The following is a 42334-nucleotide window of genomic DNA, read 5'->3' on the forward strand; positions in this document are numbered from 1 at the left end:
TACCGGTACGGCGGCCGCCCCGTACACATGTGGCGTGGGTCACGGGAACCCGTCGGTCCGGCCGGAGAGGTAGAGGTGTGAGATGTGATGAACAGGGAGATCGGGAGCGCATGCGCGCACTCATCAGGGCCGGGGACCGCGAGGCGTTCGCCGCGCTCTACGAGGAGTACGCGCGGGCGGTCTACAACCACGCCTACCGGCTGACGGGCGACTGGTCGACGGCAGAGGAGGTCCTGTCCGAGACCTTCATGGCCGCTTGGCGCACCCGGCACGCCGTGGAGCCGGAGGGGGACTCGCTGCGGCCGTGGCTGCTCGGGATCGCCACGAACAAGGCGCGCAACGCCAATCGCGGTACGGGGCGCCGCCTGGCCTTCCTGGCCCGTCGCCCCGCCCCGGAGCCGGTGGCGGACATCGCGGACGCCACGGCCGGGCGCGTCGACGACACCCGGCGGCTCGCCGCGCTCCGGGAGGCACTCGGCGGACTCCGCCGCCAGGAACGCGAGGTGCTGGCCCTCTGCGTCTGGTCCGGGCTGGACTACGCCGAGGCCGCCGAAGCCCTCGGCATCCCGGTGGGCACGGTGCGGTCGCGGCTGTCCCGGGCCCGCACCCGGCTGCGACGGCTCACCGACGACCAGCTCCGCCGGAGACCGGAGGGGGCCTCGCGGGAGGCGCGCACCGGAGAGGCGGACCGATCCGGAAGGGAACCCCGCCACGGCGGCGGAGAGGTAGGGAGCAGGGCCGCGTTCGTGGCCCTGCCCATCCAGGAGGAAGCCCGATGAACGACCGCACCTTGGGCCCCGACCGGGCCGAACACGAGGAACTGGCCCGGCTGCTGCCGGCCCCGGCCGAACGGGACCTGCCCCCGGGCCGTCATCTCCACCACAAGGACACCCTGATGCGTCTGATCGACCAAGACAGCAACACCGCCCCCGCCACCGCCCGCCCCCGTACGCGCCTCCCGCGCCCCGCCGTCCTGCTCCGCCCCGCCGTCCTGCTGCCCGCCACCGGACTCGCCCTGGGCGGGGTGCTGCTGGCCACGCTCACCGTGACCGGCCAGGAGCGCACTCCGGCCCCGTCCGCTGCGGGCACGGCCACCCGGTCCACCGCCGCGCACGGCGCGGCCGTACTGCTCGACCGGGTCGCCTCGGTTGCCGCGAAGAAGGACGAACAGAAGGTCGGCGACGGGCAGTTCGTTTACGTGAAGACACTCCAGGCAGCGAACGAGGGTGCGTTCGGCGGCCCGGTGAAGCTGACCGAACCCCGCGAGCGTGAGGTGTGGATGGCGCAGGAGGCAGGGCCGGTGATCGATGTCGGCCTGATCCACGAGGACGGCTCGTACTTCCCCATCACCGTCGGGGTCCCGGACGGTGAGACCGCCGTCGGTTCCCCGGCGGGCCTCGGCCGGCCGACGTACACGTGGCTGGCCTCACTGCCCACCGACCCCGACGTCCTGCTCCGGCGGCTCACCACCGAGATCACCCGGGACCAGGACGCGCGCGAGACCCCGGCCCGGGACCGGAACCGCGACCAGGATGCCTTCGACGCCATCGGCGAGCTGCTGCGGGAGACACTGATGCCGCCGAAGACCGCGGCCGCCCTCTACAAGGCCGCCGCGAAGATCCCCGGCGTGACCGTGGACCCCGACGCGGTGGACGCGGCCGGCCGGCACGGGATCGGTGTGGCCCGCGACGACACGCGGGCCGGCTGGCGCACCGCCTGGATCTTCGACCCGGCCACCCTGGAGTACCTGGGCGAACGGAGCTACCTCATCAAGGACACCACCATGGGTAAGAAGGGCACCCTGATCAACGAGACGGCGGTCCTGGAGCGCGCGGTCGTCGACGCCCTGCGCGAGAGGCCGGCGGCCGGAAGGTCGTCGACGGCGACCTGATCCCCGGCAGTGGGCCCCGGTGCGGGCGCCCCGTACGAGGGGCGGCCGCACCGGGGCGCCAAGAAGCCTGCCCGCTATCCGAGGATCTCCCCCGAGCGGGTCGGGACGGCGTCCAGTGCGTCGAGTGCGGCCGCATCGAGACTGATGGCTCCGGTGGCCACGTTCGCCTCCAGGTGTGCGGCATCGGCCGTGCCGGGGATGAGCAGCACGTTGGGCGCGTGGTGGAGCAGCCAGGCCAGACCGATCTGGGCGGGGGTGCGGCCCAGCGACTCGGCCACCGCGAGGACGGCGGCCTCGTCGGTCACCTTCGGCATGCCGGGGAAGGCGCTGCCGAGCGGGAAGTACGGTACCCAGGCGATGCCCTCCGCCACGCAGAGCCGGAGCATCTCCTCGTCGTCGCGGGCGACCAGGCTGTACGCGTTCTGTACACAGGCAAGGCCGACCGGAAGCGCGCGGCGCAGCTCGTCCATGCCGACGTGGCTGACGCCGATCGCGTCGATCTTGCCCTCGTCGTGCAGCGCGGTCATGACGGCGAGCTGGTCGTCGAGGTCGACCACCTGGTCACCCTCGGCGATCAGACCCGGGGCGCGGGAGGCGCGCCGCAGGTTGACGAGCGGAATCCGGTCGATCCCGAGGCTCTTGAGGTTGTCCTCGACGGAGGCCCGCAACTCCTCGGGCCGCTGGGCGAGGCGCAGGGGGTGGGGGCCGCCGGAGTGGGGCGTGGCGCCGACCTTGCTGACGACGTACACGTCGTCCTCGGGCCGGACCGCCTCGCGGATCACGTCGTTGGCGAAGCCGTCCCCGTAGAACTGGGCGGTGTCGATGTGGTCGACGCCGAGCTCGATCGCCCGGCGCACGATCGCGAGGGCGGCGGCGCGGTCGTCCCGGAGGCGGGGGAGCTGCATGGCTCCGAAGCCGATGCGGGAGACGGTCCGGGCGCCGAGCCGGCCGGCTCCTCCGGCGCGGGGGGAGCCGGTGGCGGTGGTGTCTGTGCTCGTCATGAGGTCATCCCGTTCTCGTGAGAGGATGAGTAAACGGAGGAGCCTCCGTTAGGTCGACAGTAGCACTACCGGAGGGTCCTCCGTTTTGATGACACCCGAAGCACCGGACGAGCGGCCCCCAGCAGCCGGGGGTGCGCGGCCGGCCCGCGCCGACGCGCGACGCAACCGCGAGAAGCTGCTCGCCGCCGCCCTCACGGCCTTCGCGGCGGCCGACGACACCGTGCCGCTGGAGTCCGTCGCCCGTGCGGCGGGGGTGGGCATCGGCACGCTCTATCGTCACTTCCCCACCCGGGAAGCGCTCGTGGAGGCGGTCTTCGCGGCCGAACTGGACGCCGTGACCGCCAGCGCCGACGAACTGCTCGCCGCCCTCCCGCCCGAGGCCGCGCTGCGTGCGTGGATGGACCGCTACGCGGAGTTCGTCGCGGCCAAGAGCGGGATGATGGGCACCCTCCGCTCGGGCTGGGCCTCCGGAGCCATCGCCACCCCGGCCACCCGGGAACGCCTCACCGAGGCGATCGCGACGATCCTCGCCACCGGCGCGCGCACCGGCTCGCTCCGCGCGGACGTCGACCCCGACGACGCCATGTCCATGATCTTCGGGGCCTTCCACGGCGTGGCCATCGGCGACACCCCGGACCGGACCGGCCGGGTGCTCGACCTGGTCGTGGACGCGCTCCGCCCGCGCGCGGGGGACTGACCCGGTCGCTGCCCGCACCACCGGTCGGGCCGGTCGGGCCGGTCGGCCGGTCGGGCCGGTCGGGCGGTCGGGCCGGTCGGGCCGCGAGAGAAACAATTCCCATCGCCGGTGTCGCGCTCCGCGTCATACTCCACGGATGGCGACGCCGACGGCTCCTGTGATCATCTTCGACGACGAGTCCTACATGTACGTCCTGAGGGATCAGGCGTACGCGGAGACGTGGTGGGAGATGCCCGAGGAGTACACCTGCGGGTTCGACGCGACGGCGAGGCCGCTGCGCATGACCGGCCGACCCCACGACGTCCGCCTCGAACTGACCGGTGAGGAGCCGGACGAGCGGGGGCTGCGCCGCATGGTCGCCGGCCACTACCAGCGCTACCTCGGCGGGCAGCTGCCCCCTTCGGCGACCCGCCTGTCGGAGTTCGTGGCCGGGCTGCCGCGCGAAGGGGAGTGACCTGACCGGCGAGGCGGAGCCGCGCGCACGGGCCGGTACCTCCCGGCGGTGAGTGCCGAGGAGATGCCGGCCCGTGCGCGTACCTGCCCGTACGAGGCGCCTCAGTCCCGGACCGGAGCGGTCTCCGCCGCCGGGCCGCCCTGGGCGGGGAGGGGCGCGGCGGCCGAGTCGTCGTCGCCGTCCCCGTTGATGCGGGCGAGGAGCGCGTCGCGGGCCGGGGTGTCCTCCGGCTTCACGAAACCGATCACGATGTACAGGATCAGCGACACCGCGAGCGGCACGGAGACCTGGTACTGGAGCGGGACACCGCCGTCCACGGCCCAGTTGATCGGGTAGTTGACCAGCCAGAACGCGACGAGGCCCATCGCCCAGCTGACCAGCGCCGCGGTCGGGCCGGACTTCCGGAACGTACGCAGCAGCCCGAGCATGAACGGGATGGCGATCGGACCCATCAGGCCGGCGACCCACTTGATGACGACGGTGATGATGTCCTTGAACGTCGGGGAGCTGACCTGCGTCGCCACCGCCATCGACAGCGCGAGGAAGGCGATCGTGGTCCAGCGGGCCGCGATCAGGCCGATGCGCTCGTTCCAGCCGCGCGCCGTCTTGGAGAGGGTCGGTGCGATGTCACGGGTGAAGACGGCGGAGATGGCGTTGGCGTCCGAGGAGCACATGGCCATCGTGTGCGAGAAGAAGCCGACGATCACCAGGCCCAACAGGCCGTGCGGCAGCAGCTGTTCGGTCATCAGCGCATAGCTGTCCGAGGCGTCCGGCTTCTGCGCGTGGACCAGCAGCGGCGCGCACCACATCGGGAAGAAGAGCACCAGCGGCCAGACGAACCAGAGGATGGCGGAGAGCCGGGCCGAACGCGTCGCGGAACGGGCCGAGTCGGTGGCCATGTACCGCTGCGCCTGGTTCCACATACCGCCGTTGTACTCGAAGGTCTTGATGAAGAGGAACGCCAGCAGGAAGGTCACGGTGTACGGACCGGCCGTCGGGTCGGCGTGCCCGTCGGGGAGCTTGTCCCAGACCGTCCACAGGGTGGAGAAGCCGTCCAGCTTGCCCATCACGGCGATCAGCATCGCGAGGCCGGCGAACAACTGGATGATGAACTGCCCCAGCTCGGTGAGAGCGTCGGCCCACAACCCGCCGACCGTGCAGTAGACAGCGGTCACCACACCGGTGATCAGGATGCCCTGGGTGATGGTGAGCCCGGTGAAGACGGAGAGCAGGGTGGCGATGGCGGCCCATTTGGCGCCGACGTCCACGACCTTCAGCAGGAGACCGGACCAGGCGAGGGCCTGCTGGGTCTGGATGTTGTAGCGGTTCTTCAGGTACTCCAGCGGCGAGGCGACCCGCAGCCGCGAGCGCAGCCGGTTGAGCCGGGGTGCGAAGAGCTTCGCGCCGATGAAGATGCCGATGGCGATCGGGAGCGACCACGTGACGAAGGAGGTGACCCCGTACGTGTAGGCGATGCCGGCGTAGCCGGTGAACATCACCGCGCTGTACCCCGACATGTGGTGCGAGATGCCGGACAACCACCACGGCATCTTCCCGCCGGCCGTGAAGAAGTCACCGACGGTGTCCACGCGCTTGTGCGACCAGAGTCCGATCGCGACCATCACACCGAAATATCCGATGAGTACGGTCCAGTCGAGACTGTTCATGTACCCCTCCAGGGGTCCGCCTTGTGAACGGGAACGCTCTTCGTCGGTACGGCCGCTCAGCGGTACCCCGCGCGGGTAACGGGGACTTGGGGGATTGAACCCCTTCCGCGCACAGGTGGTCAAGGCATAAGCGTCCATGAGTGTGAACGCGAATCAGTAGTCCGAACGATTTTGCTCGTTCTTGACCTAGTGGGGCGTTGTGCGGGCGTGACGGGAGCCACACGATGGGCGGGCACTTCGTCAGGTCGTCAAGCAGTCCGGAACATCGAAGGCACGCGGCGCGCGCGACGCGTGCGGGCGCGGGTGGCGCGGGCGTGGCCGGCGGTACGGCGAGCGGTCCGTGCAGCCCAGTGGCGCCCGTGACGCAACGCCAGGCGCGCTGCGGGGCGCTGCTGTTCGCAGTCACGCCGCGCGGTGCGCAAACGGCAAGACCGCACGGGATGCGGGTCCCGTGCGGTCGAGGAGGGAGGAACTTGGTCGGTCGACATCCGGCGATGCCGGAGCAGAGCCGGGGCGATGGCCGGTTCTCGCCCTCGTGCGCCGACGGTCGTGCCGTGCGGCGGTGAACGTGTGCCTCTCCGTGCGGCCGGGGCGGGTGAACGCCTTCGGGTCGCCTCCGGCGCACCGGTGATGCGTGCGTGCCGCTCGGTCACCTCGTTCGATCACTCCCGCGCGGAGCGGGTGACGCCGAGCCCTCTCGGCCAGGACGGCGGGCCGGTCGAGAGGGCAGGGCGAGCGGCGCGGGAGCGGACCGGTGGGAATCACCGGGCTCAGACGTCGAGCGTGCGCTCCGCGACGTCCCGCACGAACGCGTTCCAGGCGCCGGGCACGAAGGTGATCGAGGGGCCCTCGGTCACCTTCGAGTCACGTACCGCGATGGAGAGAGCGACGGGGGACTTGACCTCGACGCAGGCGCCGTTGCCGCCGGAGTACGACGACTTGGTCCACATGTTCGTAGCACCCTGGAAGATAGCCATGTTCACTCCGGTTTAGTGAGTTGCTCGTTGGTGTCGCACCAGACTGTTTTCAGCTGGCGTGATCGACGCTACTCGCCAACTCCCACGGCTGAAGGTGCCGTTCACTCGACCGGATGGCAAATGCCGATGAACTCTTACCTCATGAGGTGGCGACGGTGTATCGTGCCGTCGCCCCTCACGTCACATCGCTGCATGTCGCCCATGACCCGCTATGGCGGGTTGGCTGGTTCGCGCCCCTCGCGATCGGCGGAGTTGACCCGGTTTCGCCTGTTCCGTGCTGGGTCCCGGCTGCTCGGCCCCGGCCGTGCGGTCCCGCCTGCTCAGTCGGTGTACTTCTTCGCGATCACGCCGATGAACTGCCGGCTCTGCTCGACGTTGAGGGCCTGGGCCCGGAGGTGCTCGTACATGACGCTGTACCGCTGGACGTCGTTCGCCTTCTCCAGGTAGAGGTCGCTCGTTACGCCCTCGATGTAGACCACGCTGGAGTCGGCCGTGTCGGGGAACTCCAGGATGGCGTACTGCCCGTTGATGCCCGGATGTGCGCCCATGTCGAACGGCAGCACCTGCACCGTCACGTGCGGCAGCTTCGAGCAGGCGACGAGGTGCTCCAACTGCTCGATCATCACCTGCTTGCCGCCGACCGTCCGGTGCAACGCCGACTCGTCTATGACGACCCACAGCCGCAACGGCCGCTCGGGGTCGTTGATCCGGTCCTGTCGGCGGGCCCGGACGTTCACCCGTTTCTCGATGTCGGCCGGCGGCGCCTCCGGGAGCGCGCCCGTGATCAGCGCCTCCGAGTAGGCCCGCGTCTGGAGCAGGCCCGGGATGACCTGGGGTTCGTATCCGCGCAGCGACTCGGCGTCGGTCTCCAGACCGATGTAGACGCTGTACGGGATGTCGCCGAACGCGTGCCACCAGCCCTGCTGGCGCGAGTCCTTCGCCATCTGCATGAGGGAGTCGACGATGCGGTGGTCCGCGACCTCGTAGACGCCGCAGAGGTCGCGGACGTCACGCTGGCTGATGGAACGGCGGCCGTTCTCCAACCGGCTGATCTTCGACTGGGAGACCAGCAGACGGTCCGCGACCTCTTCTGCGGTCATGCCCTTTTGTTCGCGCAGGCGGCGCAATTCCTGGCCCAACCGACGTCGCCTGACGGTGGGATTGACGGTGGACGGCACGGAAACGGCACCTCCGGCTGTGTTGCTGTGCGTATCTACTTCTCAGCAGATTGCCACCCTTGGCCCTCGCTTCGCTGGGAAACGGAGAACGCGAGCACGGGGAACGCAAGCACGCGGGGCAGCCGGTACTCCGGCTGCCCCGCGTGTGGTGCGGCTCCCGAACCGGGTCTTCGCGGACGTCGGCACGGCGGTATGGGATTCTCCGCGCGGTCTCCCGCACGGGTTCCGAAACGGTGCGCAGCGCGGGTGACCCGCGCGGCGCACCGCGGTTCAGCTCGCCGCGGTGTGGGCCATGCTGCCGCGTTGTGCTTGCGGCTGCAACGGCACTCCCGCTGCCTGCTGGGTGCGGCGGGGCTGTGCGCCCGCACCGCTCTGGACGTCCATCACGGCATGCGCCACGAGGCCGCCCATCGGATCGTGCCTGATCAGATCCCGGAGGCGGGAGCGTGATGAACGCCCTTCGTTCCCCGGGTACAGGTGCTTGCCGAGTCCGACCGCGTGGGCCAGCGCGGCAAGCGCCGCGGTCCGCGGGTCCGGCGGTACGCCGGTGCGGATCGCACTGTCCAGCCGGGACTTGATGTCCCTGCTGACTGCCGTGTCCGTCGCTTGGTAGCGAGTCGTCGGCAGCACTCCGCACATCTGGCCCGCCACGGCATGCACCATGCCGCACCGCTCCAGATGAGCGAGATAGACCTGACGGAGCCCCAGTCGGGGTCCGCCGATCCAGTGGACCGCCCGTACCGGGCTGCCGCGTCTGCGCAGCAGTTCCAGTGCGGAGTCCAGTGTCGGATCTCCAGTCGGCCGTGGCATCACCACGGCGATACGATCCCCGTCAGGGGCTATCCGACCTGCCAGAGCCAGCTCCACTAGCTGTGCTCCGGCGAGGCCGAGGTCGAGCGACTGCGGCTGCGCCGTGGTACCCGTGGTCGGGTCCAGAGCGAGCAGCAAAAGCTCTTCCGGAATTGTTCTGCGGCTCCTGCCCATCCATGCCTCCCCGCGTGGATGAGTGACAGGGTGACCCCTCTCACAACTGTCTGTCGAGAGCACCTGCCAGCTTTGTACGGGAACCAGTAGGTATGTCGTTCTCGTCTAGCAGCTGAAGCCGGGGTTCACACAGGACACTGGTACACGGTTCGGACAGCGGGGGCAGTCCCCGCAGCTTTAAGAGGAGGCATTGGTGGCGGGCGAGTCCCCCGGCAAGTCGGAGCAGCGGAAGTCCTCGGGGACGGCTCCGGAGGAACGCGACCCCCGGCTTTCCGTGTTCCGTGAACCCACCGGACCGAGCGACGACACAGTCGGTGACGCGGCGGACGCCGATACCGGTTCCGTCGCGGACGCGCCGGACGAGGAATCGGGTGCGGGCGCGGACGCGGAGTCGGACGAGGAATCGGGTACGGACGCGGGGTCGAGTGCGGACGCGTCGAGTGCGGACGTGGAGCCCGAGGCCGACTCGCGCACCGCGGTGTTCCGCTTCCGGGTTCCGGTCCCGTCGGCGGACGACGCCACGGACGAGACGGTGACCGAGGCCACGGCCGAGTCCACCGACGGGTCCACCGACGCCGCCGCGGAGGGCGATGTGGCTCCGGTGGCTGACGCCACTGCCGATGCGACGGCGGACGCGACTGCGGGCGCGACGGTGGGCGCGACCGCCGACGCCGAGGCCGAGGACGGGGCGCCAGAGGCCCCTGAAGGCCCCACAGGGCCCCCGGAGGCCGATTCCGCGCCCTCCGGAGCCTCCGGCGCACAGAAGGGCGCCGCGAGCGCCCCGGCGGCCGGTACGGCCGCCGCCGACGACGAGGCTTCGGACGACGCCGCCGAGGGTGAGCGCGCCGAGGGTGAGTCCGGTGAGGGTGAGTCCGCCGAGGGTGAGTCCGCCGAGGGTGACGGCGACACCCGGCTTCGCCGTGCGGTCGCCGCCTGGGTGGGCAAGGACGGCAAGGACGACAGCTCCGCCGCCGCCGCCGAAGAGCCCGCAGGGGCCGTGAAGGCCGCAGAGCCCACGGAGGACGAGAAGCCCGGGGCCGCAGAGCCCACCGGGGACGAGAAGCCCGAGGACGCAAAGGCCGCCGGGGACGAGAAGCCCGAGGACGCAAAGGCCGCCGAGGACGAGAAGCCCGAGGACGAGAAGCCCGCCGAGGACGAGAAGCCCGAGGACGCAAAGGCCGCCGGGGACGAGAAGCCCGAGGTCGAGAAGCCCGCCGGGGACGAGAAGCCCGAGGTGGCGACGGCCGGCGCCCAGGTGCCCCGTACCCGCGAGGAGGCCACGCCCACCGAACCGGCGTCGGCAGCCACCGGCGCCGGCGACACAGCGGACAGCGAGACACCCGACCGCGGCGCCGGGGGTGCCGAGGGCGAGGACGAGGGCGCCGACGACACCGGTATCGACCAGCCCACCGCCGTGTTCACGTCGGCCCGCGCCCGGATCGACCAGCCCACCACCGCGCTGAAGATCCCCCAGCGCGAGGCGTTGACGAAGCCCGACCCGGACCCGGAGCAGGCGCCGAAGCCGGAGACCGACCCGGATGCCGGGTCGAAGTCCGCGCCGAAGTCGGGGCCGGAGCCCGAGAGCCCCTCGGAGCGCACCAGCACCTTCGTACCGCTGCGCTCGGACGACGTACGGTCGGCGCCCGCGCCGCGTCGTCCCGATCCGCAGGGGCCGGTCGTCGGTCCCACGGTCACACCGGCCGTCGGTACGCCCACCCCGGCCGAGCCCGACCGGACCCGGGCGATGCCGCTGCCCCCGAAGCCGCCGCTCGACCTGCTCGCCGAGCTGACGAACACTCCGCCCCCGGAGGAGACCCCGGTCCGCACGGCGGTCCGGCGGGTCAAGATCTGGACGCCGCTCGTCCTGCTGCTGGTCGTCGTGTTTGCACTCGTACAGATGTTCAGGCCGCTGCCGGACCCGACCCTCGCCGTCACGACGACGCCCACCTACACCTTCGAGGGGGCCACCCCCGATCTGTCGTGGCCGGACCAGGGCCAGGGCTACATTGCGGCGACCGGCCTGGGCAAGGTCGGCTCGTTCGGGAAGCAGAAGCCGGTGCCGATCGCGAGTGTGGCGAAGGCCATGACCGCGTACATCGTGCTCAGGGACCACCCGATGAAGAAGGGTGCGGACGGGGAGTCGATCAAGGTCGACGCCAAGGGCGAGTCGGACGGCAAGCTCTCCTCCGAGGGTGAGTCCACGCTGGACACCGTCAAGGAGGGGGACGTGCTCACGCAGCGCGAGGCCCTCTCCGCGATCATGATTCCCTCGGCCAACAACATCGCGCGGCTGCTGGCCCGGTGGGACGCGGGCTCCGAGAAGGCGTTCGTGGCGAAGATGAACGCCACGGCGAAGGAGCTCGGGATGGTGAACACCACGTACACCGACCCCTCCGGGCTCAACGCCACCACCGTGAGCACCGCCGAGGACCTGGTGAAGCTCGGCGAGAAGCTGGTCGAGATCCCGGCGCTGATGGAGATCACCGTCCTGCCGAGCTGGACCGACCCCACCGGCAAGCCCTGGCCCAACTACAACCGCCTGGTCCCCTACGACGGCGCGCTCGGCATCAAGACCGGCTCGACCACGAAGGCGGGCGGCAACCTGCTCTTCGCGGCCCACAAGATGATCGACGGGACCGACCAGCTGATCGTCGGCGCGATCCTCGGCCAGTACGACAGCCAGTCGATCATCGACGAGGTCAACCGGGTCAGCAAGACGGTCATGGTGGCCACCGAGGACGCGCTCAAGGGCGCCACGATCGTGAAGAAGGGCCAGGTCGTCGGGGTCGTGGACGACGGGCTCGGCTCGACCACCGAGGTCGTCGCCACCAAGGACGTCAAGGCGGTCGGCTGGGGCGGCCTCACGGTGAAGCTGGAGCTCACCGACGACGGCAAGGTCGTCCCGCACGAGGCGGCGGCCGGAACCCGGGTCGGCACGCTGACGGTCGGCGAGGGCAGCAGCCAGGTGAAGGTGCCGGTCGCCCTGGCGCAGGACCTGAGCGAGCCCGGTTTCGGGGCCAAGCTGTCCCGGATCGGCTGACGTACGGGCCGACCTGCGGGAAGAGGGACGAGGTGACGGGGGGTGCCGATCCGGCGCCCCCCGTCCCCCTTCTGTCCGCTTGGTACGTGTTAGCGTCCCGGAACAGACCGAACAGACTGAACAGCCGGAAAGCCGAACAGCCGACCAGTCGATAACCGGACAGCAGAGCAGGCCGAGCGGGCCGGACGGCTGGGACGGCGGGCGGGCGCGGGGCGCGTCCCGCAGGACGCGCGGTCGCCGGGGACGCACCGGGGCCGGCGGATGACGGGGAGAGCCGTAGTGACCACCGCGGAGCCGAGACCCGGCCGCGAGGCGGACAGCGAGAGAGTCCGGAAGCCGGGACAGACCGACAGCCTCGGGACCGGCGGCCCGACGGGCCCCGCAGAACCCGCCGCATCGCCGGACCTCGTGGCGTCGCCGGACCTCCTGCCGACCCAGCGCACCCCGGACGCACCGGAACCCGAGCACATGCCGGAACCGGCGCCCGTGCCGGAACCCGGACCGGTGCCGGAACCCGCAGCGCACCCGGCCCACGCGGGCCGCGGCAGCGCCGACCGTGACCACGCGGCTCGCCACCACCCCGACCTCGGCGACCACCCCGACCACCCCGACCTCGGCGACCACGCCGACCAGGCCGACCGCGACCACGCCGACCGCGACCACGCCGACCGCGACCGTGCCGACCGTGGCCGCCCGGACGCGGCCTCCGGCTCGTTGCTCGGCCGGCTGGCGCGCCACCCCGTCACGATCGCAACGGCCGCCGCGGCCGTCACCCACGTCCTCTGGTTCTTCTTCTTCGCCAACAGCGGCGGCGACATCGCGGCGCAGGACGCCTGGGCCGAGTTCGTCGGCCAGCACCCCGGCACCGCGTACAACCTCGCCTGGTACGGGGGCATGCATCCCGTCTCGTACAGCGTGGTCTCGCCGTACCTGATGTCCCTCATCGGCGTCCGCTCGACGATGATGCTCGCCGGCACCGTCTCCGCGGGGCTCACCGCGATGATCCTGGTGCGGGTCAAGGCGGTGCGGAACCCGCTCGTCTGCTCGCTCGCCGGGGTCTTCGCGTACCTGTGCAACGCGCTGTCGGGGCGGGTGACGTTCGGGCTCGGCATGATGTTCGCGGTCGGGGCCGTCGCCGCCGTGTTCTGCTGGCCGTACCGCTGGCGGTACAGGCGCTGGGCGAAGGCGGCCGTCGCCGCGCCGCTCGCCGGGCTCGCCACCGCGTCCAGCCCGGTCGCCGGCCTCTTCCTCGGCGTGGTGGCCGCCGCGCTCTTCCTGCACAAGCGGCGCCCCGGCGCGTACGCCATCGGGCTGCCGCCGGTGGCCGTGGTCGGGCTCTCCTCGTGGCTCTTCCCGTTCTCCGGCACCCAGCCGATGTCGGTGGGCACGCTGTCGCTGCCGTTCGTCTTCGCGGTGTTCGTCTTCGTCCTGGTGCCCCGCGACTGGAAGACGGTCCGCACGGCGTCCGCCCTCTACGGTCTCGGCACGCTCGCCACCTACTTCGTGGACTCCCAGATCGGTTCCAACATCACACGCATGGCGATGCTCTTCGCCGGTGTGGTGCTGCTGGCCGCGCTGCCGTTCACCGCGCCGCGCACCCGCCGGTGGTACGCCCTGGTGATCGCCGTCGTCGGCCTGAACTTCTGGATCGGCTTCAAGAGCGTCGCCGACATCGTCCGCACCGCCCCCACCGCGTCCTGGGCGCGCGAGCTGGCACCACTCGTCAACGAGCTCCAGGAGGTCGACGCGACCAGGGGCCGGATCGAGGTCGTGCCCGCGAGCAGCCACCGCGAGGCCTCGGCCCTCGCGCCGTACGTCAACCTCGCCCGGGGCTGGAACCGCCAGGCCGACATGAAGCGCAACCCGCTCTTCTACGACGACACCCTCGACAAGACCAACTACCGCGAGTGGCTCGACCGCTGGGCCGTCCACTACGTCGTCCTGCCCAAGGGTGAACCGGACAGCGGGGCCGCCCAGGAGGCGGCCCTGGTCGGCCAGGGCCTGCCGTACCTGAAGCAGCTCTGGGCCGACGCCAACTGGAAGCTGTACCGGGTCGAGGACCCGACCCCGCTCGCCGACCCGCCCGCCACCGTCCTGAACTTCGAGGCCGACGAGATCACGCTCCGGGTCCCCGAGGCCGGCCGCTTCCTCATCCGGGTGCCCTACACGCGTTGGCTCTCCCTCGTGGACGAGGAGGGCAAAGGCATGGACCGCCCCCAGGAGACGGCGGAGTCCAAGGAGCGCACCAAGGACGACGACAACGCTCCCAAGACCTTCGACAACGTCAACGGCTGCCTCCTGGAGGTGGACGAGGAGACCCACGGCGACCAGTGGACCGAGCTGGTGGCGCCCAAGGCGGGCGTCTACCAGCTCGCCGCGCCCTACCGTTTCAGCCCCGGCACCCCGTGCCCGGAAGAGCTGCGCTGACGCCCTGATCGAGCGGCCCCCGTGCTCCGGGCCGGAGGATGGAGTACGGGCAGGAGTGCGGCCCAGCGGTGATCGCGGGTTGCTTCCGGGCACCGCCACCGCCCCGCGTTTCCGCAGGTGGCATCGGGTGGGGGCAGGTTCCGGGGTCCCGTGCGGAAAGCGGTTGCGGTGGCTCCGTCCAGCCGATTCGATCGGCTCATGCTCTCCGACGAAGATCTTGTACGGGCCCTGGTCGCCGCGCAGTTCCCCCAGTGGGCCGGGCTGCCCGTCCACCGGACCGGTTCCCACGGCACGGTGAACGCCATCTACCGGCTCGGGGGAGCGATGGCGGTACGGCTCCCGCTCGCCGAGCCGGGCGCGCGGGACGTGGAGAAGGAGCACCACTGGCTGCCCCGGCTGGCCGCGCACCTTCCCGTCCCGATCCCCGCCCCGCTCGCCCAGGGCGGACCGGGGGAGGGGTACTCCTGGCCCTGGTCGGTGTGCCGCTGGCTCGAAGGCGAGCCGTTGAACCGGTGGTTGGCCCCGGAGGGCTGCGAGCTGGGGGTGGGAGTGGTGGAAGGGCACCCGGACGGCAGCGAACTGGCCGCAGATCTGGCCCAGTTCGTCATCGCTCTGCGCCGCGTCGACCCGGCCGGCGCCCCGCCCGCGTACCGCTGTGAACCCCTTGCCGCCCGGGACGACGACACCCGCCGGACGATCGGGAGTCTCCGCGGGGTCCTGCACGCCGCTCCGGACGGCCGCCCGGGGGCCGAGGCAGCTCTCGCCGTGTGGGAGGCGGCGCTGCGGGCCCCCGCGCCGGACGGGCCGGGGGTCTGGTCCCACGGAGACCTCCAGCCCGGCAACATCCTCATCAAGGAGGGCCGACTCGGTGCGGTCATCGACTTCGGCTGCATGGGCCTCGCCGATCCGGCACTCGATCTGATGGCCGCCTGGTACCTGCTCCCCGCCACTGCCCGCTCCGGGTTCCGTACCGCGTCGGGCGCGGACGAGGCGACCTGGCGGCGGGCGCGCGGCTGGGCGCTGTCCATCGCCCTCCCCGAACTCGCCCACTACCGCTCCACGAACCAGGTGATGGCGGCCAACGCACGGCGCGTGATCGGGGAGTTGGTGGCGGAGGGGGTGTAGCGCTGTCCCGACGCTGCTCTCAGACGCGCGTCGGGGCGGCGGCGGGCAGCGCCCAGCGCGCGAAGAGGGCGCGCGTCCGTTCCCTGCGGAGCGCGAGGCGCAGAAGGGCGAACCCGATGAGCCCGCCGAGGGTGTTGGCGATGACGTCGTTGATGTCGACCGCGCGGCCGGAGCTGAAGACGATGTACTGCGCCAGCTGGGTGCCCTCGATGGCCAGGCTCGCCAGTGCGGCCATCCACGCCATCCGGCGGGCTCCCTCGCACCGGATGAAGAGCGGCAGCAGGAAGCCGAACGGTACAAACATGATGACGTTCGGGACCATCGTCACGTCGGCCATCAGCAGCGGGATCGGGGAGATCTGGTTGAACCACGGACTCAGGTTGCGGTATTCGCCGGTGTAGACCCGGATCGGGAAGAGGGTGAGGGACACGACAGCGGCGGCGTAGAGCGCGGCGGTCACCCGCGCGGCCAGGTGCCGGCCGCTCCACCCCGGCGCGTTCCGCCACCGCTGTGCCACCGCGTACACGGCGAACACCGCCAGGGCCGGCCCTTCGACGTACAGGGCGGGAATCTCGAACTGCGTACTCATGGCGTGCTCCGGGGATCGTCCGACGCGGCGGGGAGGTGAGGCGACCGCTCCTGTGAGCGATGGCCCCACCCTCGCCGGACCGTCCCGGTGCGCGGATCGGCCGAACAGCAGATCTTCCGGCCGCGCCTACGACTTTCGGCAGAGGTCGCGGGCGCCCGACGTGCGTAGGCTTCCGCACATGCTCCCCGCTCCGTCCGGCTCCTCCGGGCCGCCTGGACTCCCCCGCGCGTCCCGCCTGCCCCGCCTGTCTCGCCCGGGCCGCCGGTTCTCGCCGGTGGGCCTCCGTACGGGCCTGCGCGTCCTCGCCGTGACGGCCGTACTCCTGGGGCTCGGGGCCGCCCTGTACCTGGACTATCTGGGTGGCCTCGACGACAGTGCGGCAGCCCCGTACCTCGCCGTCTCCGGGGCGGCGTCCGCGCTGCTGCTCCTCGTACGGGTGCCGGGCGGGCGGTGGCTGCCGCCCGGGGTGTTCGCCGCGCTCGCGGTGGCCCTCGCGGTCCTCTCCCTCGGCGTCACCGCGGCGCTCCGTGTCCTCGCCGCGCGGGCCGGGGAGCCCGTCGAGCGTACGGACGCGTACAGCTTCTTCGAGATCAGCGTGCTCGTCCTCGTGCTGGCCCTGACCCTGCGCCGGGGGGCGCCCAGGACGTCGGCCGTCGCCACCCCGCTCCTGCTCGCGGCCGTCGTGCTGCGGCCGGTCGCGGTGGACATCGACGAGGGCAGCCTCACCCTCACCCTGTTCGTCGGACTGGTCGCGGGCGCGGTCGCCACCGTGGCCCTCGGCCTGCGCCTGGTGGAGGCCGACCGGCAGCACCGCGACGAACGCCTCCGGCTCGAACAGCGCCTCACCTTCGCCCGCGATCTGCACGATTACGTCGCCCACCACGTCATGGGCATCGTCGTCCACGCCCAGGGAGCCCAGGCCGTCGCCACCGCCCGGCCCGAGATGATCACGCCCGCCCTGGCCCAGATCGAGCAGGCCGGAACCGACGCGCTGGGCGCCCTGCGCCGTATGGTCAGCGGCCTCCGGGCCCCCGACACCGTCGCGGAGCACACCCCGCACGCCGATCTCACCCGGATACGCCGGCTCGTCGCCGACTTCACCCTCCCCGGTGCCCACGCCCGGCTCGTGGAGGAGGGCCCGCTCGACCAACTCCCCACCGACACCGTGGTAGTGCTCCACCACATCGTCATGGAATCCCTCACGAACATCCGGAAACACGCCCCGGACACCAGCCGGATCACCGTCCACCTCTGCACCACGGGCGACCACATCACCGCCACCGTCACCAACGACGGCACAGCGCGATCCGCGCACAGCCGGGGCTACGGCCTCACCGGCCTCGGCGAACGTGTCACCTCGACCGGGGGCACCTTCACCGCGGGCGCCGACGGCCAGGGGCGGTGGCGCGTCAGCGCACAACTCCCCTGCCCGCGAGGGGCGATGTCCGCGTGACCGCGGCGATCCGCGTCCTCCTCGCCGACGACCAGGCCATCGTCCGCACCGGCATGGCGATGATCCTCTCCGCCGAGGACGACATCGAAGTGGTCGCCCACGCCCACGACGGCCTGCACGCCGTCGAACAGGCCGCTGCGCACCGCCCCGACGTGATCCTCATGGACATCCGCATGCCCCGCCTCGATGGACTGGACGCGCTGCGCCTCCTCAACCGGCCTGGCACGGTGAACCCGCCGAAGGTCGTCATCGTCACCACCTTCGACGACGACGCCTACCTCAACCAGGCCATCGAGGCCGGTGCCTGCGGCTTCATCCTCAAGGATTCGGGCCCGCGCCTGCTCACCGAGGCGATACGCGCCGCCGCCTCCGGCGACGCCCTCGTCAGCCCCTCCCTCACCCTCCGCCTCCTGCGCGCCCACGCCACCGGCCGTCGTACCGGCCGTCGTAACGGCCACGCCACCGGCCGTCGCACCGCTGCCACCCCGGCCGACCCGCTCACCCCGCCCTCCACCCCGCCGCTCACCCCGCCGCTCACCCCGCGTGAGCTGGAGGTCGTCGTCCTCCTCGCGGACGGCCTCACCAACGCCGAGATCGCCTCCGCCCTCTCCATCAGCACCGGCACCGTCAAGACCCACCTGAGCAACGTCCAGGCCAAGCTGGGCGCCCGCAACCGTGTGGAGATCGCGGCCTGGGCCTGGCGCAACGGCATTGCGGGGGCAGCGGGGTGAGGACCCGGGGGGCGTCGGCCCGACGGATACCGACGTCGATGCGGGGGACCGTCGTGGCATGCTGGGCGCCCCCGTCTGGCCACCTGGCCGGGCGGGGGCGTTTCGTCATGCCCCGGGTCAGGCGACTGGTACCGCGTCGTGGGCTGAGGCGATCTGGTCGATGCGCGCGGCGAGGTCGAAGTCGGCGGCGGTCAGTTTATGGCCGGCGTCGTGGGTCGTGATCCCGAAGCGCACGTGGTCCCACCGGAGGTCGATGTCCGCGTGGTGGCCGATGAGCCGCTCCACGTCCGCGACGTGCACGATCATCGCGACGCCCCCGTGGTAGCGCACACCGAAGCTGCGGGTGATCTCGTCACCGTCGCGCAACCATCCTGGACGTGCAGCCAGGTGCTCCGCGATCTGCTCCTCCGTCAACGGGTCCTTCACCGTCAGCTCCCCTCGTTCACCGGTGCCAGGATCTCCGCGAGGTCCCGGCCGACTGGGGCATCGTGCCACGGGCGCATCGCCCGCTCCAGGGTGTCCAGCTCCCGGCTCATTCTGGCCGAGCGAGTCTCCACCGCGATGGTCGCCACCGTGCGCGCGATCTCCACCGCCTGGTCTGGCTCGCGTGCAACAGCGGCTGCGGTCGCCTGGCGGGCCATGTACACCCCGCGGTCCCGACGGGCTGTCTCCGGCACCATCGTGAGCACCTGCGACCACAGATCCCCCGCTTCGATGCCGAGGCCGAGACGCCCGTAACAGGTGGCCCGCTGCACTTCCAAGTACCCGGGCGTCCGCCGGCACGCGTTGCCCCACGGCAGGTCGTCGTCGACCCGGGGCAGCAAACGGCCAGCCTCGTCCAGCAGTTGGTCCACTGTCCGGCGTTCCCCGGTGAGGCTGGCGCCGTGCGCCTGCTGCTGCATCGCCATGATCCGCACCTTCGGGACCAGGCGGTCGGCATCGTCCAGCGCGGCCTCGCACAGGTCGATGACCGCATGCCCGTCGCCCAGGTCGGTGCGCACCTGCGCCTGATTCACCAGCGAGTACCCGATGAGGTGCGGGTCGCGGGACCGCATCGCGATCTCCTGCGTCACCCCGCGCCAGAAGGACGCCCCGTCCATGTCGCCCGCGTCCTGGTACAGCCAGCCGACCAGCGCCGCGTAGGCCGCGCCGACGCGCAGGAGTCCTCGCCGCGTCTCGCCCTTCGCCGAACGCACCAGCTTGTCGATCAGCTGGTACTGGGCGGCCACAGTGCCAATCAGATCGTGGGGGCCGAGGAACATGTCTGCCCGGTAGTGGCCCTCCAGCTGCGTCTGGAAGTACCCGATCAGGGCCGGGTCGACGTGCTGCGGTGCCACGGGTCCGGCGACGAGCGCTGCCGCGGTGACGCTCGCGAAGGCGCGTCGTCTCACATCTGCCTCTTCGTGGTGCTCGGGCCGCAGCCAGCCCGGCGGAGTGGTGAAGCCCAGGTCCTCGGGCCACCGGCCGAGTGCGTCGTGGAGAACGATCGCTGTCTCTTCTGCCGGCCACCCGGGGCGGTCGCCCTCCCAGCGCCGCCAGGTGCGTGCGGACACGGTGAACTGCCGGTCGTCCAAGAGCTGCTGACCGTGTTCGGTGAGAGCGTGAGCAGCAGCCTCGACGGTCCGCCATCCTGCGCGTAAGCGTCCCGCGCGGAGAGCATCGTTGCGGCCTGCCTGCCCAGTGTGAGGTGTCATCGTGTGCGCTCCCGGCCGTGGCCGCTACGTGGCCACCGATGGCCACCCGGTGGCCTATTCGCTACCTGACGTGCACACACATCATCGGGGTGTGACAGCGGGCCGTGCAGCGAAATGGCTGAGAGCCCCTCGAATCAGATCTCCCGCCAGGGGTGAGCGATGAAGCAGAGCAGAGAGTGCACGTACTGCCCGAAGCCCGGGGCCGACGTGTGCGTCCGTGTGCATGGCACGGCTGGCGTGGCAGGCACCTCCGTGTACGCGCACGCCGCGTGCGCCGAGCAGCGCGGTGTACAGGTGCTGTACCGCGTACTGCCCGAGACGTCGGGGGTGACCAGGTGAGGACGACCACACCGTCGCCGCTCACCGCCGGGGACCGGGCGTACCGCACGTGGATATTCCACACCGAGCAGTGCGCGACCTGTCGGGCCAACGTCGCCTGCCCCACCGCCGTGGCGCTCGGCCGGAAGTGGAGGGCGGCCCGATGACCTTCCCCCGGTACTGCGTCGACTGCGACCGCACGATCACCGGTGCCGCAGTCGTCGTCTCCGAGGGGCACTCGGCATCCGGTGCCCGAGAGGACGCGTACGCCCACCCGGCGGGCGACCCGGCGTGCGTCACCCGACGGGCATCGCCGAGCATGCTCCACGCACAGCTCGACGCGATGCCGGCACCACGGGCTAGACGGAACTGACGCAGGTTACTCGCGGACCAGGTCGGCGAGCGGCACGCCGATCGCGTCGGCGATCCGGATCAAGCTGTCGAGCCGCGGGGACGCGTGGCCCTTCTCGATGCGGTTGTACGAGTCGAGCCCGATGCCGGCGCGGAGGCTCACCGCTTCCTGGGTGAGGCCAACGTGCAGTCGAGCGGCTCGTATCCGGTCGCCGACGGCTCGACGGCGCGCGAGGACGCGGTCGTCGGGCGTCGGCTGGTGGTGCACCTGCCCACGTTCGCCGCATCAAGATCACTTGTCTTTGGGGTTGACCCTAAAACGGCTGATCATGGATGCCGCACTCACTACCGGAATGCTTCGATCCCCAAGGGCATTGCGCGGTAATTCGAACACGTGTCCCGATGGCCTCGCGGCCTCGGCTGCACCCATGACGTGCCAGGTGAGAAGGGCGGCACCCTCGGCCTGGCGCGCGGCGGCCCCTCGCTTCGGCGGGGGGCCGCTTGTCTGTGGTCAGCCCCCACCTGCGGCTTCTGCATGATCATCTGGGGAGGATTTGGGGAACGTGCTCGCGTACCGAGAGCGGGGGAGGACGGGGGAGAGCGTGAGTAGAACGGGAGCCTACGCAGAAGGACCAGGCCGGGCGTCTGCCCTGACCTGGCCCTTTGCCAGAAACTGCCTGCTTGTAGCTGTGCCCCCGGCAGGATTCGAACCTGCGACACCCACTTTAGGAGAGTGGTGCTCTATCCCCTGAGCTACGAAGGCGGGACAGTTGGGCGATCGACCGGTGAGGGTCTGCTCGCCGCGGCCAGTGTAGCGGGTACCGCAGTGGGCGTGCGGGGACGCCGTGGGGAAGGGGGCCTGTGAGGGGGCTGAGACACCCGCCCTCCCGGCGGTCTGGAGGGCGGGTGCAGTCGCGTGTCCGGGCGGGTCAGTTCGCCGGGGCGGGGGTGACGATGGGGGTGCCCAGGCCGCCTGCTGCCTTGCCGGGGTAGGCGTAGATGCCGCGGTTGTCGTTGATGGCGATGATGTCGGTCCTACCGTCCCCGTTGAAGTCGCCTCCGGAGACGAGCCGCATGCCCTGCCAACCCTGGCCCGTCTGGGATGCCCCGTTGAAGGTGCCGTCGCCCTTGCCGGTGTACAGGTACAGGGCGCCGCTGTTATGGACCGCGTACGCGTCGGCCTTGCCGTCGCCGGTGAAGTCGCCCGCGACGACGGCCCGCATGTGGGCCCAGCCGGTGCTCGCCTCCGTGGCCGCTGCGAAGGTGGAGCCCTGGCCGGCGTAGAAGTAAAGGTTGCCGTTGCCGCTCACGCCGACCATGTCCCCCTTCTTGTCGCCGTTGAAGTCGGCGGCGGCCATCATGCTGATGGTGTTCCAGCCGCTCCGGGGGATGGAAGAGCCCGTGACACCGTTGGCGCCGTTGCCGGGGTAGAGGTAGAGGTTGCCGTTGACGTGGGCGGCGAGGATGTCGGCCTTGCCGTCGCCGGTGTAGTCCGCGACCGCCAGCAGGCGCATGCCGCTCCACTTGCCGGGGGGGACCTTCACGCGTCGGCCGAACGTGCCGGTGCCGTTGCCGGGTTGGACGTAGAGGTAGTTGTCGGCCGCGTCGATTGTCAGCAGGTCGGCCTTGCCGTCCGCGTTGAAGTCGGCGGCGGCCATCAGCAGCGCCCACCACCGGGCGAGAGTCGCGGTGACCCAGTGACGAACCTTACTGCGGCGAACCAGGCGTGACGCCTCGTCAGGCATGTGAGGGGATCGCGGCCGGGGTGGATGACCGACTTGCCGGTGGTGGGCGCTCGTGCCGCGACGGGTCATGTCTCCCGGAGATCCGGCTCCGCTGTGGAGGGGATCGGCCGACCTTGATTACCTCTCTGCCGGGCTCGCGAAAATCTGTGATGGCGGGTGTAGACATTCAGCGTCGACCTGGTTATTGTTTCTCTCGTAGCCAGAGAGACCGCAAGGCCCGGCAGAGATGAACTGCCGGGAAGCAGTAAGTGCAGTACAGGTAGTTGCAGGACGGTGCGGTGGTGGAGTTCCGAAGCCGGAGCAGTTGCAGGATGGCGACGGGACTGACGACCGGACCGGGCGGCCCGCAGTGATCAGGGGCTGCCGCGAGCAGGGCTCAGCAGTGAAGTCATGAGGCAGCACCTCGGTGAAGGCGTCGGCTGCGGACGCGCGCACCGGGAAGTTCGGCAGTGGGGTTCTAAGCCAGAGCAGACGCAGGACGGGCGACGGGGCTGGCTGCCGAAGAGTGGTGGCGCTGACACAGGCCACAGAGCAGTTCGCAACACCAGCAGTAGCAGCAGTAACAGCATGACGAGTACCAGTAGTTCGCTTTACCAGCAGGACGCAACACCAGCAGTACGCATGACCAGCAGTTCGCAACACCAGCAGTAATGAGCAACAGTTCCCAGAGGGAAGAACGGAGGGGCACGCGCCATCAGGATCGCCCGGGCGGAAGTCTGAACCCGGGTACCGCAGGACATCGATAGTGAGGTGGTCTCCGGTCAAGCAATCGCGATCCCCGCACCCCCGGCAGCGTTCGGGCCGGGTCCGCGGAAACAGAGGGCCGGCGCAGTACCAGGGTCGGCTGATGGTGTAGCAGTTCCTTCGGGGCCCTGGTGTCAATAGGCACCAGGGCCCCTCCACGCGTTCCCCAGAGAGGTGAGATGACAGCGGCAGACGCCCCGCACGTCAGACTCGACGACGACGATTACCCCGCCTACACCATGGGCCGGGCCGCCGAGATGCTCGGCACCACCCCGGGCTTCCTCCGCGCCATCGGCGAAGCCCGCCTCATCACCCCGTTGCGGTCGGCCGGTGGCCACCGCCGGTACTCCCGTTACCAACTGCGCATCGCCGCCCGCGCCCGTGAGCTCGTCGACCGGGGCACTCCCATAGAGGCCGCATGCCGCATCGTCATCCTCGAGGACCAGCTCGAAGAAGCCCAACGCATCCACGCCGACCACCGCTGGACCGCGGGTTCGGCCCACTCCACCACTGCGGCTCCAAGCCGCTGATCCACCGCAGCTCGAAGCCGCAACGCAACGCGGTCTCCCTGAGCCGCAACGCAGAGCCGCAGCTCGAAGCGCAACGAGAAGCCGCAGCTCGAAGCCGCTGATCCCCGGACGCCGTGAGCGTGCGGGGAACAGCTTTCAGTCCACCGCCGCCTGGCACTCCTCGCACCGCCGGACCGCCTGCCGGTCCGTGTTTCCCTCCGTCGCGGTCGCCGGGCAGCTGGTGCCCAGGCTTTCCCAGAGCCCGGCGGGCGGGGCCGGGATCCAGCCCCAGCGTGGAGCGGTCACCCATTCCTCGCTCAGGTGGGTGCACGCACCGGGGAGGTGGGCGTACCGCCTCGGAGAGATGAGGATCGTGTCGGCGGGGAAGCTCCTCCACTCCTGACGGGGTGAGGCGACCGGGCGCGTCGTCGGCGAGGCGCCACTCTCGGGTGGGCACGTGCAGCCCAGCCCGATAACCAACTCGCAGCTTTCACAGCACTTCTGCCGCATGTTCTCTCCACTTCCCTGACGCGTGCCTGTCGGCCGGTGTCCGCATCCGCGCCCGTCGGCGAGTGGTGGGTCGGACGGCGGGTGGACCGGTGCTCGAAATGAGAACGCACGTGTGCCCGGGTGGTCACGGTCCGCCGGGGCCATCCGGACGCACCTCTCACCCGCCCCGCCGCCACACGCCCCTCACCCGCCCCGCCACCACGCACCTCTCCACCAGGTCCCGCCACCCCACTCCGGCCCGTTACGGCTCCGACGGGTAGGTTGCCGGGCATCCCCGGCAGGTGCGCGGGTGCTCCGGACCGGCGGTGCGGGGGCTCCCGAGGGCCGGCAGGGCGGGGGAGGAGCGGGGCGGGAGGAATAGTCGTAGGCCCGCGCGTCTGGTGGGCCGGTCGGAGAACCAGGCCGCGTCACCGGAGCCGCCCGCCCCGCCGCACCCGACGACCTCACCCACGCCCTCTCCGGCGCACCGGCGTTCCGCCGTTCGGCTCTTCCTGGCGGGCCCGCGCCGACCACGACCGAAGCTTCGCAGTGTGTGGGGGAGTCTCGGTCGGAGAGATCCGCCGGCGCCCCACCGGTGCGAGGGCGAGGGAGAGTCATGAGCGACGGCACACGGGCCATGGATACCGCCACGGTCACACCCCCGGACACGGCCACGGACACCGCCGGTGCGCGGGTCGCCCCAGCCGGTCCGCGCCGACCACGACCGGAGCCGCAACCGACCGGCCGTTCCGCCCGGTGGTCCCGGGGCGAGGTGGCGCTCGCGGTCGTGGCCGGCGCGTTCACACTGGCCCAACTGCTGCTCGTACGACCGGGGATGGGTCTCGGCTGGGACGAGTCGGTGTACGTCAGCCAGGTCGCCTCCCACGCGCCTGCCTCGTTCTTCAGCGCCCCGCGCGCCCGTGGGGTTCCGCTGCTGGTGGCGCCGGTCGCCGCCTGGTCGTCGTCCACCGCGTTGCTGCGGATCTACCTGGCCGTCCTGTCCGGCCTCGCCCTCTTCCTCGCCCTCCGCGCCTGGCGGGGCGTCGTTCCCGCCCGCGTGCTCGCGACCGCGGGCGGGCTGTTCGCCACCCTGTGGGTGACTCTCTTCTACGGCCCGCAGGCCATGCCCAACTACTGGGTCGCCGTCGGCGGCCTGGCCGGTACGGGCTTCTTCCTGCGCGCGCGGGAGAACCGCTCGGACCGCGCGGCTCTGTGGGGGGTCGGTCTGAGCGCGGCCCTGGTGGCGTGGATGCGCCCCACGGACGCGGTCTGGGTGACCCTGCCCCTGCTCGTCCTGCTGGTGTGCGTACGGCGGTGGCGGCGCCCCGCGCTGTTGGCTGCGCTCTGCGGCGGCCTCGTGCTCGGGGCGGCCGAGTGGGTGATCGAGGCGTACGTCTCCTACGGCGGCCTGGCGCAACGCCTTGCCGACGCGTCCCGCATCCAGGGCGGCCTCGGCTGGAACATCGCCGTCGGCGACCAACTGCGCTCGCTGGGCGGACGTACCCTGTGCAGGCCGTGCACCGGTGGCGCGCCCCCCGTCGCGGAAACCCTGTGGTGGTACGCCCTGCCCGTGCTCGCCGTCCTCGCGGTCGTGGTCGCGGTCCGCACCCGTCGGGCCGCCGTGACGCTCGTACCGCTGGCCTGCGCCGCTTCGGCGGCCTTCCCGTACCTCTTCCTGATCGGCTACGCGGCGCCCCGCTTCCTGCTGCCCGCCTACGCGCTGCTCGCCGTTCCGGTCGCCGGTCTCCTGACGCACCTGGTGGCCGCGCCCGGACGGATGCGCCGGCCGCTGACCGTGGTGGTGCTGGCCCTCACTCTGGCCGGGCATCTGACCGCACAGTCCGTGGTGCTGGTGAGCACCGTGGGGCGCACCACCGAGGCCCGGCGCGAGTGGGCCGCCGTCGCCGCCGAGCTGCGTCGGCTGGGTGTCCGTCCGCCCTGTCTGGTCACCGGGAAGGACTACGTGCCGATCGCCTACTACGCGGGCTGCGCGTCCGCGGCGACCGGCGGCCACGACGCCAACACCACGCCGTCCGGCATCCGGGGGACCGCCCGGCGGCTGCCCACCGCCCTGCTCGTCGGGCCGGGCAGCGGTGGCCCGCCCGGCTACGCCCGTTCCTGGACCGCGCATCAGGTGGGAAGCCTGCGCGGGTACGTCGCACCGGCGCCCGTACCGGCACCTGAACCCGTACCGGCACCCGAACCCGTACCCGCACCGGCGCCCGTACCCGCACCGGCACCGGACCGGCAGCGGTGAGCAGCCGGCACGCGGGTGCGGTGGGGGGCGGGCCGCCGCCCCGCCCCACGTAGTACCGCGGTACCACCCGTCCGGCGCGGTTCAGCCCCCGGGTACCACCGATTCGGGCGTTTCGGCTCCTAGCGTGGTCGGTGTGGCGTCGGAATCGACGCACCCGAGGCCCGACAGGGAGAGCGCGCATGATCGACGCACGGCAGCTGACCAAGAAGTACGGCGAGAAGACGGCCGTCGACGGGCTGGACTTCGTCGTGAGACCGGGAACGGTGACCGGTTTCCTCGGGCCCAACGGCGCGGGCAAGTCCACGACCATGCGCATGATCGTCGGTCTCGACGCCCCGACGAGCGGCTCCGTCACCGTGAACGGCCGGCAGTACGCCCGTCACCAGGCACCGCTCCAGGAGGTCGGCGCCCTCCTGGAGGCGAAGTCGATCCACCCGGGGCGCTCGGCGTACAACCACCTCAAGGCCCTGGCGCTGACCCACGGCGTCCCGGACCGCCGGGTCGACGAGGTCATGGACCTCGCCGGACTGGGCAGCGTGGCGAAGAAGCGGGCCGGCGCCTTCTCCCTCGGGATGGGCCAGCGGCTGGGCATCGCGGCGGCGCTGCTGGGCGATCCGCAGACGGTGATGCTGGACGAGCCGGTCAACGGACTGGACCCGGAGGGAGTGCTCTGGATCCGCAATCTGCTCCTGGGGCTCGCCGCCGAGGGACGGACGGTCTTCGTCTCCTCCCACCTGATGAGCGAGATGGCCCTGGTGGCGGACCACCTGATCGTCGTGGGACGCGGTCGGCTGCTGGCCGACACGACCGTGGCGGACCTGATCCGCGAAGCGGGCGGCGACACGGTGAAGGTCGTGACGCAGGACCCCGCACGGCTGCGGGACGTACTGGCCGGGCCGGGCGTCGACGTCACCGGCCGGATCGGCTCCGAGGAACTGCAGGTGATCGGGGTGACCGCCCGCGAGATCGGCCTGAAGGCCGCCGAGCACGGAATCGCCCTGTTCGAGCTGAGCGCGCGGACCGTGTCGCTGGAGGAAGCGTTCATGGACCTGACCAGGGACGCCGTGGAGTACCACGGCTCCACCACCGGGACCGACACGCTCGGGAGGCCCGCATGACCGCCCTCACCACCACCGCCGAGGAACCCCGGACCGCCCCCGATCGCCCCGTCTACCGGGTGACGGGACGCCGGGTACTCGCCTCCGAGTGGGCCAAGCTGTGGTCCCTGCGCTCGACCTGGATCACCCTGGGGCTCGGCCTGCTGTTCTTGGTCGCCTTCGGCCTGATCTCCGCCGCCCGGTACAAGTCGGGGATCAACTCCGGCCACATGGACCGGGACTTCGCCGACGCGACGGCGGTCAGCCTGTCCCTCTTCGGCGTGAACTTCGCCCAGTTGGCCCTGGGTGTCCTCGGTGTACTCGTCACCGCGGGCGAGTACTCGACCGGCATGATCCGCTCGACCCTCGCGGCGGTTCCGCGCCGGCTTCCCGTGCTGTGGTCCAAAGCGGCCGTGTTCGGGCTGGTCGCCCTGGCCGTGGGAACGCTGGGCGGGTTCGTCGCTTTCCTCATCGGGAGCGGGATCGTCTCGGGCACGCCCGCAGCCATGGACCTCTCGCACACGGGAGTCCTGCGCAGCCTGCTGGGCGCGGGCCTCTACCTCGGCCTGGTCGGGGTGATCGGCACCGCCCTGGGCGCGCTGCTGCGGTCGGTGGCCGGTGGGATCTCGGTCCTGGTGGCCGCCCTGATGCTGATCCCGGGACTGGTCACCCTGCTGCCCAGCTCCTGGCAGGACGGCATCAGCCCCTACCTGCCGTCGAACGCCGGGGAGGCCGTGTTCGCCCTGTCCCACGACTCCACGACCCTGTCACCCGGTGCCGGACTGCTGGTCTTCCTCTGCTGGACGGCGCTCGCGCTGGGCGGCGCGGCGTACCGGCTCGTGCGCACCGACGTCTGACACCCGCACCATGGACAGGTGACCGCAGTGACCACCGATGACCTGAGCGGGATGGGACCGCTGGTCGCCCGTCTGCTCCGGGGCGGCCAGCGGTTGCGCCACGCCGACCGGGCCTTCCCCTGGGTGCTGGACATCGCGGTGGTCGTCGTGGTCTTCGCGATGTTCTGCCTGCCGGACCTGGTGCACGGCGGTGTGGACGACGGCGACGGTGACGGCCCCGCCCGGTTCCGCCTCGCCTTCACCCACCTGCCCGTCGCGGGCATGCTGGCCTTTCAGGCCGGACTGGTCCTGCCCCTGCTGTGGCGGCGGCGCAGACCTCTCGCGGCGTTCGCCGCCATCGCGGCGGTGTTCGTCCTCCAGTGGGCGGTGGGCGCCGCGCTGCGTGCGGACATCGCCCTCTTCGTCGCCCTGTACAGCCTGGCTCTGCACGGGAGGCTGCGGCAGCTGCCGTGGGCCTGCGCGGTCATGGCGGGTGCCATGGCGCTGGTCGCGGTGCGCGCGTCCTCGGCGGTGTCCGTCTGGGACGCGCTGTTCTTCCTGCTGAGCACGGCGATCGCGGCCCTCGCACTCGGGCTGATGGTCCGCATCCGGCGGGCCCAGCTCGCCGGGCTGCGCGACCGGGCCGCCCGGCTGGAGATCGAGCGCGACCAGCGCAGCAGGCTGGCCACCGCCACCGAACGCACCCGCGTCGCCCGGGAGATGCACGACATCGTCGGCCACAACCTCTCCGTCATCATCACGCTCGCCGACGCCGGGTCCTACGCCACCGACATCGCACCCGAGCGCGGCAGAGAGGCACTCCGGCTCATCGGCGACACCGGCCGGCAGGCCCTCGGCGAGCTGAGGCGCGTGCTGGGCGTGCTGCGTGAGGCCGGGGACGGTCCGCCGGGTGGCCCCGAACTCAGCCCGCAGCCCGGCATCGCGGACATCGACGCGCTCTGCGCCACGGTGCGTGCCGCCGGTCTCGAAGTCGTCTACCGGACCTCCGGCGACATGGACTCCCTCGACAGCGGGGTGCAGTTGACGGTGTACCGCATCGTCCAGGAGTCGCTCACCAACACCCTGAAGCACGCCGACACCGACACCCTGGTGCGGCTGGCGATCGTCGAGAAGGACAACCGGCTGACCGTCCGGGTCGAGGACACCGGCCCGGCCACCCCCGCCGGACCGCCGAACGAAGAAGGACACGGGCTGGTGGGCATGCGGGAGAGAGCGGCTCTCTACGGCGGAGAACTCAGCGCGGGGCCGACGGGGGACGGCGGATGGCGCGTCGAAGCCGTCCTGGACCTCACACCCCAGGGCGGTGTCCGGTGACCACCGTGCTCATCGTGGACGACCAGCCGCTGCAACGCTACGGCTTCCACCTGCTCCTGGACTCCGTACCCGAGACCGACGTCGTCGGTGAGGCCGGCCACGGCGCCGAAGCCGTCCGCAAGGCGGCCGAACTACGCCCGGACGTGGTCCTGATGGACGTCCGGATGCCCGGCATGGACGGCATCGAGGCCACCCGCCGCATCGTCGCCGCCGGCGGCCGCTCGCGCGTCCTCGTGCTCACCACCTTCGACCTCGACGAGTACGTCCACGCCGCGCTCCGCGCCGGTGCCAGCGGCTTCCTCCTCAAGGACGCGCGCCCCGAGGAACTCCTCGCCGGCATCCACGCCGTCGCCGTGGGCGACGCCGTCATCGCGCCCGCCCTCACCCGCCGCCTCCTGGAGGAGTTCGCCCGGTACGTGCCCTCTCACCGCGCGGAGACCACCGAGGACCCGCGGCTCGGCTCGCTCACCGACCGCGAGCGCGAGATTCTCGTGGCGGTCGGCAAGGGCTGGACCAACGGCGAGATCGCCGCCCGGTTCGTCCTGTCCGAGTCCACCGTCAAGACGCACGTCGGCCGCGTCCTGGCCAAGATCGGCGCCCGCGACCGCATCCAGGCCGTGATCTTCGCCTACGACCACGGCCTCGTCCGGCCCAGCGTGGACTGAACCGGGCCACCGGCGACCGGCGACCGGCGACCGGCGACCGGCGACCGGGCAGTGTGCTGCTCGCCCCGGCCGGTCCGGTCGTCGCCCGTGTCGGCGCGGGGCCTACGCGTCGGGGGAGCCCGCGCCCAGTGCGGACGCCGTGTCCTCGCCGCCCCAGCCGCCGGGGGTCCACCAGAGGACGCGGACGCCGAAGACGTCGCGGACGGTGTCGGCGGACCAGTCCTCGGTGGGTGGCTCACAGAGGACCAGGTAGCGGGCCGCCGCCGGGGAGGGCAGGGTGTGGTCGATCTCCAGGAGGCGGGTCGCGCCCTCGCGGAAGTCCTCGTAAGCGGCGCGTCCCGCGCCGAGCACCTCGTAGAGGAACAGCCCGCGCTCGGTGACACAGCTGACGTCGACGATCTCGGAGTCGGTCGGCTGGATGTCGGCCAACAGCAGGGCCGACTTGAGCGCGTACCGCACCGCTTCGTGCCTCTTGCCGGTGCGGTCGGCGGCGGCCGAGTCCGCCAGCACCTGGCGGAACACCTCGTGCGGGGCGGGCGGGACCTGCACGGGGAGGGCGGGCGCGTCTTCGGCGGTGGTCACGGGGGTCACGGCGTCGCTTTCCTCGGGGGAGTGCTGCGGCTGGAGCTGGGGCTCGGGCTCGGGCTCGGGCCGGTCGGGCCGGGTCACGGGGGCGGGGGCCGGGGCGGAGGGAGGCGCGGCCCCGGATTCCGCGCCGGATGCGGGCGGCTCGGCACCGGCGTCGGCACCAGCAACCGGACCGGGCCCCGCACCGGCACCGGCCCCCGCATCGGCATCGGCATCGGCATCGGCCGCGCCCGCGCCGCGGGTACGGAGTGTTTCCAGCGCCTCGGCGAGGGCTTCGTGCCAGCCCGAGCCGGACAGTTCGGCCGACAGCCCGGCGGTGTCCAGGGTGTCGTCCTTGAGCGCGCGGTTGGTGGACGCCGCGAGGTCGCGCAGCACGCCGAGCCGGTCGCGGTCCGGGGAGCCGAGTACGCGCCGGACGTCCACCCAGTCCGCCTGGTCGCGGCGGAGGATGCGATTGGCCATGCCCTGGAGTTCGGAGAGGCGGGCTCGGGCGTCGGGTACGGACACCATGTCCCGGTCGGCCGCGAGCAGTTCGGCGAGCACGGTGACGGCTCCGACGTAACGGTCCGCCATCCTCGGCGAGATGGGGAGGCGGCCCCGTTCGTCGGCGGTGAGCACACTGTGGTTGGTCTCGTTGGCGAAGACCCAGGTGTCGAGTTCCTGGCCGGGACGGGGCGGCGCGGAGCCGTGTCGGACGGTCAGCACGAGCGCCCGGTCGACGGCCGGGGCGAGCGCCTTGACGCGGTAGCGGCCACCCGGGCCGGGGCCCAGGACCCGTACCCGGATGTCGGAGCCGATCTCGGGGGCGTCGGCCTCCGGCGCGGTGCCGTGATCCGCCGCCTCGGAGTCCGTCGTGGTACGGGCATGTGCGGCCGGGGCGGCCGGGGCGGCATCCGGCCCGGGACCGGTGGCGGTGCCGGTGCCGTCTTCGGTCCGGGGCGTGAGGGCCTCCGGGAGCGGGGAGGTGTGCAGCACGGTGAGGCTCTGGGTGCTGCGGGTCAGGGCGATGTAGAGCTGCCGCAGTCCGGCCGGGCCGGTGTCGGCGATGGTGGCCGGTTCGAGGACCAGGACGTGGTCGTACTCCATGCCCTTGGCCTGGGTGGCGGCCAGTACGGACACCGCCTCGCGGGCCGGGCCGGTGATCTCGGGGCTCCGGTCGAGCCGGCCGCTGATCTCCCCGAGCCAGCGCGAGTCGTCGGGGACGATGACGGCCACGGACCGCAGGGTGCGCCCGTCGTTGGTGCCCACCAGGCGGATCACCTGGGCCACGGTGTCGTCGAGGAGCTTCCAGGGCTCGGTCGACAGGGTCCGCACGGCGTCCGCGCCCGCCTCGCGCACGGCGCGCGGGTACGGCAGCGACGGGGCGACCACGCGGGCCAGCGGGGCGACGAACTCCATGATCTCGGCGGGCACGCGGTAGCTGGTGTTCAGCTCCGCGACCCGCCAGTCGCCGTGGTCGGAGAGGAGCGTGCCCAGCCGGTCCCAAGCGGTGTACGGAACCGGTCCGGTGGCCTGCGCGAGGTCGCCGAGCACCGTCATCGAACCGCCCCGGGCCACCCGGCGGCGCAGGGCACGGGCCTGCATCGGGGTGAGGTCCTGGGCCTCGTCCACGACGATGTGGCCGTAGCGGCGGGGGATCTCCCCGGCGATGAGGTACCGGAGTTCCTCCAGGCAGACCCGGTCGTCCAGGGTCCACGGGTCGCCGTCCGCGCGCTCCGCGCGGGGGCGGTGCAGCGCGCGCCGCTCGTCCTCGCTCAGGACGTCCTCGGCGCAGGCGCGCAGCAGTTCGGGCGAGTCGTAGAGGGTGCGCAGGGCCTCCCGGGCACCCGGCGAGGGCCAGACGCGGTCCACGAGGCGTTCGACCCGGCGGTTGCGTTCCAGGCTGCGGCGGATCGTGCCGTCCGCGCCCCGGCGCGGGGCGATGGCGGTGAGTTCACGCAGCAGCCGGTCCACGATCAGGCTGCGGAAACGGTCGCGGCGCTCGCGGTAGGCGGCTTCGCCGCCCCGTGCCTCGGCCAGCAGGGCGCGGACGTCGGAGCCCCCGATCCGCAGGGTCGCGCTGCCGGCGGTGACGGTGAACGCGGGTTCGTCGCCCTCGAAGGACGGCGGGGTGAGCTGACCGTCGATGGCCTCGGGGTGGCACTCGTGCTCGACGCGGCGCCGCAGCACCGCCGCCATGCGCTCGTCGGACTTCACGGCACGGGCCTGCGGATCGTCGGTGCCGAGCAGCTCGCCTTCCCAGAGGCGGGAGAGCTGGACGGTGTTGACGTCCCGGGTGCCGAGGGTCGGCAGGACCTGGCCGACGTACTCCAGGAAGCGCTGGTGGGGGCCGATGACGAGGATGTCCCGGGCGTTGAAGTGCTCGTTGCTGACCAGCCAGGTGACCCGGTGCAGGCCGACCGCCGACTTACCGGTACCGGGCCCGCCCTGGACGACCAGGATGTCCGAGGGCGACCCGGTGACCAGGTCCATCTGGTCGCGGCGAATGGTCTCGACGATGTCCCGCATCCGGCCGCCGCGCGAACGCTGGAGCTCGCGGAGCAGGAACTCGTCCGGCTGCGAGGGCTTGCGCCGCCGAGTCCGTGCGAGGTCGCCGGGCGTGGCGGACGGGACGCGCAACCTCCTTCGCGGGACAGGGACATGGGGGCCGGTGAGGTGACCGGGCGGGTGGCCGGCGTCCGGTACGCCGGGTGCGTCGGGTGCGTCGGGCCCAGCCGGTACGGCATCCGACGGGGCTCCGTCGTGGGCCGTCTTCCGTGGGACTTGCGTGTCCTGCGTGTCCTGCGTGTCCTGTGCGTCTTGTACTTCCTGCGGGTCGGAGGTGTCGTCTCCCTCCGGAGTGGTCGAGGCGGTCCCCCGTGGCCCCGGGACGCCCACAGCGTCTGCGGGTTCCTGCACCGGACCGGCCTCCACCACCGGTGCGATGTCGTCGTAGTAGTCCTCCACCACCTCCCGCACGCACCGCAGTTGGCGCCGGAGTTCCACGTCCCCCGGGTCCGCGGGCCGCGCCTCGGACCACTTCTTCGCCATGGGGCTGGTCCACAGCAGGACGACCGGCTCGTTCTCGGCGTCCGGTACGTACCGTCGCCCGATGTACCAGGGGCGGGGCCGACCCCCCCGGTTCCTCCGGTGCATCGACGCGGGAGAAGACGAGCGACTCGTCCCCCAGGCCGCCGTACGCCTCTGCGCGCGCCTCCGCCGCCATCCGGTTGGCGACGCCGTCCTTGCCGCTCGCCGAAGCGGTGGCGGCCGACGTGCCGGTCATGCCCGCCAGCCGTGTGGTGTAGCAGTCGTACGCGTGGTCGACGGCCTTCTGCTCCCCGGCGAGGACCTCTTCGCGTGTGGTCGTGCTCATGTGCATCCTCCCTCGCGGAGCACACGAGGCCCCGCTACGGGCCGGCGCCCGTACCCCGGGGACACAACTATCAGAGACCGTACGGTGACGAACAGTCAGGGTGGCGCTTCCCGGACAGCGGGGTCCGGTGGGGGCGCGGTCCGGTCGTGCGGGGGCCGTTCCGCTCGTTCCGGGCCGCCGCGAACCGATCGCGCGCACCGGTGGCGCGTGCTGTCGGCGCGCCCTCCTGGCGCGTTCCGATCTCGCGCGGCGGCCCGCCGGATGGACGGACGGCCGTCAGCCGGCCACCACGCGCAGCATCGGGGCGGGCGCCTCGGTGGCGGTGACGACGGCGGTGGCGGCGAAGATCTCCGCACCGTCCTGGAGACCGATGACGTGCACCGGGTACTCGCTCTCGGTGCGCGGGATCTCGGGGGCTTCCGTCGTCTCGATCCAGCAGGGGGCGTTCAGCTCCGCGTAGCGGGAGAAGCGGATCTCCAGGCCGGTCAGAACGCCCCGCCGGGGGAAGGTCCAGCCGTACGCGGCCTGGCGCACGGCCTCGATCAGCAGCATGCCGGGGGCGTGGTCGACCTGGTGGTCGAAGAGGATGGGGTGGCTGATGTCCGTGCGGAGCTGGAGGCGGTGGCTGGTGCTGGTCGGCGCGAGGACCACGTCGTGGAAGCGGTCGCGCCCGACCCGGTGGGGTGCCACCGGCGCCGGCAGCGGCGGAGTCTGGGCGGTGGCCGCGCCGAGATCCGCGTAACGGCCGCGCAGGCGCTCGTAGATGGCGGGTGGCTGGTTGGTGAAGGTCGCCTCGGCGGTGGCCAGGACCGCGCCGTCGCGCATCGCGGTGACGTGCATGGTGAGACCCGCGAGTCTCCGCCCGCGCCGGGTGACGCCGGAACAGGTGATGTGCAGCTCGATGTCGGCGGGAGCGTTGCCGACCACGAGGGCGTCGGGGTTCATCGAGTAGGTGAAGGTGTCCCAGATCTGGCGGTGGCCGAACGGGACTTCGTACGCGGCGTGGCTCAGCAGGGGGATCGCCTGGCGGACGGTCTCGGCGAGCAGCAGCGGGTCGTGACGGCCCTCGTCCGGCGTGTAGAAGCTGTGCGTACGCGGCCACTGGGCGGTGACGACGAAGTCGTCGGGGGCGACGGAACGCCACCCGGTCAGCAGGACCTCCGAGTGGGCGCTCTTGTGCACGTACTCCCTCGGGAGCGCGCTGGAGAGCGAGTCCTGGAGCGATCCGGTGAGCGATTCGGCGAAGGGAAGGGTGTGTGCAGCGGACGTGGACATGCGAGTCCTCCATGAAACGTCATACGCAACGGATGGTGTTCGACCGGCGACGGACTTAAAGTAGAGGATGTTCGTTTTTTTTGTCGAGGGAAGTTGTAGGGAACATGTCTGAACGCAAGCCAAAACGAGCCCCCCAGGAACGCGCGGTTCAGACCCGGGCGGCGATCCTGCGGGCCGCCGCCGAGGTCTTCGACGAGTTCGGGTTCAGCGGTGCCAGCATCAGCAAGATCATGAAGCGGGCCGACGTCACGCAGGGAGGGATGTACTTCCACTTCGGCTCGAAGGAGGACCTCGCCTACGCCGTGATGGTCGGTCAGGGGGACGGCCTGGAGTTCCCCGAGGGCGAGGACGGACTCCAGCGGCTGGTGGACATCACGCTCTACCTCGCCGAGCAGCTGAGGCACAATCCGGTGCTCAGGGCCGGTGTCCGACTCGCGGTCGAACAGGGGGAGTTCGGTCTCCGCGACGATGCCGCTTACCAGTCATGGGTGTTGCAGTTCCGCCAGCAACTCCGCTTCGCCCGGAACAACGGCGAACTCAGGCCGGGTGTCGACGAGTACGAGCTCGCCCAGGTGCTCGTCAGCTCCTTCACCGGAGCCCAGATATTTTCCCAAGTCTCTACCGGACGGGCGGACTTGGTGCATCGCATCGGTTCGCTCTGGAGGTATCTGCTACCGGCCGTCGCCACCGATGAAGTCGGCCGAAAAGTGCTCCTGACGCTGCCGCCCCCCTCGGCCGATCCGGTGTGGCGGGTGGAGACGGACCCCGAACGCGTGGCGGCGGCCGAGCCGGCCCACGCCGGGTCCGGTTCGTCCGGCCGGGGAGCCGGGGCGTGAGCGTGCGCCGGGTGGTCGTCACCGGGGCCACCGGTTTCGTGGGGTCGGCGGTGCTGCGCCGCCTGGCGGGTGCCGGGGAGGACGTCGAGGTGCGGGCCGTGTCGCGCGCGCCCCTCGGCGGCGGCCTGCCCGGAGTCGGCCGGGTGGAGGCGGACCTGACCGACCCCGCGTCGTTACGCGGGGTGTGCGAGGGCGCCGACGTGCTCCTCTCGCTCGCCTCCTACGTCGGACCGGACGCGGCACGTTGCGAGGCGGTCAACTCCACCGGTCCCGCAGCGCTGATGGAGGAGGCGCGACGGGCCGGGGTGGAGCGCGTCGTCCAGCTGTCCACCTGCGCCGTCTACGGGCAGGGGCCCCACCGCGGCGAGGACGTCGGGGAGGTGACACCCGCGCCGGTGTCCGTCGCCAGCCGCACCCGGCTGGCCGGGGAGGCGGCGGTACTCGGGGCGGGCGGGCTGGTCCTGCGGGCGGGGCTCGTCCTGGGGCGGGGCGACCGCTGGGTGGTGCCCGCCCTGGTGGACGCCTTCCGGCGGGTGCCGGCGTCCTGGGACGGGGGTGCCGGGCTCGCGTCCTTCGTCGAGGTGGACGACCTCGCACGGCTCCTCGTGGGATTCGCGCTCGGAGCCGGAGCCGGGGGCGGAGGCGGGCAGGGCGGAGCCGGAGCCGGGGGTGGTCCGGCCCGGGGAATCTTGCACGCCCACCATCCGGTGCCGGTGCGCAACCGGGACCTCATGGACACGCTGGCCGGGATCGGGGTGCTGCCGGCCCGACCGGAGGAGGACTGGTCCTGGAGCAGATGCCTCGACGCCCTGGAGGCGGCGCCGGGGTGGACGAGCGCGCGCCAGTTCGACCTGCTGGCACGGGACCATTGGTACCGCTCCGACGCCGCCTGGGAGCTGGCCGGGGTCGATCCGGGACCCGGTCCGCTCGCCCGGCTCGACGGGGCCGCGCAGTGGTACCGCGAGCGGGGCGGCGCGGCTCCGGGGTGACGGAGGTGGCTGCGCCTCCGGGGTGACGGTGGGGGCCGCGGCTCGCGCGTACCCGTCCGGGTCCCGCGCGGGGCGCGGCCCGCTCATGCCGACCTGCGGCCGTGGTCGAGCGCCGTCCGGGAGCCGTCGAGCGGCTGCCGGTCCTGCGCCCGGTCGCGCACCTGGAGGCTGCGGTAGGCGTAGGCGGCCGACATGAGGGTCATGTGGTGGTGCCAGCCGCGGAAGGAGCGGCCCTCGAAGTCGAACAGACCGAAGTCGTCCGCGAGGGTGCCGAGGGTCCGGGTGCTCCCGGCCGACTGCCGGATCAGGCGGAGCAGGTCGTCCATCCGGTGCTCGGTCATGTTGGTCAGCCAGATCTGGCCCGTCCGGCTGCCGGGCGTGGGCCGCCGGTCGGCGAAGAGTCGGTACGGGCGGCGGATACCGGGCCGCCGACCCGGCTCCGCGTCCGGCAGCCGCACGAGACCGGACTGGATGCGCAACCGCTGGGACCCTCCGTGCGAACCGGTGAGCGGAGGGGCGTACGGGTGGCTGATGTTTCCCATCCGGGCGAAGTCCCCGGCGGCACGCCTGTCGCGCCGGTTCCCGGAGGGCTCCGACCGGTCCACGGTGGTGCCGAGCGTGAGCCCCGCGGCGGCGACCGAGAGGGACGGGGGAACCGACACCAGGAAGTCGTGACCGCTCCGGTCGAGAGCGCCGACCAGCGCGGCGGCTTCGCCGAGGCGGCTGAGATCGGCGACGACGGGCGCGTGCGCCGCTCCGGTGCGCGTGGCGATCGCCTCGACGAGGGTGAGGACGAGCGACTCCGGCGTAGGGAGTACGGCCTCCGGCGAGATGCCCGCCCGGCGGCGCAGCGCCGGGTCGGCGGCCCAGGTGTCGGGGAGCAGCAGCCGCCAGTCGACCGGCACGCTCAGCCCGTCCCGGGAGAGGAAGAGCCCGTATCCCAGCTGGCAGTTGAGGGACCGTCCGACCACGGGATCGAAGCGGCGGTGCACCCCGACGGAGTGCGCGCCGCGCTTGGGGAAGATCGCCTCCGTGATCGTCCAGGAGTGGACGGTGTGGCGCTCCTCGGCCCAGCGGAGCAACTCCAGACGGGCCTGATCCCAGTCCCAGGGGCTGGAGTTGATGAACTGCTGGAGCGACTGCGAAGCGGTGGGCGAGTCGGTGACCGAGGCGGCGAGCCGGCGTACCGACTTCTTGCCCGGGGTGGTGAGCAGGCCCTGGAGGTAGACGCGGGCCCAGCGCCGCTGGTCGGCCCTCGGCAGGTGTCCGAACAGGCGCTCGGTGAAGTCTTCCAGCTCCGTGTCCACGGCGACCAGGGATCTGGTGCGTGCGTGTGCGGTCATCTCTCCCCCTCTTCGCTGCCCGGCACCGGGGTGCGCCAGGTCCACTCTCCATAGAATAGAGAACGTTCGTCTTTTTTTCAGCGTCGCGGTCGCAGCCCGTGCGCGACTTCGGCACATCGGCTCGTTCAGGCCGGTCCCGGCGGCCCCTCCGCCCCCCGGCCCGGGGGGGTCGGGCCGGGGTGAGCCGCGCACGGGCCACCCCGGAGTCGGGTACTGCCCCCGCTACCGCGCCCGTACCGCGCCCGTACCGCGCCCGTACCGCGCCGTGCTTTCCCGGCGGATCTCGTTGCATCTTCGCCAAGTCCGAGTTGTGCGCAACCCGTTGAAAGGCAATTCTGGAGGTTCGCCTCGTCGCTCCGGGAGAACGGGCGGCGGTCAGGGACGAATCGGATGGCAGTGATGGTGAAGTGGTCAAACAAGAACGTGGCGTACGTACCCGGAGTCTTCTCGTCGAGACCGCGGCCACCGAATTCGACAGAGCCGGATATGAGGGCACTTCCATGTCCCGGCTCAGCCACGCCGCGAGCGTGTCGACGGGTGCGCTAACTTTCCACTTCGCCACCAAATCCGAACTGGCCGCCGCCGTCGAGGAGTCGGGATGCTCGGCCGTCCGCGAGGCGGTCGAGGAAGCGATGGCTCCGGGCGGACCGGCGTTGGACACCCTCGCCGCGGTGGTGCTCGCACTGGCCTCCCTGGCCGAAAGGGAGCCGGCCGTACGGGCCGCCGCCCGGCTCGCCCAGGAGCGCCGAGAGGGTGGGCGCGGATGGCTCTGTCATTGGTTGCCGCAGGTGGAGGCATTGCTCCAACGGGCCGCTTCACAGCGGCAGCTGGCCCCGGACGTGGCGCCCCGCACCGTCGTGCTGCTCGTCCTCCATCTGGTGTGCGGCACCGTGGCGCGGGCGCGCGAGGCCGGTGAGGACTCCTCGGGAGAAGCGGTGCGCGAACTCGCCGAGCAGTGGCGGCTCGTCCGCCGGGGAATCGTCGCTCCGGCCGCCGCACGCCGCTGAGGCGTGGGCCGGCGACGCATTTCCCGGGTGGCGCATTCCCGGCCGGCCGTTCCCGGGCGGTGCTCCCGGGAATTCCAGCCACCCGACCTGGATGCGGCCCTCGCGGCGGTCGGTCGTGGCGACCCGTCGCGAGGGGGCCGAAATGCCCAAGTGGCTGATTCACGTGCCCAAGTAGTCCGAGGGGGAGGGGGATCGTTGATCCTGCGGTACGGCGGTCCCTAGCGTCGTATCCATGAATTCCCACGGAAACCCGATCACGAAGGCCGTCATACCCGCGGCGGGACTCGGAACGCGATTCCTGCCCCTGACGAAGGCCACCCCCAAGGAAATGCTCCCGGTGGTCGACAAGCCGGCCATCCAGTACGTGGTGGAGGAAGCCGTCGCGGCCGGTATGTCCGACATCCTCATGGTCACCGGCCGCAACAAGCGCCCGCTGGAAGACCACTTCGACCGCAACTACGAGCTGGAGGAGTCGCTCCGCATCCGGGGCGACCAGCACAAACTGGACAGCGTCTGCGCCTCCACCGAGCTCGCCGACATCCACTACGTACGCCAGCGCGACCCCAAGGGTCTCGGCCACGCGGTGCTGTGTGCCGCTCCGCACGTCGGCCGCGAGCCGTTCGCCGTTCTCCTCGCCGACGACCTCATCGACCCCCGGGACCCGCTGCTGGCCCGTATGACCGAGGTGCGGGCCGCCCGGGGCGGCAGCGTGGTCGCCCTCATGGAGGTCCACCCGGACACCATCCAGCAGTACGGCTGCGCCGCGGTGGAGGGGACGACGGGCGGTGAGGGCGTGCGGATCACCGACCTGGTGGAGAAGCCCGAACCGGGCACGGCCCCCAGCAACCTCGCGGTCATCGGCCGCTACCTCCTGGACCCGGAGATCTTCGAGGTGCTGCGCGAGACGGTCCCCGGGCGCGGCGGGGAGATCCAGCTGACCGACGCCCTGCGCACCCTCGTCCGGGCCGGCCGCCCCGTGCACGGAGTCGTCTTCTCCGGTCGCCGGTACGACACCGGAGACCGAGCCGAGTACCTGCGCGCGACCGTCCGGCTCGCCTGCGAGCGCGAGGACCTGGGGCCCGGCTTCCGGTCCTGGCTGCGCGAGTTCGTGCGTGCCGAGGAAATGGCCCAGCTCTGAAGCTCTGAGAGGGCCACGCGGTGGGCGACTGCGCAGGTTCGGCGGTCGCCCACCCACCCGGAAGTCCGGGTGGCCTCGTCCGACGGGCCCCATGGGGACCCGTCGGGTGCCAACTCCACCACCACTTGGCCAAGTTGCCGGAATCTCGCCGGGGTTCAGCGGCAGCACTGGTTACCGAACGGTACTTATGTAATTTCTTCCCCGGCCGACAGTCAGAGCCCAGCCCGACGCACCCAAGGAGAGGGAAGGAGGTGAACCCCATGGTCGAGAGGAACGCGGGAGTCGTCCTCGGCACCGTGACCGAGGTGCCCATCGGGAATGTGCACGCCGGTGACTCCCCGCGCGCCGTCCGGGTGGACGAGGACCACGCGCGCGCCCTCGCGGAGTTCTGCGAGGTACTGCCGCCACTGCTCGTGCACCGGCCCACCATGCGGGTCATCGACGGGACACATCGACTGAGGGCCGCGGAGCTGCGGGGGCAGCGCACGGTCGCCGTGACGTACTTCGACGGCACGGCCGAGGACGCGTTCGTCCTCTCGGTCGAGGCCAACATCCGTCACGGGCTCCCGCTGACCCCGGCGGAACGCACCGCCGCGGCCCAGCGCGTCCTGCGCAGCCACCCCGGCTGGTCCGACCGGAGCATCGCCGGGCGGACCGGACTGGCGGCCAGGACCGTGGGGTCGCTGCGGCGCCGCACCGGTCCACTGCCCGAACCGGAGGGCCGCGTCGGCCAGGACGGCCGGATCCGACCGATCGATCCGGTGCGTGGCCGGGAGGCGGCGGCCCGGCTGCTGGAACACCGCCCGGCGGCCTCCCTGCGGGAGATCGCCCGGGAGGCCGGTATCGCCCCGTCGACCGTACGGGACGTACGCCGGAGGCTCCGCGAAGGGGCCGATCCGGTGCCCGCCGCCCAGCGTCGCAACCGCGGTGTCGCGGCGGTGGCGCCGGAGGGGAAGCCGGGCGGCCAGGGACCGGGACTGCCTTATCTGGTCGGCAGCCTCTGCAGGGACCCCCTGCTGAAGCTGAGCGAGGCCGGGCGACTGCTGTTGCGGATGCTCGACATCCAGATGAGCGGACTGCGCCAGCGGGAGCGGATCGTCGCGGCGGTCCCGCCCTACCGCGTGAGCACCGCGGCGGCTGCCGCCGCCCAGTGCGCCAGGGACTGGCAGGAACTGTCGGAAGAACTGCGGCGCCGGGCCTCGACGGATTCGTCCGACTGATCCGGCCCGCCCATGAGTACCGGCCTTCCCGAACGGAAGGCCGCTGAATCCGTTCGACGGAAAAGGATGTGTGTGATGGCGGTTTCTGAGGGTGTGCGTGTGGGGGAGGGGCCGGTCCGTTTGGATGGGCGTCTTCGTCTGGTGTTGGTGGTGTTGTTGGTCGCGCAGTTCATGTTGGCGGTGGACTTCTCGATCTTGAATGTGGCGTTGCCGGTGATCGGTGACGGGCTGGGGTTCTCGTTGTCGAATCTGCAGTGGATCGCGACGTCGTTCGCGTTGTGTGCTGCGGGGTTCACGTTGTTGTTCGGGCGGGTCGCTGACTTGTTCGG

35 protein-coding genes and 1 tRNA gene are annotated in these 42334 nt (G+C 71.7%); 21 read left to right on the forward strand and 15 right to left on the reverse strand.

The window, feature by feature from the left end:
• Positions 1-110 precede the first annotated feature (110 nt).
• Both ACFYPN_RS29160 and ACFYPN_RS29165 read left to right on the forward strand, forming a co-directional pair.
• Positions 111-779, forward strand: coding sequence for an RNA polymerase sigma factor (locus ACFYPN_RS29160; protein ID WP_389302313.1), 669 nt, complete (start codon positions 111-113; stop codon positions 777-779).
• Positions 776-1891: a CU044_5270 family protein gene (locus ACFYPN_RS29165; RefSeq protein WP_389302316.1), complete on the forward strand. Its 1116-nt coding sequence runs from the start codon at positions 776-778 to the stop codon at positions 1889-1891. The genes ACFYPN_RS29160 and ACFYPN_RS29165 overlap by 4 nt, the downstream gene beginning before the upstream one ends.
• A 74-nt stretch (positions 1892-1965) precedes the next feature.
• On the opposite strand, the gene ACFYPN_RS29170 is transcribed toward ACFYPN_RS29165, so the two are convergent.
• Positions 1966-2892, reverse strand: coding sequence for an aldo/keto reductase (locus ACFYPN_RS29170; protein ID WP_389302319.1), 927 nt, complete (start codon positions 2890-2892; stop codon positions 1966-1968).
• Positions 2893-2980: 88 nt separating this feature from the next.
• Here ACFYPN_RS29170 and ACFYPN_RS29175 point away from each other — a divergent pair, with 88 nt between their 5' ends.
• A complete protein-coding gene (locus ACFYPN_RS29175; protein WP_358758174.1) occupies positions 2981-3589 on the forward strand; it encodes a TetR/AcrR family transcriptional regulator in 609 nt (202 codons plus the stop codon).
• Between the two features lie 136 nt (positions 3590-3725).
• Positions 3726-4043 (forward strand): hypothetical protein, encoded by a 318-nt coding sequence (locus ACFYPN_RS29180; RefSeq protein WP_358758172.1) that lies wholly within the window; start codon positions 3726-3728, stop codon positions 4041-4043.
• A 101-nt stretch (positions 4044-4144) separates the two neighbouring features.
• Here ACFYPN_RS29180 and ACFYPN_RS29185 read toward each other — a convergent pair whose 3' ends face one another.
• From ACFYPN_RS29185 to ACFYPN_RS29200, 4 genes are all read right to left on the reverse strand, one after another.
• On the reverse strand, positions 4145-5710 hold the full coding sequence (locus tag ACFYPN_RS29185) for a sodium:solute symporter family protein (protein ID WP_358758171.1): 1566 nt from the start codon (positions 5708-5710) through the stop codon (positions 4145-4147).
• Positions 5711-6480: 770 nt separating this feature from the next.
• Positions 6481-6687 (reverse strand): DUF397 domain-containing protein, encoded by a 207-nt coding sequence (locus tag ACFYPN_RS29190; RefSeq protein ID WP_389302322.1) that lies wholly within the window; start codon positions 6685-6687, stop codon positions 6481-6483.
• Between the two features lie 320 nt (positions 6688-7007).
• Positions 7008-7865 (reverse strand): helix-turn-helix transcriptional regulator, encoded by an 858-nt coding sequence (locus tag ACFYPN_RS29195; RefSeq protein ID WP_358758167.1) that lies wholly within the window; start codon positions 7863-7865, stop codon positions 7008-7010.
• A gap of 270 nt (positions 7866-8135) precedes the next feature.
• The gene (locus tag ACFYPN_RS29200) at positions 8136-8849 is read right to left on the reverse strand and encodes a GPP34 family phosphoprotein (RefSeq protein ID WP_358758165.1); all 714 of its coding nucleotides are present in this window, start codon (positions 8847-8849) and stop codon (positions 8136-8138) included.
• Between the two features lie 193 nt (positions 8850-9042).
• Here ACFYPN_RS29200 and ACFYPN_RS29205 point away from each other — a divergent pair, with 193 nt between their 5' ends.
• The 3 genes from ACFYPN_RS29205 (at position 9043) to ACFYPN_RS29215 (ending at position 15441) form a co-directional block, all read left to right on the forward strand.
• Positions 9043-11889 (forward strand): serine hydrolase, encoded by a 2847-nt coding sequence (locus tag ACFYPN_RS29205; RefSeq protein ID WP_389302325.1) that lies wholly within the window; start codon positions 9043-9045, stop codon positions 11887-11889.
• Positions 11890-12357: 468 nt separating this feature from the next.
• Positions 12358-14316 (forward strand): MFS transporter, encoded by a 1959-nt coding sequence (locus ACFYPN_RS29210; protein ID WP_389302396.1) that lies wholly within the window; start codon positions 12358-12360, stop codon positions 14314-14316.
• A 198-nt stretch (positions 14317-14514) separates the two neighbouring features.
• Positions 14515-15441 carry an aminoglycoside phosphotransferase family protein gene (locus ACFYPN_RS29215; RefSeq protein ID WP_389302328.1) on the forward strand — a complete coding sequence of 309 codons (927 nt, stop codon included), beginning with the start codon at positions 14515-14517 and terminating at the stop codon, positions 15439-15441.
• Between the two features lie 19 nt (positions 15442-15460).
• On the opposite strand, the gene ACFYPN_RS29220 is transcribed toward ACFYPN_RS29215, so the two are convergent.
• Positions 15461-16030, reverse strand: coding sequence for a VanZ family protein (locus ACFYPN_RS29220; RefSeq protein WP_389302331.1), 570 nt, complete (start codon positions 16028-16030; stop codon positions 15461-15463).
• A gap of 274 nt (positions 16031-16304) precedes the next feature.
• Between ACFYPN_RS29220 and ACFYPN_RS29225 the strand changes: the two genes are divergently transcribed.
• Both ACFYPN_RS29225 and ACFYPN_RS29230 read left to right on the forward strand, forming a co-directional pair.
• Positions 16305-17483, forward strand: coding sequence for a sensor histidine kinase (locus ACFYPN_RS29225; RefSeq protein WP_389302333.1), 1179 nt, complete (start codon positions 16305-16307; stop codon positions 17481-17483).
• Positions 17480-18214 carry a response regulator gene (locus ACFYPN_RS29230; protein WP_389302336.1) on the forward strand — a complete coding sequence of 245 codons (735 nt, stop codon included), beginning with the start codon at positions 17480-17482 and terminating at the stop codon, positions 18212-18214. Before ACFYPN_RS29225 ends, ACFYPN_RS29230 begins: the two co-directional genes overlap by 4 nt.
• 117 nt (positions 18215-18331) lie before the next feature.
• Here the strand turns inward: ACFYPN_RS29230 and ACFYPN_RS29235 are convergent, their stop codons facing one another.
• The 5 genes from ACFYPN_RS29235 to ACFYPN_RS29255 form a co-directional block, all read right to left on the reverse strand.
• Positions 18332-18646, reverse strand: coding sequence for a 4a-hydroxytetrahydrobiopterin dehydratase (locus ACFYPN_RS29235; RefSeq protein ID WP_389302399.1), 315 nt, complete (start codon positions 18644-18646; stop codon positions 18332-18334).
• The gene (locus tag ACFYPN_RS29240) at positions 18643-19788 is read right to left on the reverse strand and encodes a Twin-arginine translocation pathway signal (RefSeq protein ID WP_389302339.1); all 1146 of its coding nucleotides are present in this window, start codon (positions 19786-19788) and stop codon (positions 18643-18645) included. The genes ACFYPN_RS29235 and ACFYPN_RS29240 overlap by 4 nt, the downstream gene beginning before the upstream one ends.
• 817 nt (positions 19789-20605) lie before the next feature.
• Positions 20606-20845: a helix-turn-helix domain-containing protein gene (locus ACFYPN_RS29245; protein ID WP_389302341.1), complete on the reverse strand. Its 240-nt coding sequence runs from the start codon at positions 20843-20845 to the stop codon at positions 20606-20608.
• Between the two features lie 422 nt (positions 20846-21267).
• A tRNA-Arg gene (locus ACFYPN_RS29250) sits at positions 21268-21340 on the reverse strand.
• A 166-nt stretch (positions 21341-21506) separates the two neighbouring features.
• Complete coding sequence (locus tag ACFYPN_RS29255) at positions 21507-22322, reverse strand: FG-GAP repeat domain-containing protein (protein WP_389302344.1); 816 nt, start codon at positions 22320-22322, stop codon at positions 21507-21509.
• Between the two features lie 923 nt (positions 22323-23245).
• Between ACFYPN_RS29255 and ACFYPN_RS29260 the strand changes: the two genes are divergently transcribed.
• A complete protein-coding gene (locus ACFYPN_RS29260; RefSeq protein WP_389302345.1) occupies positions 23246-23596 on the forward strand; it encodes a MerR family transcriptional regulator in 351 nt (116 codons plus the stop codon).
• 135 nt (positions 23597-23731) lie between these two features.
• Here ACFYPN_RS29260 and ACFYPN_RS29265 read toward each other — a convergent pair whose 3' ends face one another.
• Entirely contained in the window at positions 23732-23881 is a 150-nt protein-coding gene (locus ACFYPN_RS29265; RefSeq protein ID WP_389302348.1) for a hypothetical protein, read from the reverse strand.
• Positions 23882-24680: 799 nt separating this feature from the next.
• Between ACFYPN_RS29265 and ACFYPN_RS29270 the strand changes: the two genes are divergently transcribed.
• The 5 genes from ACFYPN_RS29270 to ACFYPN_RS29290 all read left to right on the forward strand — a co-directional run bounded on the left by ACFYPN_RS29270 (position 24681) and on the right by ACFYPN_RS29290 (position 30254).
• A complete protein-coding gene (locus ACFYPN_RS29270) occupies positions 24681-26321 on the forward strand; it encodes a hypothetical protein (protein ID WP_389302350.1) in 1641 nt (546 codons plus the stop codon).
• 179 nt (positions 26322-26500) lie between these two features.
• Complete coding sequence (locus ACFYPN_RS29275) at positions 26501-27439, forward strand: ATP-binding cassette domain-containing protein (RefSeq protein WP_389302353.1); 939 nt, start codon at positions 26501-26503, stop codon at positions 27437-27439.
• Positions 27436-28275, forward strand: coding sequence for an ABC transporter permease (locus ACFYPN_RS29280; protein WP_389302355.1), 840 nt, complete (start codon positions 27436-27438; stop codon positions 28273-28275). Before ACFYPN_RS29275 ends, ACFYPN_RS29280 begins: the two co-directional genes overlap by 4 nt.
• A gap of 27 nt (positions 28276-28302) precedes the next feature.
• A complete protein-coding gene (locus ACFYPN_RS29285) occupies positions 28303-29589 on the forward strand; it encodes a sensor histidine kinase (RefSeq protein ID WP_389302402.1) in 1287 nt (428 codons plus the stop codon).
• Positions 29586-30254, forward strand: coding sequence for a response regulator (locus ACFYPN_RS29290; protein WP_389302358.1), 669 nt, complete (start codon positions 29586-29588; stop codon positions 30252-30254). Before ACFYPN_RS29285 ends, ACFYPN_RS29290 begins: the two co-directional genes overlap by 4 nt.
• Positions 30255-30356: 102 nt before the next feature.
• On the opposite strand, the gene ACFYPN_RS29295 is transcribed toward ACFYPN_RS29290, so the two are convergent.
• Both ACFYPN_RS29295 and ACFYPN_RS29300 read right to left on the reverse strand, forming a co-directional pair.
• Positions 30357-33872 (reverse strand): AAA family ATPase, encoded by a 3516-nt coding sequence (locus ACFYPN_RS29295; RefSeq protein WP_389302361.1) that lies wholly within the window; start codon positions 33870-33872, stop codon positions 30357-30359.
• Between the two features lie 601 nt (positions 33873-34473).
• On the reverse strand, positions 34474-35472 hold the full coding sequence (locus tag ACFYPN_RS29300; protein WP_389302364.1) for a ScbA/BarX family gamma-butyrolactone biosynthesis protein: 999 nt from the start codon (positions 35470-35472) through the stop codon (positions 34474-34476).
• Positions 35473-35576: 104 nt separating this feature from the next.
• Here ACFYPN_RS29300 and ACFYPN_RS29305 point away from each other — a divergent pair, with 104 nt between their 5' ends.
• Both ACFYPN_RS29305 and ACFYPN_RS29310 read left to right on the forward strand, forming a co-directional pair.
• The gene (locus ACFYPN_RS29305) at positions 35577-36308 is read left to right on the forward strand and encodes a ScbR family autoregulator-binding transcription factor (RefSeq protein WP_358758134.1); all 732 of its coding nucleotides are present in this window, start codon (positions 35577-35579) and stop codon (positions 36306-36308) included.
• Complete coding sequence (locus ACFYPN_RS29310; protein ID WP_389302367.1) at positions 36305-37297, forward strand: NAD-dependent epimerase/dehydratase family protein; 993 nt, start codon at positions 36305-36307, stop codon at positions 37295-37297. The genes ACFYPN_RS29305 and ACFYPN_RS29310 overlap by 4 nt, the downstream gene beginning before the upstream one ends.
• Before the next feature lie 83 nt (positions 37298-37380).
• Here ACFYPN_RS29310 and ACFYPN_RS29315 read toward each other — a convergent pair whose 3' ends face one another.
• Positions 37381-38640 carry a transposase gene (locus ACFYPN_RS29315; protein WP_358766265.1) on the reverse strand — a complete coding sequence of 420 codons (1260 nt, stop codon included), beginning with the start codon at positions 38638-38640 and terminating at the stop codon, positions 37381-37383.
• 407 nt (positions 38641-39047) lie between these two features.
• On the opposite strand from ACFYPN_RS29315, the gene ACFYPN_RS29320 reads away from it, so the two are divergent.
• From ACFYPN_RS29320 to ACFYPN_RS29335, 4 genes are all read left to right on the forward strand, one after another.
• Positions 39048-39647 carry a TetR family transcriptional regulator gene (locus ACFYPN_RS29320; RefSeq protein WP_389302370.1) on the forward strand — a complete coding sequence of 200 codons (600 nt, stop codon included), beginning with the start codon at positions 39048-39050 and terminating at the stop codon, positions 39645-39647.
• A 232-nt stretch (positions 39648-39879) separates the two neighbouring features.
• Entirely contained in the window at positions 39880-40785 is a 906-nt protein-coding gene (gene galU, locus ACFYPN_RS29325; protein ID WP_358766261.1) for a UTP--glucose-1-phosphate uridylyltransferase GalU, read from the forward strand.
• A gap of 260 nt (positions 40786-41045) precedes the next feature.
• The gene (locus tag ACFYPN_RS29330) at positions 41046-42005 is read left to right on the forward strand and encodes a ParB N-terminal domain-containing protein (protein WP_358766259.1); all 960 of its coding nucleotides are present in this window, start codon (positions 41046-41048) and stop codon (positions 42003-42005) included.
• Positions 42006-42080: 75 nt separating this feature from the next.
• Positions 42081-42334 (forward strand): MFS transporter (locus ACFYPN_RS29335; protein ID WP_389302374.1); only part of this gene is annotated, 254 nt, incomplete at its 3' end.

This window comes from Streptomyces sp. NPDC005576 (assembly GCF_042871745.1).
Taxonomy (GTDB): domain Bacteria; phylum Actinomycetota; class Actinomycetes; order Streptomycetales; family Streptomycetaceae; genus Streptomyces.

Coding starts and splice junctions, on each gene's coding strand:
- ACFYPN_RS29210 (WP_389302396.1), top strand. CDS start 12,358: ATGCCGGAACCGGCGCCCGTGCCGGAACCCGGACCGGTGCCGGAACCC.
- ACFYPN_RS29170 (WP_389302319.1), bottom strand. CDS start 2,892: ATGACGAGCACAGACACCACCGCCACCGGCTCCCCCCGCGCCGGAGGA.
- ACFYPN_RS29270 (WP_389302350.1), top strand. CDS start 24,681: ATGAGCGACGGCACACGGGCCATGGATACCGCCACGGTCACACCCCCG.
- ACFYPN_RS29315 (WP_358766265.1), bottom strand. CDS start 38,640: ATGACCGCACACGCACGCACCAGATCCCTGGTCGCCGTGGACACGGAG.
- ACFYPN_RS29305 (WP_358758134.1), top strand. CDS start 35,577: ATGTCTGAACGCAAGCCAAAACGAGCCCCCCAGGAACGCGCGGTTCAG.
- ACFYPN_RS29185 (WP_358758171.1), bottom strand. CDS start 5,710: ATGAACAGTCTCGACTGGACCGTACTCATCGGATATTTCGGTGTGATG.
- ACFYPN_RS29220 (WP_389302331.1), bottom strand. CDS start 16,030: ATGAGTACGCAGTTCGAGATTCCCGCCCTGTACGTCGAAGGGCCGGCC.
- ACFYPN_RS29200 (WP_358758165.1), bottom strand. CDS start 8,849: ATGGGCAGGAGCCGCAGAACAATTCCGGAAGAGCTTTTGCTGCTCGCT.
- ACFYPN_RS29190 (WP_389302322.1), bottom strand. CDS start 6,687: ATGGCTATCTTCCAGGGTGCTACGAACATGTGGACCAAGTCGTCGTAC.
- ACFYPN_RS29180 (WP_358758172.1), top strand. CDS start 3,726: ATGGCGACGCCGACGGCTCCTGTGATCATCTTCGACGACGAGTCCTAC.
- ACFYPN_RS29255 (WP_389302344.1), bottom strand. CDS start 22,322: ATGCCTGACGAGGCGTCACGCCTGGTTCGCCGCAGTAAGGTTCGTCAC.
- ACFYPN_RS29165 (WP_389302316.1), top strand. CDS start 776: ATGAACGACCGCACCTTGGGCCCCGACCGGGCCGAACACGAGGAACTG.
- ACFYPN_RS29175 (WP_358758174.1), top strand. CDS start 2,981: ATGACACCCGAAGCACCGGACGAGCGGCCCCCAGCAGCCGGGGGTGCG.
- ACFYPN_RS29330 (WP_358766259.1), top strand. CDS start 41,046: ATGGTCGAGAGGAACGCGGGAGTCGTCCTCGGCACCGTGACCGAGGTG.
- ACFYPN_RS29275 (WP_389302353.1), top strand. CDS start 26,501: ATGATCGACGCACGGCAGCTGACCAAGAAGTACGGCGAGAAGACGGCC.
- ACFYPN_RS29215 (WP_389302328.1), top strand. CDS start 14,515: ATGCTCTCCGACGAAGATCTTGTACGGGCCCTGGTCGCCGCGCAGTTC.
- ACFYPN_RS29280 (WP_389302355.1), top strand. CDS start 27,436: ATGACCGCCCTCACCACCACCGCCGAGGAACCCCGGACCGCCCCCGAT.
- galU (WP_358766261.1), top strand. CDS start 39,880: ATGAATTCCCACGGAAACCCGATCACGAAGGCCGTCATACCCGCGGCG.
- ACFYPN_RS29295 (WP_389302361.1), bottom strand. CDS start 33,872: ATGGCGAAGAAGTGGTCCGAGGCGCGGCCCGCGGACCCGGGGGACGTG.
- ACFYPN_RS29300 (WP_389302364.1), bottom strand. CDS start 35,472: ATGTCCACGTCCGCTGCACACACCCTTCCCTTCGCCGAATCGCTCACC.
- ACFYPN_RS29160 (WP_389302313.1), top strand. CDS start 111: ATGCGCGCACTCATCAGGGCCGGGGACCGCGAGGCGTTCGCCGCGCTC.
- ACFYPN_RS29260 (WP_389302345.1), top strand. CDS start 23,246: ATGACAGCGGCAGACGCCCCGCACGTCAGACTCGACGACGACGATTAC.